50 protein-coding genes and 1 rRNA gene (1 of these 51 cut by a window edge) are annotated in these 56,536 nt (G+C 66.6%); 22 read left to right on the top strand and 29 right to left on the bottom strand.

Annotated elements, in window-relative coordinates:
• On the bottom strand, positions 1-537 hold the start of the coding sequence (gene glnE / locus IFT63_RS11300) for a bifunctional [glutamate--ammonia ligase]-adenylyl-L-tyrosine phosphorylase/[glutamate--ammonia-ligase] adenylyltransferase (protein ID WP_192084234.1). The gene continues 2,262 nt to the left of window position 1, outside the view; only the first 537 of its 2,799 coding nucleotides appear in the window; it begins with the start codon at positions 535-537; the stop codon falls past the left edge of the window.
• A 342-nt stretch (positions 538-879) separates the two neighbouring features.
• Between glnE and IFT63_RS11295 the strand changes: the two genes are divergently transcribed.
• The 3 genes from IFT63_RS11295 (at position 880) to IFT63_RS11285 (ending at position 4,626) form a co-directional block, all read left to right on the top strand.
• Positions 880-2,394, top strand: coding sequence for an acetyl-CoA hydrolase/transferase family protein (locus IFT63_RS11295; protein WP_192084233.1), 1,515 nt, complete (start codon positions 880-882; stop codon positions 2,392-2,394).
• Positions 2,395-2,665: 271 nt separating this feature from the next.
• Positions 2,666-3,538, top strand: a complete 873-nt coding sequence (locus tag IFT63_RS11290) for a hypothetical protein (protein WP_152620703.1) — start codon at positions 2,666-2,668, stop codon at positions 3,536-3,538.
• Between the two features lie 128 nt (positions 3,539-3,666).
• Complete coding sequence (locus IFT63_RS11285) at positions 3,667-4,626, top strand: hypothetical protein (RefSeq protein WP_152620704.1); 960 nt, start codon at positions 3,667-3,669, stop codon at positions 4,624-4,626.
• A 241-nt stretch (positions 4,627-4,867) separates the two neighbouring features.
• On the opposite strand, the gene IFT63_RS11280 is transcribed toward IFT63_RS11285, so the two are convergent.
• The 9 genes from IFT63_RS11280 to IFT63_RS11240 form a co-directional block, all read right to left on the bottom strand.
• Positions 4,868-6,232, bottom strand: a complete 1,365-nt coding sequence (locus tag IFT63_RS11280; RefSeq protein ID WP_042615102.1) for a VOC family protein — start codon at positions 6,230-6,232, stop codon at positions 4,868-4,870.
• Between the two features lie 123 nt (positions 6,233-6,355).
• On the bottom strand, positions 6,356-6,847 hold the full coding sequence (locus IFT63_RS11275; protein ID WP_042615103.1) for a hypothetical protein: 492 nt from the start codon (positions 6,845-6,847) through the stop codon (positions 6,356-6,358).
• 36 nt (positions 6,848-6,883) lie between these two features.
• Positions 6,884-7,642, bottom strand: coding sequence for an HAD family hydrolase (locus IFT63_RS11270; RefSeq protein ID WP_192084232.1), 759 nt, complete (start codon positions 7,640-7,642; stop codon positions 6,884-6,886).
• A gap of 262 nt (positions 7,643-7,904) precedes the next feature.
• Positions 7,905-8,330 (bottom strand): EF-hand domain-containing protein, encoded by a 426-nt coding sequence (locus IFT63_RS11265; RefSeq protein ID WP_192084231.1) that lies wholly within the window; start codon positions 8,328-8,330, stop codon positions 7,905-7,907.
• A gap of 219 nt (positions 8,331-8,549) precedes the next feature.
• Positions 8,550-8,927, bottom strand: a complete 378-nt coding sequence (locus IFT63_RS11260) for a hypothetical protein (protein ID WP_042613550.1) — start codon at positions 8,925-8,927, stop codon at positions 8,550-8,552.
• Between the two features lie 34 nt (positions 8,928-8,961).
• Positions 8,962-9,675, bottom strand: a complete 714-nt coding sequence (locus IFT63_RS11255) for a M15 family metallopeptidase (RefSeq protein ID WP_192084230.1) — start codon at positions 9,673-9,675, stop codon at positions 8,962-8,964.
• Entirely contained in the window at positions 9,608-11,089 is a 1,482-nt protein-coding gene (locus IFT63_RS11250; protein WP_249404464.1) for a serine hydrolase, read from the bottom strand. The genes IFT63_RS11255 and IFT63_RS11250 overlap by 68 nt, the downstream gene beginning before the upstream one ends.
• A 267-nt stretch (positions 11,090-11,356) precedes the next feature.
• Entirely contained in the window at positions 11,357-14,383 is a 3,027-nt protein-coding gene (locus tag IFT63_RS11245; protein WP_042613548.1) for a TonB-dependent receptor, read from the bottom strand.
• Between the two features lie 39 nt (positions 14,384-14,422).
• Positions 14,423-15,925, bottom strand: coding sequence for a transglutaminase domain-containing protein (locus IFT63_RS11240; RefSeq protein ID WP_192084228.1), 1,503 nt, complete (start codon positions 15,923-15,925; stop codon positions 14,423-14,425).
• Positions 15,926-16,056: 131 nt separating this feature from the next.
• Between IFT63_RS11240 and IFT63_RS11235 the strand changes: the two genes are divergently transcribed.
• The 7 genes from IFT63_RS11235 (at position 16,057) to IFT63_RS11205 (ending at position 23,576) form a co-directional block, all read left to right on the top strand.
• Entirely contained in the window at positions 16,057-17,508 is a 1,452-nt protein-coding gene (locus IFT63_RS11235) for an SH3 domain-containing protein (RefSeq protein ID WP_192084227.1), read from the top strand.
• A complete protein-coding gene (locus IFT63_RS11230) occupies positions 17,508-18,602 on the top strand; it encodes a dipeptide epimerase (protein WP_101098693.1) in 1,095 nt (364 codons plus the stop codon). Before IFT63_RS11235 ends, IFT63_RS11230 begins: the two co-directional genes overlap by 1 nt.
• Positions 18,603-18,714: 112 nt before the next feature.
• Positions 18,715-19,563, top strand: coding sequence for a MurR/RpiR family transcriptional regulator (locus IFT63_RS11225; RefSeq protein WP_042613544.1), 849 nt, complete (start codon positions 18,715-18,717; stop codon positions 19,561-19,563).
• A gap of 12 nt (positions 19,564-19,575) precedes the next feature.
• Positions 19,576-20,478, top strand: a complete 903-nt coding sequence (locus IFT63_RS17580; RefSeq protein ID WP_249404453.1) for a hypothetical protein — start codon at positions 19,576-19,578, stop codon at positions 20,476-20,478.
• The gene (locus IFT63_RS11215; RefSeq protein WP_192084226.1) at positions 20,475-21,776 is read left to right on the top strand and encodes an amino acid permease; all 1,302 of its coding nucleotides are present in this window, start codon (positions 20,475-20,477) and stop codon (positions 21,774-21,776) included. Before IFT63_RS17580 ends, IFT63_RS11215 begins: the two co-directional genes overlap by 4 nt.
• Before the next feature lie 182 nt (positions 21,777-21,958).
• A complete protein-coding gene (locus IFT63_RS11210; protein WP_192084225.1) occupies positions 21,959-22,303 on the top strand; it encodes a hypothetical protein in 345 nt (114 codons plus the stop codon).
• Positions 22,304-22,412: 109 nt separating this feature from the next.
• Positions 22,413-23,576 (top strand): PQQ-dependent sugar dehydrogenase, encoded by a 1,164-nt coding sequence (locus IFT63_RS11205; protein WP_192084224.1) that lies wholly within the window; start codon positions 22,413-22,415, stop codon positions 23,574-23,576.
• 82 nt (positions 23,577-23,658) lie between these two features.
• Here the strand turns inward: IFT63_RS11205 and IFT63_RS11200 are convergent, their stop codons facing one another.
• The 4 genes from IFT63_RS11200 to folB all read right to left on the bottom strand — a co-directional run bounded on the left by IFT63_RS11200 (position 23,659) and on the right by folB (position 28,452).
• Positions 23,659-24,300, bottom strand: a complete 642-nt coding sequence (locus IFT63_RS11200) for a hypothetical protein (RefSeq protein WP_192084223.1) — start codon at positions 24,298-24,300, stop codon at positions 23,659-23,661.
• Positions 24,301-24,439: 139 nt separating this feature from the next.
• A complete protein-coding gene (locus tag IFT63_RS11195) occupies positions 24,440-26,614 on the bottom strand; it encodes a glycoside hydrolase family 3 N-terminal domain-containing protein (RefSeq protein WP_192084222.1) in 2,175 nt (724 codons plus the stop codon).
• A 122-nt stretch (positions 26,615-26,736) separates the two neighbouring features.
• Entirely contained in the window at positions 26,737-28,032 is a 1,296-nt protein-coding gene (locus IFT63_RS11190; RefSeq protein WP_320505336.1) for a mechanosensitive ion channel domain-containing protein, read from the bottom strand.
• Between the two features lie 63 nt (positions 28,033-28,095).
• On the bottom strand, positions 28,096-28,452 hold the full coding sequence (gene folB / locus IFT63_RS11185) for a dihydroneopterin aldolase (protein ID WP_042613538.1): 357 nt from the start codon (positions 28,450-28,452) through the stop codon (positions 28,096-28,098).
• 345 nt (positions 28,453-28,797) lie between these two features.
• On the opposite strand from folB, the gene IFT63_RS11180 reads away from it, so the two are divergent.
• The gene (locus IFT63_RS11180) at positions 28,798-29,364 is read left to right on the top strand and encodes a hypothetical protein (RefSeq protein WP_192084221.1); all 567 of its coding nucleotides are present in this window, start codon (positions 28,798-28,800) and stop codon (positions 29,362-29,364) included.
• A 7-nt stretch (positions 29,365-29,371) separates the two neighbouring features.
• Here the strand turns inward: IFT63_RS11180 and tsaD are convergent, their stop codons facing one another.
• A complete protein-coding gene (tsaD, locus tag IFT63_RS11175) occupies positions 29,372-30,397 on the bottom strand; it encodes a tRNA (adenosine(37)-N6)-threonylcarbamoyltransferase complex transferase subunit TsaD (RefSeq protein ID WP_042613537.1) in 1,026 nt (341 codons plus the stop codon).
• A 168-nt stretch (positions 30,398-30,565) separates the two neighbouring features.
• Between tsaD and rpsU the strand changes: the two genes are divergently transcribed.
• From rpsU to IFT63_RS11150, 5 genes are all read left to right on the top strand, one after another.
• On the top strand, positions 30,566-30,781 hold the full coding sequence (gene rpsU / locus IFT63_RS11170) for a 30S ribosomal protein S21 (RefSeq protein WP_002808376.1): 216 nt from the start codon (positions 30,566-30,568) through the stop codon (positions 30,779-30,781).
• A 142-nt stretch (positions 30,782-30,923) separates the two neighbouring features.
• Positions 30,924-31,370 carry a GatB/YqeY domain-containing protein gene (locus IFT63_RS11165; RefSeq protein WP_042613536.1) on the top strand — a complete coding sequence of 149 codons (447 nt, stop codon included), beginning with the start codon at positions 30,924-30,926 and terminating at the stop codon, positions 31,368-31,370.
• A gap of 240 nt (positions 31,371-31,610) precedes the next feature.
• Positions 31,611-32,459, top strand: a complete 849-nt coding sequence (locus IFT63_RS11160) for a YihY/virulence factor BrkB family protein (RefSeq protein ID WP_235306041.1) — start codon at positions 31,611-31,613, stop codon at positions 32,457-32,459.
• Positions 32,460-32,516: 57 nt separating this feature from the next.
• Positions 32,517-34,256, top strand: a complete 1,740-nt coding sequence (gene dnaG, locus IFT63_RS11155; protein WP_042613534.1) for a DNA primase — start codon at positions 32,517-32,519, stop codon at positions 34,254-34,256.
• A gap of 33 nt (positions 34,257-34,289) precedes the next feature.
• A complete protein-coding gene (locus tag IFT63_RS11150) occupies positions 34,290-35,261 on the top strand; it encodes a bile acid:sodium symporter family protein (RefSeq protein ID WP_192084220.1) in 972 nt (323 codons plus the stop codon).
• A 223-nt stretch (positions 35,262-35,484) separates the two neighbouring features.
• On the opposite strand, the gene cyoE is transcribed toward IFT63_RS11150, so the two are convergent.
• The 4 genes from cyoE to IFT63_RS11130 form a co-directional block, all read right to left on the bottom strand.
• Entirely contained in the window at positions 35,485-36,375 is an 891-nt protein-coding gene (cyoE, locus tag IFT63_RS11145) for a heme o synthase (protein ID WP_192084219.1), read from the bottom strand.
• 4 nt (positions 36,376-36,379) lie between these two features.
• Positions 36,380-37,543 carry a COX15/CtaA family protein gene (locus IFT63_RS11140; protein ID WP_042611975.1) on the bottom strand — a complete coding sequence of 388 codons (1,164 nt, stop codon included), beginning with the start codon at positions 37,541-37,543 and terminating at the stop codon, positions 36,380-36,382.
• Positions 37,544-37,553: 10 nt separating this feature from the next.
• On the bottom strand, positions 37,554-38,129 hold the full coding sequence (locus IFT63_RS11135) for a hypothetical protein (protein WP_192084218.1): 576 nt from the start codon (positions 38,127-38,129) through the stop codon (positions 37,554-37,556).
• Between the two features lie 173 nt (positions 38,130-38,302).
• Positions 38,303-39,010, bottom strand: coding sequence for an SURF1 family protein (locus IFT63_RS11130; protein ID WP_192084217.1), 708 nt, complete (start codon positions 39,008-39,010; stop codon positions 38,303-38,305).
• Positions 39,011-39,067: 57 nt separating this feature from the next.
• On the opposite strand from IFT63_RS11130, the gene IFT63_RS11125 reads away from it, so the two are divergent.
• A complete protein-coding gene (locus IFT63_RS11125) occupies positions 39,068-39,286 on the top strand; it encodes a twin transmembrane helix small protein (protein ID WP_042611977.1) in 219 nt (72 codons plus the stop codon).
• A 17-nt stretch (positions 39,287-39,303) separates the two neighbouring features.
• On the opposite strand, the gene IFT63_RS11120 is transcribed toward IFT63_RS11125, so the two are convergent.
• From IFT63_RS11120 to coxB, 5 genes are all read right to left on the bottom strand, one after another.
• Positions 39,304-40,179: a cytochrome c oxidase subunit 3 gene (locus IFT63_RS11120; RefSeq protein ID WP_042611978.1), complete on the bottom strand. Its 876-nt coding sequence runs from the start codon at positions 40,177-40,179 to the stop codon at positions 39,304-39,306.
• A gap of 26 nt (positions 40,180-40,205) precedes the next feature.
• A complete protein-coding gene (locus IFT63_RS11115) occupies positions 40,206-40,796 on the bottom strand; it encodes a cytochrome c oxidase assembly protein (RefSeq protein ID WP_042611979.1) in 591 nt (196 codons plus the stop codon).
• Complete coding sequence (locus tag IFT63_RS17690) at positions 40,793-40,927, bottom strand: hypothetical protein (RefSeq protein WP_274602604.1); 135 nt, start codon at positions 40,925-40,927, stop codon at positions 40,793-40,795. The genes IFT63_RS11115 and IFT63_RS17690 overlap by 4 nt, the downstream gene beginning before the upstream one ends.
• Before the next feature lie 8 nt (positions 40,928-40,935).
• On the bottom strand, positions 40,936-42,546 hold the full coding sequence (gene ctaD / locus IFT63_RS11110) for a cytochrome c oxidase subunit I (RefSeq protein ID WP_042611980.1): 1,611 nt from the start codon (positions 42,544-42,546) through the stop codon (positions 40,936-40,938).
• 61 nt (positions 42,547-42,607) lie between these two features.
• Entirely contained in the window at positions 42,608-43,570 is a 963-nt protein-coding gene (coxB, locus tag IFT63_RS11105; protein ID WP_042611981.1) for a cytochrome c oxidase subunit II, read from the bottom strand.
• 23 nt (positions 43,571-43,593) lie between these two features.
• On the opposite strand from coxB, the gene IFT63_RS11100 reads away from it, so the two are divergent.
• The gene (locus IFT63_RS11100) at positions 43,594-43,953 is read left to right on the top strand and encodes a hypothetical protein (protein WP_192084216.1); all 360 of its coding nucleotides are present in this window, start codon (positions 43,594-43,596) and stop codon (positions 43,951-43,953) included.
• Positions 43,954-43,988: 35 nt separating this feature from the next.
• Positions 43,989-47,210, top strand: a complete 3,222-nt coding sequence (gene putA / locus IFT63_RS11095; RefSeq protein WP_192084215.1) for a bifunctional proline dehydrogenase/L-glutamate gamma-semialdehyde dehydrogenase PutA — start codon at positions 43,989-43,991, stop codon at positions 47,208-47,210.
• Between the two features lie 499 nt (positions 47,211-47,709).
• On the opposite strand, the gene pnuC is transcribed toward putA, so the two are convergent.
• Positions 47,710-48,288 (bottom strand): nicotinamide riboside transporter PnuC, encoded by a 579-nt coding sequence (gene pnuC, locus IFT63_RS11090; RefSeq protein WP_192084214.1) that lies wholly within the window; start codon positions 48,286-48,288, stop codon positions 47,710-47,712.
• Between the two features lie 79 nt (positions 48,289-48,367).
• Positions 48,368-49,711, bottom strand: a complete 1,344-nt coding sequence (locus IFT63_RS11085; protein WP_042615362.1) for an outer membrane protein transport protein — start codon at positions 49,709-49,711, stop codon at positions 48,368-48,370.
• Positions 49,712-49,932: 221 nt separating this feature from the next.
• On the opposite strand from IFT63_RS11085, the gene IFT63_RS11080 reads away from it, so the two are divergent.
• A complete protein-coding gene (locus IFT63_RS11080; RefSeq protein WP_042615361.1) occupies positions 49,933-50,625 on the top strand; it encodes a rhomboid family intramembrane serine protease in 693 nt (230 codons plus the stop codon).
• A 78-nt stretch (positions 50,626-50,703) separates the two neighbouring features.
• On the opposite strand, the gene IFT63_RS11075 is transcribed toward IFT63_RS11080, so the two are convergent.
• Positions 50,704-52,137: a S41 family peptidase gene (locus IFT63_RS11075; RefSeq protein ID WP_192084213.1), complete on the bottom strand. Its 1,434-nt coding sequence runs from the start codon at positions 52,135-52,137 to the stop codon at positions 50,704-50,706.
• Between the two features lie 125 nt (positions 52,138-52,262).
• Complete coding sequence (locus IFT63_RS11070) at positions 52,263-53,582, bottom strand: peptidoglycan DD-metalloendopeptidase family protein (protein WP_249404452.1); 1,320 nt, start codon at positions 53,580-53,582, stop codon at positions 52,263-52,265.
• Between the two features lie 101 nt (positions 53,583-53,683).
• On the opposite strand from IFT63_RS11070, the gene IFT63_RS11065 reads away from it, so the two are divergent.
• Both IFT63_RS11065 and IFT63_RS11060 read left to right on the top strand, forming a co-directional pair.
• A complete protein-coding gene (locus tag IFT63_RS11065; RefSeq protein WP_249404451.1) occupies positions 53,684-54,352 on the top strand; it encodes a hypothetical protein in 669 nt (222 codons plus the stop codon).
• Between the two features lie 54 nt (positions 54,353-54,406).
• Entirely contained in the window at positions 54,407-56,134 is a 1,728-nt protein-coding gene (locus tag IFT63_RS11060; RefSeq protein ID WP_042615357.1) for a M28 family metallopeptidase, read from the top strand.
• Between the two features lie 147 nt (positions 56,135-56,281).
• On the opposite strand, the gene rrf is transcribed toward IFT63_RS11060, so the two are convergent.
• Positions 56,282-56,396, bottom strand: a 5S ribosomal RNA gene (gene rrf / locus IFT63_RS11055).
• Positions 56,397-56,536: the final 140 nt, after the last annotated feature.

Here is a 56,536-nt window from a genome sequence, read left to right as displayed (position 1 = left end):
CGCGAAGGCGTACACCAGGTCAACGTCGGAGCTGAAATTCAGTTCGCCGCCGCCCAGTTTGCCCAGCCCGAACACCACCAGCCGTTGCGCCTTGCCGGCGTCATCGCGGACCACGCCGTGGCGGCTGGCGAACTCGGTTTCCAGCGCGCCCAGCGCCAGCTGCAGGCACTGTTCGGCCAGTCCGGTGGACCCGGCCAGGGTCTGCTGCACGCTGTCCATCCCGGCCAGGTCACGCCACACCAGACGGGTCGACATCGCCGCGCGGTAGCGTCGCAGCAGGCCCGGCCAGTCGGCCGGCTGCTGCGGTTCCAGCACCGGCGGGGCCAGCGGCGGGCAGCCGTCCTGTGCCAGATGCGACAGCAGGGCAGGCTGCCGGCACAGGGTGTCGATGGCGAAATCACTGGCGACGGCCAGTTGGCGCAGAAAGGGTTGCAGGCCGGGGTCCGGCGCGGCGCCCAGTGCGACGGCCAGGCGCGCAAGGGCACGGTCAGCCAATGGGACAAGGTCGTCGGGGAGCGGCGCGAAGGGTTGGGTCATAGGAGGATTGTAGGGCGCTGCGGCCTGTTGACGGCCAGCGGCCGTCACTACCCAGGGGCGTTATGACGGCCGATGCCGTCGCTACCGGGGCCTATTCAGCTGTACCCTGCAGGCGTAAAAAAGCCCGCTTGCAGCGAACTGCCAGCGGGCTCTGCTCCCTCCCCCACGTCGGGATGCAGGTCCATCGTGCCGACTGCAAAACCACATTGCACGCTGCAGTGCAAAACAATACCGGAGGGTACAGAAGCCTTCGCGCTGGAAGCGCCATCCCACCAAGGTCGCAGGTCCCGTACGGATGGGTTTGGCCGATAATCGGGGTTTCCCCCACGAAACATCGTCGTCATGCCTGCAGATCGCATCGCCAACGCGCGTCTCCGTGACCGCGTGGTCTCCGCCGAGGCCGCAGCCGCGCTCATCCAGCCGGGTGAAACCGTCGCCATGAGCGGCTTCACCGGCTCCGGTTACCCCAAGGCGGTGCCGGTGGAACTGGCCCGCCGCATCGAAGCGGTGCACGCGCAAGGGCTGCCGTTCCAGATCAGCCTGATGACCGGCGCCTCCACCGCCCCGGAGCTGGACGGTGCGCTGGCCAAGGCCGATGGCATCGCCATGCGCATGCCGTTCCAGAGCGATCCGGATGCGCGTAACCGCATCAACGAAGGCAAGCTGGATTACATCGACATCCACCTCAGCCACGTCGCCCAGCATGTGTGGTTCGGCTTCTACGGCGATATCGATACGGCGGTGGTGGAAGTCTCGGCGATCCGCGAGGACGGCTCGCTGGTGCCGTCCACCTCGGTCGGCAACAACAAGACCTGGCTGGACCTGGCCAAGAAGGTGATCATCGAGGTCAACGAGTGGCAGCCGGCCGGCGTGGACGGCATGCATGACATCTACTACGGCACCGCGCTGCCGCCACACCGCAAGCCGATCCCGCTGGTGCAGGCCAACGACCGCATCGGTGAGACCACGCTGCGCTGCGACCCGGACAAGATCGTGGCGGTGGTGCGCACCAACGGGCCGGACCGCAACAGTCCTTTCAGTCCGATCGACACCACCAGCGAGCAGATCGCCGCGCACCTGATCGAATTCCTCAAGCACGAAGTGGCCAAGGGGCGCCTGCCGGCCAACCTGCTGCCGCTGCAGAGCGGCGTGGGCAATATCCCCAACGCGGTGCTGGCCGGGCTGGCCAAGAGCGGCTTCCGCGACCTTGCTGCCTTCACCGAAGTGATCCAGGACGGCATGCTCGACCTGCTCCGCGATGGCGTGCTGAGCTACGCCTCGTGCACCGGTTTCGCGCTGAGCCCGCAGGCCAACGAAACGTTCAAGGAGAACATCGATTTCTACCGCGAGCGCATCATCATGCGCACGCAGGAAATCTCCAACCATCCCGAACTTGTGCGCCGCCTCGGCTGCATCGGCATGAACGGAATGATCGAAGCGGACCTGTACGGCAACGTCAATTCGACCCACGTGATGGGCACGCGGATCATGAACGGCATCGGCGGTTCCGGTGACTTCGCGCGCAACGGTTTCCTGTCGGCCTTCCTCAGCCCGTCCACTGCGAAGAACGGCAGCATTTCGGCCATCGTGCCGATGGTCAGCCATGTCGACCACACCGAGCACGATGTATCGGTGATCGTCACCGAACAGGGCCTGGCCGACCTGCGTGGGCTGACTCCGCGCAAGCGCGCGCAGGTGGTGATCGACAACTGCGCGCATCCGGATTTCCGTGCACAGCTGCAGGATTACTTCGACCGCGCCAGCCGGGAGAGCTACGGCAAGCACACCCCGCACCTGCTGCCCGAGGCGCTGAGCTGGCATCAGCGCTGGCTGGATACCGGCACGATGAAGGCCTGACGGCAGCACGGTGGGGCGAGCCTTTTCTGAAGGCGCGTCGCTGCGCGACCGGGTGGAATGAGGGTTTCCCCTCGTGGTCGCGCATCCCATGCATCCTGTCTGGTCAAGCACTCTTCCGCACGCTCCGCCCGCCGTCGCCCTGGCCCAGGCCGCCCTACCTCATCGTCCGGCTGCGCCGTGTTCGGTGGTCAACCAGGAGGGGCCGGCGCGTCCTGCGGACGTAGCCGCGCATGCGGAACACCTGTGTGTCTACCAAGGCTTGCCGGCGGCCATGGACTGGCTTGCCCGGGCTCCTGGGCCGTACGACGCATGCGTGCGCGACACCGCGCTGCAGAGGCTGATCCTCAACATGGGCAGGGACTGGCAGTGGCGGGCGCTGATGGTCAGGGACCTCCCTGCTGGGGCCGCGGCGCAGTGGGAGGTCCTGCGAGCGTATCGATGCGCGCTGGAATCCCTGGCCGAAGCAGTCAGTGCCACTGGATCAGATCGGCCCGGGATGCAGGGTTTCATCGAGCGAAGCCGGCAGCTGCGCAGCGCACTTGGCGACCTCGATGGCCCGTCACCGCCGAAGCGGCCGAGGGAGACCGCCAGCGATGGCGGCCCGGCGGGCCGCGCGATGCACGCAAGCGAGCTGCAGAGCACGCTCGACGAGTGGATGCATTGGCAACAACGCGCCTTCGGGGACGTTGTCCATGCTCTGCAACGCCAGGATACCGATGCGCTGCGGCCGTTATGGTCCGCCTACGCGTTGGATGATCACGCGCGTCATTCCCGCGAGCTGGCGCGTCGCATCCGGGCGTTGTTGATCATCGGCGACGCCGTGCGGCGCGATCCGGGCCAGCACTATCCCTTCCCACCCGCGTGCCACTACGACGGCGCCGTGGTCAACGCGCTGCGCGATGGAATGGACCCCGACGAAGTGCTCGCACGTTACCCGCTGGACCATCCCAGCCTGCGAACCTGGGTGCAGGCGAACGCAGGCAAACTGCGCGCTGGCCTGCCATTGCACGAGATGGATTCGATCTCCTGGCATGAGCTGGACGCCGTTGACGCGCTGCGGGCGCTGCAGGCGGTCGCCGGACCACCCGCTGCGAACGCACCCGCCCACCCGGTGTGCCAAACGCAGAACAGGCTGCAACGCTGACAGCAGACCTTCGCCGCCAAGCCATGAGCCCGGCATGTCGCGGCAGGGTGCAGGCGTGACGTTTTGCTGGAAGCATCGGTTGAGCGCACGCGGTCAACTACAAGGCCAGACCCAAGGACCCGCTCCGCATGCAGCCGATCCGCTCCGACGCCCCTTCCAGGATTGCAACGACGCCGCACGCTGCAACGATGACCCGCACGGAGCCGCGCCCGCGCTCCGTTGCCAACCTGGCCGCTTCCGCAGCGCCGGCGCTTCAGCCGGCGCTTGTCGAGGGCGGCGGCGACCGGCCGCTGGCCTTTGTTGCGCGTGTGGCCGATATGTGCCGCGAACAGGCGCTGTCCTGCGTGCTGGACCATATCGACCAGGGCGGAACGCAGGAAGCGTCGGTCGTGGCCGATGCGCTGCAGGCGGTGATCACCTCGCTGCCCGACGGATACGCCTGGAAACACCTGCGCCGGGATTGTGCCAATGCGCCGGCACCTCTGCCGTTTCGCAAGGTGCATCTGGATGATCCCACGCGCTTGCTGGAACAGGCCGCGTCGCTGCGCAGGCTGTCACAACAGGTCACCCGGGCACGCGAACAGGGCCACGAGCGCGAGGGCATGAGTGGCTTCACTTTGCGCGCCAAGCGGGTATTTCCACGGGTGGCTGCCGCCGAGGCAGGCTCGGACTACCGGGCGCTGCGTGATGAGATCGACGTGCTGATGCACTGGCCGAGCGCTGCGATTGGCGAGGTCCGGCATGCACTTGACCAGGATATGCCGGTCTGCTGCCATGATCTGTGGGCGCGTTACAACCTCGGCCAAGGCGGTCATGTGGCTGGCGAGGCACGATTGCACCTGTGGACGCTGCTGATCGGTGGCAAGGACAACCTCTATGCCCTCGCCTGCCAGGGCAAGGATCCCGCGATGTTCCATGGCCCGCTCATACAGGCGCTGCGCCAAGGCAAGCCTGCCGAAGCCGTCTGCGAGGACTTCCATGTGACCCACAAGGAACTGCGCGAATGGGTGCACCAAGTTGCGCCCGTGCTGGCCCGCAGGCAGCGACTCGACGTCTCACACGGGCTGCCGTTTCATCTCGGGATCTGAGCGGGCCGCGATGACCGCAGGCCTGAAGCGATCCTGAAGTGGCTGACTCAACTGGCGGTGGGCCGAGCCTTCCGCCTTTGCAACCGATCCGCAACTGCGCGCGCGGGCCAGCGATGATCCCCTGGAATCGACCCGCATCGCGTTTGCACTGGACCTGGACAGCGTGCTGGCCATGGACGTCATGCTGGAGCTGCGCAGCGAGATCGGTTCGCCAGCGGCGCGCGGCGGCTCGCCGGCCGGCTCAGCCGCGCAGCGCGACCAGTGAATCCTGCTGCAGCTGCTCGTACAGCGCGAACTCGTCGTGCACCCGGGCGCCCAGCGCGGCTTCGAACGCTTCGCGGTTGGCATGCGCTGCATACGCGCGCTGTTCGCCCCCGCCCAGGTTGGACTGGAAGATGCCCGCCGCGCTGACCGGCAGGAAATCTTCGTAGATGATCGGATCGGCCGTGGCCAGGCCTTCGGCGATCAGCACTTCAGCCGGCAGTTCGGCCACGCGCTGCTGGGCTGCACGGCCGGCATCGGTGAGCTGGTAACGGTAGTAGCCCAGGCCCTCGGCGCGCAGCGAGGCGTGGTCGTCCGGGAAGCCAGCGAAGGCCGCTTGCAAGCGCTGGCCATAGTCGCCGCCGGTGCTGCCGGCGCCTTCGGTTTCGCGTGCCTGCGCCAGCAACTGGTCGTACAACGCGCGGCCTTTCGGGGTCAACGCCAGGCCGCGCTGCTCGATCTCGCCGAAGCGCGCGGTGTGGGTCCCGGCATCGCCGCCGCCGTCCTTGGGGAAATGCACGGCCTCTTCCAGCGCCTTGAAGCTGGTCTGCCGCAGCAGGATCGGGCAGCGGCGGCGCGGCGGGCCTTCGATGACTGCCTTGGCGGCCATGCCGCGTTCGATCATCGCGGCCTGCGCCGCATCGATGTCCAGCGTGCGCGGGGTGAGATGGTTGATGTGCGGGCCGCGGAAACTGACCACGTCGGCGATCAGCCGGTGCGCGTTGCCCAGCGCATGGTAGGTATCCAGCGCCACCGTGGCATCGCTGTGCCAGCGGAAGGTTTCCAGTGCTTCGTTGACGAAGCGCTCGGCGTCTGCGGCGTGCAGTCCCCCATCGCGCTCGGCCTGTTCGACCAGCGCCAGCGCGGCGTCGGTGAAGATGCGCCGACGAGCCAGGATCTGTGCCGCCTGTTCGCGCAACGCCGGGTCTTCGATCAGTTCCAGCCGCAGCAGCGAGGTGAACACCCGGAACGGATTGGCGGCCAGCGCGGTGCCATCGATCGGGCGGAACGCGGTGGAATGCACCGGCACGCCGGCCACGCTGAGATCGTAGTAGGCAACCGGGTACATGCCCATCACCGCGAACAGGCGGCGCAGGGTCGACAGTTCTTCAGCAGTGCCGACACGGATGGCGCCGTGGCGCTCTTCATCCAGCCGGCCGCGGCCGTCGTTGCGCTCCAGCTGCGCGGCCAGGGCGGTGTCTTCGGCCAGCACCTGCGCGTTGATCTGCGCGACCAGGTCGACCAGGTCGCCGTACAGCGGCACTTCGCTGCGGTACATGCGGGACATGGCCTGCGCGAACAGGCGGCGGATGGCATCGGGCGAAACGAATTCGGCAGCGCTCATGGGATACCCAGCAAGGAACACGGAACATGCGTTGGCTCGCATTGTCGCCGGGCCACCGCTGCTTTGGTAGCGCCGAGCCATGCTCGGCGGCGGTTCCGGCAGCCCGCCGAGCGTGGCGCGGCGCTACCTGCCCAGCTGGCGGCGCAGCGTGGCATCCAGCGTGATCGGCCGATCCCAATGCCGGTAACTGGCCACGATGGCGTGGCGCAGCGCGCGCTTGTGCAGGTTGTCCGGTGGCACCGGCAAGGCCTCCACGGCCGCCTCCCAGCCGCCTTCGCGGTGCGCGCTGAACGCCCTCACCACCTGGCGGCAGCTGACCTGGATGGCCTTCGCCCAGAAACAGGCGAAGTACACATCGGCGGCGTGCCAGCCGTGGTTATTGACCAGCGCGGCGATATAGCCGCGATCCACGCCGCTGTAGCGCGCCACCTCGTCCAGGAAACTGTCCGGGTAACGCTCCGCGTAGTGGTTGATGTCCGCCAGCCAGGTGTCGATCCACGCATCACCGGTATCCACCGCGTAGGTGGCCGATTTCTCCGCCGTCTGCTGGGCCGGCGCGATCGCAGGCACCAGCAGCAGGGACACCATCAGCAGCGTTGTCAGCAGGCGGTTCATGCCGGGATTGTGACGCAGCGGGGCCGTCGTGTCAGGTCACGCACCGCGCGCGGCCGTCGCCTTGGCTTGGATGGCCTGCAGCGCGGCCGGCCAGTCCCAGGCCGTATCGGCGGTGACCATGCGCGGCTCGTCATCGGCCACGCCATGTTCGGTTTCGTGGGCCCAGGTAACGGCATACGGGGTATGCACGCCCCAACCGCCCAGCGTCACCACCGGTTCGATGTCCGAGCGCAGCGAGTTGCCGACCATCACGAACTGGTTGATCGGCAGATCGAACTCGGACAGCACGCGCGCGTAGGTTTCCGGATCCTTCTCCGACACGATCTCGATGCGGGGAAACAGGTCGTGCAGCTGGGCGACCTTGATCTTGGCCTCTTGGTGGAACAGGTCGCCCTTGGTGATGAGCACCACCAGATGATCCTCGGCGATCTTCGCGACCGATTCGCGCACACCGTCGATCAGCTCCACGGGATGGCGCAGGGTGTCGTGGCCGATGTCCAGCATGCACTGGATGTGCTTCGCGCTGACCCGGCTGTCGGTGATCTCGATGGCCGCTTCGATCATCGACAGGGTCATCGCCTTGACGCCGTACCCGAAAACCGCAAGGTTGCGCCGCTGCACGTCCAGCAGATGCCGGGCAGTGCGGGTGTCGTGCACGTCGATGTAGTGCGAGAGAAGGTCGAGGTAATCCTGTTCGGCCTTGCGGTAGTAATCCTCGCTCTTCCACAGCGTATCGTCACCGTCAAAACCAACCAGACCGATGGCGCTGCCGCGCCCGGGCGTGGATATGTTCATGCGTGAAGAATAACAGGGCGGCCCACACACTGGCCTGCGTGGGCCGCCCTGGTGGGGCGTGCCGACCAAGGTCGGCACCTACGGGTCGGCACCTGCGGTAGCGCCGAAGGCGGCTTCAGGAGCCGCTGCCAACGTCGCCTGCGACGGCCCGCAGGGTTCCGGTCAGGACGACCGGCATAGCCATGCTCGGCGGCTTCTGATGCTGCCGCGCGGTGCGCTCGCCGAGCGTGGCTCGGCGCTACCGGGACCGCAGTCTCGGAACTTAGTTGCCCTGTGCGCCGGCGGCGCCCTGCTGGGCCTGCACGAAGGCCTTGTACTCATCGGCGGACAGCTCGCCATCCTTGTTGGTATCGGCCTGGTCAAACACCTGCGCCAGGCCGGCATTCACCTGTGCCTCGGTCTTGCTGATGGTGCCATTGCCATCGGTATCGATGCTGGCCCAGGTCTGGCCGCCGCCGTTGGCCTGCGCTGCGGCCTGGCCAGCGGCATGCGTGGCCTGGTCTGCGGCGTTACCGGCTTCGGCTGCCTGGTTGCCGGCCGCAGCGGCCGCCTGCTGTGCCTGCACGGCCTGCGCCTGTGCAGTAGCCGCCTGATCCTGTGCGGCGCTCTGCGCCATGGCCGGAAGGGTAAACACACTGCCGGCGGCAACGAGGAGGGCGATCAGCGGCTTGCGGTTACGAAGAGTCATTGGGTGGTCTCCTTGGATGTGATGTTGCACGGCCATGTATTCCGTACGGGGCCTACGTTGGCAGCGTGCCGATGAACACAAATTGGGGCGCAGGTGGCCCTCACACGCGGCATTAACCACTACACGGCGCTCATCGACTACCGGCTTGGTTAGAAGCCGGTGAGTAGGACGTAAGGTGCACATTCAGCGGCCCGGAATTTAACCCTCGCCAAACGAAAATCAGTCCGCGCCGTCCTGTTTTGCCGCTGACCGCGAACTGAACAAAAGCCATCCAAGGGCGACACCGGACAACGCGCCGATGATCTCCAGCACCACCCGGCTGCCCAGTTCGTTGGGATCGTGGATGGTGGAAAGATAGAGACGCGCGTAGAACGGCGATTCCATCCGCACGATGCCCATGTAGAACAGCTTCCACATGTCGATGCCGGCGGAGATGACCACCGCGATCCCGCTGGCCCAGCCCAGTGCGTGGCCGTGGGCCCAGCGCAGCGCACGGGCAATGTGGTGGAACAGGAAATACACCAGCAGGCCGACCAGCAGCGCGATGCCAGCGGCTTCCAGGGTGCCGAGCAGGCCAAAATGGAGGGGAAGGTTCATGGCCACAGTGTAATGGCCGGGCACCCCGCGCGAATCAGTCCACCGGCACGTCGTAGGCGGTGCGCGGATCCGGCTCGGGCTGGAAGGTGTAATGCCACCATTCCTGCGCATAGTTGACGAACCCTGCGGCGGCCATCGCCTGCAACAGGCGCTGCCGGTTGGCCTGCTGCAACGGGGTGAGTCCATCGGCAGCGGTATGCGCACGCTTGCCGAAGAAGTCGAAGTCGGTGCCCATGTCCAACGGCGTGCAGCGCCCGGCCTCGCACTGCATCAGGCCCACGTCCACGGTGGCCGCACGACTGTGGCCGGAGCGCTCGGCGATGTAGCCTTCGGCGAACAGGCGGGACTTGTCCACGTCCGGGTACTGCGTGGCCTTGCGCGAGGTTTCGTGTGGATCCCGTGCCCATGCCACGAAGGCCTGCACCGAACGCACCGGGCGGTAGCAATCATGCACCTGCAACGCATGGCCCTGGCTGCGCAGCGTGCGTTCCACCCTGGCCAGGGCGTTGGCTACCGGCGGCAGCAGATAGCAGGCAGGTGCCGCGTAGCCGGGCACCGGGCGGCCGGTGAAGTTGTTGGCAGTGGCGAAGCGGATATCCAGCGCGATGCCGGGCGACAGCGTGCGGATCTCCACCAGCCCGGCTTCGGCAGCGCTGCGCGCGGGCGAAACGGTGGGCGCTTCAGCGGCGCGCGCGCTCGTTGCCAAGGCAATCGCCAGTACGAGTGAAGTGCAGGTCCTGGTAGTCATAGCTGAAGTCGATATCCGGGTCGATGGCGCGCAGTTCCAACGTCGGGACGGGTGCAGCAGTGGGCTGCAGCCACGCCTGGGCGGCCGCTTCCAGCGTATCCCAGCGCAGCACCCAGCGCGCCCCTGCCTGCAGCACGTCGGCCTGCAGGCGCGGCGATTTGTCCACGCTGAAACGCAGCCGACCCTGCATGGGGCAAAGTGAGGCCTGACCGAGCCACGGGTCGCGGTAGCGCCCCTGCATGGCGTGCAGTGCGGTTGCCGGCGCGGGCGCGGTGCTGCGGGTATCCGGCAGCGGAGCGGCCTCTGTCGGTGATGGCGCGCGTGCCTGCGCCAGCTGGTCCAGCCAGCCGTCCACGCCGGATGTGCTTTCCGGTGCGGTGTAGTGTTTCAAGGCAGCCTGCATGAGCGCGGTGCGTGCGTCTTCGCCTTCCCCGTTGATCAGCAGCACGACGCCGACCTTGCGCTCGGGCAGCAGCGCCAGCGAGGAATACATGCCGGACAGCGTGCCGGTATGCGCCACCTTCCACTGCCCGTCCAGGTCGGAAAGGCGCCAGCCGTAGCCGTAGCCGGCGAAGTGCGCGTTGTCCCAGCGCCGTTGCCGCTCGCCCAGGGGCATCGGCATCTGCAGCGTCCACAGCTGGCGGCGCTGTTCGCTGCCCAGCCAGTCCGGCACCAACGCCGGATCCAGCAGCACCTGCATCCAGCGCAGCATGTCGTTCAAGGAACAGCGGATGCCGCCGGCGGCCATCGACGGTGAATCCGGACTGGTATCGCCGTCCACGGCAACGACCACGTTGTGTCCCTCGCGACGTACGTGGGGCTGGGCGATGTTGCCGACCGCTACGGTGGACCATTCGCCTACCTGGCAACGCGACAACCCGAGCGGGATGAACACCTGTTCGCGCATCAGCTGGTCGTACGGCTTTCCACCGGCTGCCGCCGCCACTTCGCCGGCCACCACGTACATCAGGTTGTCGTAGGCATAGCCGCTGCGGAAGCTGGTGACCGGCTTGAGATGCGCCAGCCCGGCGATGATATCGGCGCGGGTAAAGTGGTTGGGCTCGGGCCACAGCATCAGGTCGCCGGCACCCAGTCCGAGTCCGCTGTTGTGGATCAGCAGGTCGCGTACCTGCATCTGTTCGCCCACCCAGGGATCGAACATGGTGAACGAAGGCAGGTGGCGGCGGACCGGGTCATCCCAGCGCAGCTTTCCCTGTTCCACCAGGCGGGCGAGCAGGGCAGCGGTCATTGCCTTGCTGTTGGAGGCGATCTTGAACAGGGTTTCGTCGTCGATGCGCGCGTCCGGGGTGTCGCCGCGCATGCCTTCGGCGCGGCGGTAAACCACGTTGCCGTCTTCCACCACGCCCATCGCAATGCCGGGCAACTGCTCGCGCTGCACCGTGCGTTCGAGCATGGCGTCGAACGGGGACGCTGCCAGGGCAAACAGCAGCAGGGGTGCGTACATGACGGGCAACCTCGGAAAGGCGGGCGTGTGAGGTAGCGCCGAAGGAAGCGGCAGGAGCCGCTGCCAACGTCGCTTGCGACGGCCCGCAGGGTGCCGGTCAGGACGACCGGCATCGCCTTGCTCGCCGAGCGCAGCGGGAGCAGCAACAGCGTGACGACCAACGGTCGTCACCCACCAGGGGCAAAAGCGTGACGGCCAGCGGCCGTCACTACCGGGTCAGAAGTTCCAGGCCACCACCAGTTGTGCGTAGCGCGGTGCCTGCCAGCGGGTGCCGGTTTTGAACGTGGCTTCGCGATAGACACCCGGTTGGCTTTCGTAGCGCTGGTGCACGTTGATCACGGTCTGGTTGTTGAACAGGTTGTAGACCGACAACCGCGCGCTCAGGTCGATGCCGTCCACCGGCAGGCGCCAGGTCACGTTGGCGCCCATGGTCCAGGTCCACGGCAGGTTGCCGAACGCACCGCGGGCGGTGGGCTCGAACACGCGCTGGTCGTAGGTGCCGGTGCAGTTGGCCACGCACAGCCAGCCGGTGCCGCCCCCGCTGCCCTCGCTGGAGGTGCTGCCGCCGGCCACGGTGTCGCCCGGCCACATCACGCCGAAGGCGGTGACCGGGCCGCCGGACTGCACCTGCAGCGTACTGCCGAAGGACCACTGCTCGTTCAACGCATAGGCCGCGCGGAACTTGAACTGGTGGCGGAAATCGTTGAACAGCGCGCCGTAGCGCTCGTTGTTGGAAGGATGGTCCCAGTGCTGGACCATGCCGGTGTCGCCGTAGTTGGTGTCCGAGTTCACCGGGCCTTCGAAGTTGCCCTCGCTCTTGGACCACAGGTAGGACGCGTTGAACATCCACTTCTCGTCCCACGCGCGGTCCAGCTGGAACTCCAGCGCCTTGTAGGTACGCTTGGGCTTGGAGTAGCCCACTACTTCGCCGCTGCCGCCCTTGCGATAGCCGCTGTTGGCGGTGTCGATGGTGATCCAGCCTTCCTCGGCGCAGCCGATGCTGGAATCGCCCCAGATGGTCAGGCTTTCGCCGGGATTGGCGATCGGCCACAGCGTGCTGCCGGTCGGGCCGCACGGGGTATGGTTCAGGCGCATGTCATCCAGCGCGCGGGTCATCCGGCGGTAGGTGCCGTTGACGCCCCACGACCAGGCCTGGTTGATCATGGTCTGGAAGCCGAGGATGTACTCGTCCTGGTAGACCGCCTTCAGGTCCTTGTCCACGCTCTGCCGCAGATCGGCCGCGCCGGTGTTCATGCGGGTATCGGTGGGACCGACCTGCTGGCCGATCACCGGCGCCATGTACGGCGCACCGGTGACCGGATTGCTCTGCTGCTGCCAGCCGTTGAGCACGTAGTAGCTGTATTCGTCAGTGAGCCCACCGGCGAAGTTGACGTTGATGTTGTTGGTCACCGGCAGGTAGTAGCGGCCCGCATTGCCGAACAGCTTGGTGCTGCCGTCGCCCTTGATGTCCCAGGCAAAGCCCACGCGCGGGGCGATCAGGTCGTCCATCTTGATGAAGGCATCGCCATCGGCGGTGCGGTTCTCGAAGCGGTCCCAGCGCACGCCCAGGTTCAACATCAGGGTGGAGGTGATGTTCCAGATATCTTCCAGGTAGAAGGCGTTTGCTTCGGTTTCGAAGGTGCCGCCGGACACGCGGTTGCGCGCGCGCAGCATCTGGTTGACCCCCGCCGGTACGTAGGCGTTGGCGCCGTCCCAGACTTCATCGCCCGGCCGTGCCGCGTACGCGGTGTAGGTCATCTGGCTCGGCCCCGGATAGCGCGTGGACTGATCGGTGGTCATCAGTTCGCGATCCACGCCGAAGCGCAGCAGGTGGCGGCCCAGCGCCCATTCGAAATCCAGCCGCGCGGCGTCGCGGGTGTCATCGCGCTCGGCGATGGCAGTGCCGGTGGGGTGGCAGCCGGCGCGCAGGCCATTCAGCTGACCCAGGTACGGCGCATAGGTGGCATCGGTGAACACGGCATCGCAGTACAGGTCCAGCGTGGAGTTGGAGAACGCCCGCTGGTTGTTCTGGCCGACCATCGCCTTGGCGGTGAAGCTTTCGCCGAAGCGGCCGGTATAGGTCGCCGACCAGTTCTTGCCGCCGCCATCGGTCAGCGTGTCACCGCCCCACTGGCCCAGCGTCTGCGTGTCCCAGTTGTAACCGGACGAGGCCTGCGTGGTCTCGGTTTCGTCGGAGAACGCGAGCAATTCCAGGGTGTGGTTGTCGGTGATGTTCCAGTCCAGCTTTGCCCCCCAGAAATCATCGTCGCCGGTGTTGTCGAACCAGGTGCGGCCATCGGAGGAGGTGTTGTTGCCGTCTGTATCGCGCTTTTCATACATCGCGAAAAGGAACAGTCTGTCCTTCACCAGCGCGCCGGAACCCCAGACGTTGGTCTTGGTGAACGAGGTGGCGTCGGTGCTGGCGTAGGAGTGCGGCGAGCCATCGCGATGGAAATGATCGCGGGCGGCCGAGCGCCACGCATTCGGTTCGAAGGTGACTTCTGCACCGCCTTCGAACTCGTTGCTGCCCGAGCGGGTGACGGCGTTGATCACACCGCCGGTGGAGCGGCCGAACTCAACCGAGTATCCGCCGGTCTTGACCTGGAATTCCTGGAAGAAGCCGAACGGTGCGCTGGAGAAGCCACGCCGGGTGTACATGTCGGTGACGTTCAGGCCGTTGATGTAGACCGCGTTCTCGGCCACGGAGGAGCCGGCGAAGGACAGCCCGCCGAACGAGGAGTTGCCGCCCACCACGCCCGGTGCCAGCAGGGCCACCGCGGACAGGTCCTGCGCCACCGGCAGCCGCGAGATTTCCTGGCGGTTGACGTTGAAGGAGGTCTCGGTGGAGTACACGTCCACCCGGTTGATCACCCGCGAGCCGACCACCTGCAGCGCATCCAGGTTGACCACGCCACCACTGCTGGCCAGGTTCACCGTGGTGGTGCCACCGACGGCCACGCTGACGCTGACCGGCTCGCCCAGGGCGGCACCGTCGCGGCTCAGCTGCAGGGTGTAGTCACCGACCGGCAGCTGGCCGAGCCGATAGCTGCCATCGCTGCCGGCAGTGGCCGAGCGGGTCAGCCCGGTACCGCGGTTGACCACGGTGACCAGGTCACCGGCGGTGGCCCGGCCGGCGACTGCGCCGGAAACATTCTGCGCCGTTGCGATGCTGGGCACGATCATGCCCAGGCACGCGCCCAGGGCGACGGTCAACGCCGCCCGCTTGATATTGATTGCCTTCATCCCCTGCTCTCTCCTGCAGAAATTGAACGGTGTGGTTGACTAGGGTGTCGCGCTGGGTTTGCCGCCTGCAGGCCGTACCGTCCACTGGAACTGGTCGTCCCACTGGTCGAAATACAGGTTGCCGCCTGCCCACTCGGCCTCGCCGCGCTGCGAGTCCACCGTTTCCGAGCGGAAGTGCTGTTTGGCCGGCACGAAGGCCTGGCCGAAATCATCGTTGAAGGCGATCCGGTAGCCGTCGATGCCGCCGAGATAGAAGTCGCGCAGTGCTGGCTGATCGCTGTCCAGCGCACCGGTGGTGACATCCATCGGCAGCCATCCGTAGGGCGCCAGGTACACCGCGCCCCAGTCGTGCAGGTTGTTGTAGCCGGTCACGTTGTCGGAGAACACGCGACCGGACTGCCAGCGCGCGGGAATGCCGTTCATGCGCAGCAGGGTGATCAGCAGCAGGGTCTGCTGGCCGCAGTCGGCATGGCCGGCCTGCAGCGCGTAGTCGCTGATGTTGCTGATCGTGGAATATTCGCGCGCGCCGGCCCAGGGGATCTGGTCGACTGCGCTGTACAGCAGGCGCACCACTTCATACGGCCGCGTCTCACCCTGCAGCACGCGTTCGGAAAACGCGCGCAGTGCCGGGCTGAAGCGCACATGCGGTGTCTGCTCGGCCAGGTACGGTGCCAGCGCCGCGTCGTTCGGGATGGGCTGCACCGTGCGCGGATCGATGGCGGTGTGGCGGGCACTGATGGTCAGGGCGTAGCGGATCTGGAAACGGGTCGGCTGCCCGGCCACGGCCGGCGCTTCCAGATAGGCCGTGCGCTGCAGCGTGCTGGCCGGGGCCAGCTGCGCGCCGGACGGTGAACTGCCGATCCACTGCAGCTGCTCCTGCTGGCCGGGAATCTCGCGCGGGTAGGGAATCCAGGCGCGCACCGTTTCGCCGGCCGGCACCGCATCGGCCTTCACCACCAGTGACTGGGTGACCTCCACGCGTTGCGGCAGCACCGAATCCTTGCCAGTGCGTTCGGCGGCGGCCACTACCCGCGCGTGATACGGCGTCAGCGTTTCGTACGGACCATCGGCCGGCATCGGGGCATCGGCACGGCGGCGTGCGCGGGCCTCGCTGCTGAGCCGGAACAGGTTGGACGGGGCACGGTTGAAGTACCGCCGCTCGCCATCGATATCCAGGTGCTCCAACAGTCCCTGCGCGTCCCAGCGCGCGAACTCGTCATCGCGCAGATCGGGGATCCAGTGGCGCAGTTTTTCCTTGGCCGCGGTTTCATCCAGGCTGAAGTCCAGGCGGATGCGCCGCATGCGCTCCTTCTGGAAGGCGGATGCTGCTTGGCGTGCCGCGCCCGGATGGCTTGCGAGCCAGGCGTCCAGATGGGTGCCCGCCTCGGCGAATCGCCCCTGGTCGATCATCGCAATCACCGCGTCCTCGGACACCGAACCGGGTATCGGCGTGGTCGCATCCGCTGCAGGCTGCGCCCACGCCATCGCCGCGCACAGGCAGGCGGCAGCAGGCAGCAACAGTTTGCGAACGACGGTATCCACAGCGACACTTCCCCAGCGCGGGTGGTAACAGCTGTGTAACACGCAGGGGATACCCGGTCAATAATTTATTCTTGCGTTCCGCTGCGAAAGGAATAACTATTCCAGCAGCTTTCAATGAGGGTAATCGCCACATGCTCCTGGCTTCCCGCCCCACACGCCGTGCCCTGATGCTGGCCGTGTGCCTGGCCTTCGGCAGCAGCGCGGCGTCGGCGCTCACGCGCGCGCCAGCCGCCACGCCGGATCCCGGCCCCGCCCTGCCCTATGTCATCGGCCTGCACGAGGCCTACCTGACGCCGCAGTACTGGGCCGCGCGGCTGCCTGGTGCCGATGCGCTGATCCTGGACCGCGCGCAGATCGCCGCGCAGAACGCGCGTATGCGCGCCGAAGACCCGCACATCCAGGACATCGCGGCATTGCCCGCATCGCTGCCCGCCGCTGCGCTGCGCGGATCGATCACCGCGCTGTCGCGCTGGCCGGCGCGCACGCTGTACGACGCCCACGGCGCCGCGATCCCCGCCGGCCAGCGCGCGGATATCGAAGCCAACCTGGCATTGGACGCACTGCCCGCCGCCACCACGCCGCAGTACGGGCTGGTGGTGCATCGCGCGGCGCTGCGCACCTTCCCGACCCGGCAGCGTGTCTTCAGCAGCCCCGAGAACTCCGACATCGACCGCTTCCAGGAATCGGCGCTGTTCCCCGGCGACAAGGTCGCGGTGGTCCACCGCAGCGCCGACGGGGCATGGCTGTTCGTGCACAGCGAGCGCTACAGCGCGTGGATCGAAGCACAGTACGTGGCCACCGGCTCCAAGCAGACGGTGCTGGGTTACGGCGCGACGGGTCCGTACCGGGTGATCACCGGCGCGGTGGCGCATACCGCGTTCACTCCCGAAGAGCCGCGCGTTTCGCGCCTGCAGCTGGACATGGGCGTGCGCCTGCCGGTGCTGGCGCAGTGGTCGCCGGCACACACGGTCAACGGCCAGCAGGCGCATGCCAGCTGGGTGGTGCAGCTGCCCGTGCGCGAAGCCGATGGTGCGCTGAGGCTGGTGCCAGCGCTGTTGCCGCGTTCGCAGGACAGCAGCGCCGATTACCTGCCGCTGACCCCGCGCACCCTGCTGACCCAGGCCTACAAGTTCCTTGGCGAGCGCTACGGTTGGGGCCACGACTACGACACCCGCGACTGCAGCGGCTTCGTTTCGGAGATCTACCGCAGTGCCGGCGTGCTGCTGCCGCGCAATACCAGCGCGCAGGGCATCAGCCCGGCGCTGGACCGCATCGCCTTCACCGACAAGGACACCGCCGCCCGCCGCGACCGCGCCGTGGCTGAGTTGCAGGTGGGCGACCTGGTCTACATCCCGGGCCACGTGATGATGGCCATCGGCCATGTAGACGGCCGCACCTGGGTGATCCATGACACCGCCGGTGGGAGCTGGAAAGGCGAGGACGGCACCCGCATCCAGGCGCACCTGAACGGCGTGTCGGTCACTCCCCTGGAACCGATGATGGCCAGCGATGACCTGCGCTACATCGACCGCATCACCAACATCCAGCGGGTCCGCCCGCAGCGCACGCCCCGGACCCCTTGATGAAGATCACCGATATCGAACTGGGCATGCTGCGCGTGCCCTTGAAGACGCCGTTCAAGACCGCGCTGCGCACCGTCGACACCGTCGAGGACGTGGTGGTGATGGTCCGCACCGACACCGGCCACACCGGCTACGGCGAGGCGGCAGCGACCGCGGTGATCACCGGCGACACGCACGGGTCGATCATCGAAGCGATCCGCCACTTCATCAAACCGCGGCTGGTCGGCCAGGACGTGGCCAACCTCAACCGCCTGTGTGGGCTGGTGCAGTCCTCGATGGAACGCAACAGCAGCGCCAAGGCGGCGGTGGAAATCGCCCTGTACGACCTGTGGGCGCAGCTGCACGGCGCACCGCTGTACCAGATGCTGGGCGGTGGCGATCCGGTGATCACCACCGACATCACCATCAGCGTGGACTACATCGACAAGATGGTGGCCGATTCGCTGTCCGCGCTGGATCGCGGATTCGAGTCGCTGAAGATCAAGGTCGGCAAGGACATCGGCCTGGACATCGAACGGGTCAAGGCCATCCATGCGGCAGTGGAAGGCCGCGCGCTGCTGCGGCTGGATGCCAACCAGGGCTGGACCGCCAAGCAGGCGGTGCATGCGATGCGTGCGCTGGAGGAGGCCGGGGTGGTGCTGGAGCTGCTGGAGCAGCCGGTCAAGGCCGCCGACATCGCCGGCCTGAAGTACGTCACCGACCGGGTCAACACGCCGGTGATGGCCGATGAAAGTGTGTTCAATCCCAGCCAGGTGATCGACCTGATCCAGCAGCGCGCTGCGGACATCGTCAACATCAAGCTGATGAAGACCGGCGGGCTGTCCAACGCGATCCGCATCGCCGACATCGCCGCCATCCACGGCGTGCCGTGCATGATCGGCTGCATGATCGAATCCAGCATCAGCGTGGCCGCCGCCGTGCATCTGGCCGTGGCCAAGAGCGATGTGATCACCAAGGTGGACCTGGATGGGCCGTCGCTGGGCCAGTTCGACCCGGTCAGCGGCGGGGTGACGTTCAACGAATCGGAAATCAGCATCAGTGACGCGCCGGGGCTGGGCATCACCGAGGTGCGTGGGCTGGAGATGCTCGCTTGAGTGCTGCTCGTGCCCGTAGCGCCGAGCCATGCTCGGCGGAAAACCGCGCGATGTCCTGCCGAAAGTCCGCCGACCATGGCGCGGCGCTACCGTGCACGCCGGATGCTGCTGCATGCCGCCGCTGCTGAAGATCCGCGCCGAGCGCGGGCAGATGTCGGCGATCGAGCGCCGCATCGCCGATTTCATCCTTGAAAACGCGCACCTGCTGCGCGATTACTCCTCCCAGCAGTTGGCCAGCGCCCTGGGTATCAGCCAGTCCAGCGTGGTCAAGTTCGCGCAGAAGCTGGGTTTCAAGGGCTATCCGGACCTGAAGTTCTCCATCGGCCAGGACGTGGCGCGCAGTGGTGCCGCACCGTCCTCAGCGCCTGCGGTCGCCGAAGGGCGGGATGGTTACCTGCGCATTGCCCAGGCCCTGCAGGCCAGCAAGGCGGCTGCCGAGGACGAAACGCGTGCGGCCAATCCGCAGGCCGACGTGGAGCGGATCGTCGCCCTGGTCGATGCTGCGCCGAAGCTTTTCGTGTACGGGCTGGGCGACGATGGCCTGTACGCACGCGAGTTCGCGATGCGGCTTTCCCTGCTGGGCATGCTGGTGGTGCACCATGCCGACCCGATCCTGATGCTGGCCAACCTGTCTGCCGCACGCCCCGGTGACGTGATGCTGGTGTTCTCCGAGTTCGGCAAGCTGCCGCAGCTGTCGATGCTGTCGCGGCAGTTCCAGGACCTCGGCGGCAAGGTGGTCTCCATTACACGCCACACCGCCAACCCGCTGCGCGCGCACGCCGATGCCTCGCTGGCGGTATGCGCCGAGGACCGTGCGCCGCACATGGCACAGGTGCTGTACCGTGCTTCCTTGCAGTCCCTGCTGGATTTTGTTTTCGTGCTGTTGTGCGACGCCAATCCGGATCGCAACCGCCAGCTGGCGGTGAACCTGGAACGCATCGAACACCTGCTGGATACCTGACCGGAGCCGCCCATGAAGTCGCTGTTGCGTTGCCTTGCCGTTGCAACCCTGTCACTGGCCGGTCCGGCGTGGGCAGCCAGCCCGCTGGACGGTGCCGGGCAGGTGGTGGTGGTCACCAGTGAAGGCTGGGACAGCACGCACGGACGCCTGCAGGCATTCACCCGCAGCGGCAGTGGCTGGAAGCCGGAAGGCGCCGCGTTCGACGTGGCCCTGGGCCGCAGCGGCAGCGCCTGGGGCATCGGCCTGCATCCGGCTACGTCAGCAGATGCGGCTTCGGTGGGTAACGTGGCTTCGGCGGGTGACGACCGTTGGTCGTCACGCTCCTCGGCCGGCACCCGTGACGACCAACGGTCGTCACCCACCGCATCTGAAGCACCCGCCTCCGGCCAGGCCACCAGCGGCCCGCGCAAGCGCGAAGGCGATGGCCGCAGCCCGGCCGGCGTGTTCGCGCTGGGCACCGCGTTCGGCTACGCCGCGCAGGCCGACACCGCCCTGCCGTGGCAGCCGATGCAGGAAAGCAGCTACTGCATGGACGTGCCGGACTCGCCGTACTACAACCGCATCGTCGATGCCGAACGGGTCGGCGCCGAGGCGGTGGAGGGTTCGACTGAACCGATGCGTCTGGACCTGCACAACGAGGGCGATGTGCGCTACCAGCAGGGCTTCGTCATCAACCACAACCCGCGCAACGTGCCAGGCCAGGGCAGCTGCATCTTCGCCCACCTGTGGCGCAGGGAAGGTGAGGCCACTGCTGGCTGCACCGCGATGACGGCCGCGCATATGCAACAGCTGTTGGCGTGGCTGGATGCGCGCCAGGGCCCGTTGTTCGTGCTGCTGCCGCGCGCCGAATACGTGCGCCTGCAGCACGCGTGGCAGCTGCCGGCCCTGGCCGCCGCCCACGGCCCCACACCGTGAGCGCGCCGGACACGCAACCCACGCCCAGCCTGCAGCGTGCGGTCAGCCGCTGGCAGATCGTCGGCCTGTCCATCAACGATGTGATCGGCAGCGGCATCTACCTGCTGCCGGCCGCGACGGTGCTGCTGCTTGGCCCCTTCAGCCTGTGGGGCGTGCTTGCTGCCGGCGTCGTGGTCGCGCTGCTGGTACTGTGCTACGCACAGGCCGCCAGCTACTTCGACGAACCCGGCGGCAGCTACCTGTATGCGCGCGAGGCATTCGGCCGCTTCGCCGGGTTCGAGATCGGCTGGATGATCTGGCTGACCCGCATCAGTTCGGCAGCGGCACTGAGCAACGCGCTGGCCGATGCGGTGGCGCGCTTCTGGCCGCTGGCCGGCAGCGGCGGCGGGCGGATCGCGGTGATCGTGTTGTCGCTTGCCTTCCTGACCGGTGTGAACATCATCGGCGTGCGCTCGGCGGCGCGTACCGGCGTGGTGCTGGTGATCGGCAAGCTGGTGCCGCTGCTGCTGTTCGTGGCCATCGGCGCGTTCTACATTGATCCGCAGCTGGCCTTCTCCGGGCAGCGTCCGGACCCGCATGACCTGCAGCGCATGGGCGAGGCGGCATTGTTGCTGCTGTACGCCTACGCCGGCTTCGAGAACATTCCCGCCGCCGCGGGCGAGTACCGCAATCCACGACGTGACATCCCGTTCGCGCTGATCACCATGATCATCACCGTCACCGTGATCTACGCCGCGGTGCAGATCGTGGCGCAGGGCACCCTGCCCGGCCTGGCCGGCTCGGCCACGCCACTGGCCGATGCCGCCGCAGGCTTCGGCGGGGAGGCACTGGCGCTGATCCTGACCGTGGGCGCGACGATCTCCATCCTGGGCACCAACAGCAACACGATGATGATGGGGCCCCGCTTCCTGTACGCCCTGGCCGCCGACGGCTACGGCCCGAAAGTGCTGGCACACGTGCACCCGCGCTTCCGCACCCCGGCCGCAGCGATCCTGTGCCAGGGGATCATCTCGCTGCTGCTGGCGCTGAGTGGCTCGTTCGTGCAGTTGGCGCTGCTGTCGATGACCACGCGGCTGTTCGCCTACATCGGCACGGCTGCCGCCGTGCTGGTGCTGGCCAAGCGCTATGCCGGCCGCCCAGGCGCATTGAAGCTGCCCGGCGGCCCCCTGATCCCGGTGCTGGCGCTGCTGCTGTGCCTGGCGCTGTTTGCCAGCGCCAGCTGGGCGAACATCCTGGCCGCGCTGGCCGCATTCGTGGTGGGCGCGGCGATCTACCTGTTCCCGCGCAAGGGCGGTTGATGCCGCGCTGGCCTGCGTAGTATCGAGCTTGCTCGACACCTGCGAGGAGGGCATTTCTCGAGCAAGCTCGACACTACGCAGGCGGGCCGGCTCTACGCTGCGCTCACACGCTGGGCCCGGGCCGTTAACCGGCCGGTCGTCAGGATGGAACCTCATCCAACGACCACAGACGGAGCTGACGAATGAGCCCCGATTACCAGATCCCCGGCCGTGTGCCGGAAGATGGCGTACAGCGCGAAGCCTTCGCCGACTATTGGCGCGAACGCTACCCGAGCGAACCCTACTACGACGCCAGCTCGTCCTTCGAGGACTATGAACCGGCCTACCGGTTGGGGCACCAGTCCCGCGCGCAGGATGTCATCCGCGCGTATGAGGAAGTCGAACGCGAGCTGCAGACGCGCTGGGCAGCCGAACGCGGCGAGAGCCGGTTGGAATGGCTGCAGGCACAGCATGCTGTAAAGCGCGGCTGGGAAGATGCGCTGCTCGCCAATCCGCGGCTGGACAAGGGTCCGACGCGCGGCATCTGATCCTTCCCCATGCTGCAGCGTCCCCTCATGCAAGGGGACGCTGCGGCGTGCACGGTCGCAATGGTATACAGAGGGGGTTGGCCATCCGCATCCCCGCCTGGAGGTACCCATGACCCGTAAGTTGCTTCTCACCCTGGCCATCGGCCTGACCCCGATGCTTGCCACCACTGCCTGCGGCGCCGCCGGTCCGGAGGCTGCCGCGCCCGCTGCCGCCGCTCCGGCACAGAAATCCTTCAGCGCATTCAACGCCACCGAGTTCGCTACGTTCGACGAACCCTGGGCAATGACCTTCCTGCCCGACGGCAGTGTGCTGGTCACCGAGAAGGCCGGTCGACTGCAGCACCTGGATCTCACCAGCAGGACCAAGCATGAAATCACCGGCGGCCCGAAGGTCGCCTATGGCGGCCAAGGCGGTTTCGGTGACGTGGTGCTGCATCCGGACTTCGCCAGCAATCAGCTGGTGTACCTGAGCTACGCCGAAGAAGGCAGCAACAACACGCGCGGTGCCGCCGTGGCGCGCGCAAAGCTGGTGCTCGCTGCCGATGGTGCCGGCACGCTGCAGGATCTTTCAGTGATCTGGCGGCAGGACGCGAAGGTCAGCGGCAACGGTCACTACGGCCACCGCATCGCCTTCGGTCCAGACGGCAAGTTGTGGATCACCTCCAGCGAGCGGCAGAAGTTCGACCCGGCCCAGGACATGGCCAGCAACCTCGGCAAGCTGATCCGCCTCAACGACGATGGCTCGGTGCCGGCTGACAATCCGTTTGCTTCGCAGGGGGGCGTAGCCGCGCAGGTGTGGTCACTGGGCCACCGCAACATGCTGGGCATAGCCTTTGATGCCAACAACAAGCTGTGGGTACACGAGATGGGCCCGGCTGGCGGCGATGAGTTGAACCTGATCACCCGCGGCGGGAACTACGGTTACCCGATCGTCTCCAATGGCGATCATTACGATGGTCGGTCGATTCCCGACCATTCCACCCGTCCCGAATTCGCCACGCCAAAGGTTACCTGGAACCCGGTGATTTCGCCGGTCGGCTTCATCATCTACAGCGGCGACCTGTTCCCGCAGTGGAAGGGCAGCGGCTTCATCGGCGGACTGTCATCGCAGGCGCTGGTGCGGGTGAGCTTCGACGGCGACAGCGCGCGCGAAGCCGAACGCTTCGACATGGCCGCACGCATCCGCGAAGTCGAACAGGGTCCGGATGGCGCGGTGTGGGTTCTGGAAGACGGCAAGAACGGCAAGCTGCTGAAGCTGACCCCGAAGGGTTGACCCCGGGTAGTGACGGCCGCTGGCCGTCATGCCTCGGTGGCAGCGGCTCCTGCCGCTGCCTTCGGCGCTGCCCGCATACCGGTCATTCCTGCAGGGCGACGACCTTGACTTCGGTGCGGCTGCAGGCCTTGTCCAGGCACGTCCCATTCAACCAAGCCTGGCCGTTGCCGATCATCACGCCCTGCTGGTTGGCAAACACGGTATCGAAGGACTGCGCGCTGATCGCACGCGCCACCGGCGCGGTGACGATGCGTTCGTAATCGCGCTGGAAGGTCGCCGCATCGGGCACCTCACGCTTACTGCCGCCGGTATCCACACGCAGCGGATAGCGCATCAGCGCGGCCACGGCGGCGCGGTCATCGCCAGCGATCCCCTGCTGCAACGCCTTGAACACGGTTTCGTACTGGTCGGCATCGCCAAGCACGCGCTCGATCCGCCCGCGCGCATCGCCATCACCCGCTGCGGCGGTATCAGCCGGTGCGTTCGGGCCGGATTCGGCCGGCGGCGCCTGGTCGGCATCAGCCGGCACGAACGGCGCGCTCGACGCGTTCGGCGACGGTGCCACGATCGGGTCATCCGGCGTTTCGGTCGGGCCCGCAGCGGCTGACATCGGCGCAGGTGCCGCCTCGGCAGGCGCGGCAGGCGCATCGGCCTGCGAACAGGCGACCAGCCAGAACGGGCTCGCCAGCAACAGCGGCAACTTCAATGAACGGGACAGGCGCATGCACGACTCCGGCAGGAACGAAGGCATCCAGCCTAGCCCGGCCAACGTGAGCCGGACATGCATGTCACGTGCAGGGACGCTGCGCCAAGCCGTGGCAGCGACAGCCCCCGCATCCGGACAGGCCGGACGCGTCACTCACTCAGCCAGCCAGCAGCTCGAACTGCACCGGTGAACCACTGATCGCCGATGCGCACACCCACAGATCGAACAGGCCCGCCTCGGCACGCAGCACGCCATCGCGCCCGGTGAAGGCCAGCTGCGAACGGTGCAGGGTGAAGCTCACTTCGGTGGACTCGCCCGGCTGCAGCATCACCTTGCGGAATTCCTTCAGTTCACGCACCGGCCGCACGCGGCTTGCCACGCGGTCGTGGATGTACAGCTGCACTACTTCTTCGCCGGCCACGCTGCCGGTGTTGGTCAGCGTGGTAGTGATGGTCAGCGTGTCATCCCAGCCGAGCTTGGCACTGCTCAGCTGCGGCACGCCGTAGGCGAAGCTGGTGTAGCTGATGCCGTGGCCAAACGCATACAGCGGCTCGTTGGGGATCTCGCGCCAGCGCGCCTTGAATTCGGACATGGTCGGCAGCTCCGGACGCCCGGTGCGCGGATGATTGTAGAAGTAAGGCTGCTGCCCGGACACCTGCGGGAAGCTCACCGGCAGGCGCGCGGACGGGTTGTAATCGCCGAACAGCACATCGGCCACGGCGTGCCCGGTCTGGGTGCCCAGGTACCAGGTGATCGCCACGGCCTGCGCGTTGCGCACCGCGCCCTGCAGGGCCAGCGCGCGACCATTGCGCAGCAGCACCACCATCGGCTTGCCGGCCATCGCGACCGCTTCGGCCAGCGCCTGCTGGGCAGGCGGCAAGGTGATTTCCACGCGCGACTGCGCTTCGCCGCTGTAACGCTGCGGCTCGCCCAGTGCCAGCACGACCACGTCGGCGCGCAGTGCGGCGGCCACGGCCGCTTCGATGCCACCGGCAATGCCGCTTTCCAGCTCGCAGCCCGGCACCACTTCCAGCAGCGCTTCATCGCCGATGGCCGCGCGTACGCCGGTTTCCAGGTCGACGTAACGGCTCTTGTCGCCGAACAGCGTCCAGCAGCCTTCGATGTTCTCGCGGTCCTGCACGAACGGGCCGATCAGCGCGATCTTCTGCCCGTCGCGGCGCAGCGGCAGCGCCGACTGTTCGTTCTTCAGCAGCACGATGGAGCGTCGAGCCGCGTCGCGCGACAGGTCGTCATGCGCGGCGATATGCGAATCGTCGGCTTCACGTGCCGGATCCAGCGAGCGGTACGGATCATCGAACAGGCCGATGGTTTCCTTGAGCCACAGGATGCGGCGCACGCCTTCGTCTAACACCGCCATCGGCACTTCGCCACTTTCCACCAGGCCGGGCAGGTGTTCGGCATAGAAGCCGCTCTGCATGCTCAGGTCCAGGCCGGCGGTGAACGCCTTGGCGGTGGCGTCGCGGTCATCGGCGGCATAGCCGTGGGCGACCAGTTCCATGTCCGCGGTGTAATCGGAAATGACAACGCCGGGGAAGTTCCACTCACCGCGCAGGATGTCGGTCAGCAGTTCGGCGTTGGCGCTGGCCGGCACGCCGTTGATGTCGTTGAAGGAGGACATCACAGTGACCGCGCCGGCATCGAAGGCGGCCTTGAACGGCGGCAGGTGCACGTCGCGCAGGGTCTGCGGGGAGATGTCCACCATGTTGTATTCCATGCCGGCCATCACCGCGCCGTAGGCGGCGAAATGCTTGGGCGTGGCCAGCAGCGCGTCGTGCGCACGCAGGTCATCGCCCTGGAAGCCGCGAACGCGGGCAGCGGCGAACGCACAGCCCAGCACCACGTCTTCACCGGCACCTTCCGCGCCACGGCCCCAGCGCTGGTCGCGGGCGATATCCACGGCCGGTGCGTAGGTCCAGTGCAGGCCGGCTGCGGTCGCTTCCACGGCGGTGGCACGTGCGGTGCGGCGCGCCAGTTCGGGTTCGAAGCTGGCCGCTTCGCCCAGCGGGATCGGGAACACGGTACGCATGCCATGGATGACATCGGCGGCCAGGATCACCGGGATGCCGAGGCGGCTTTCTTCGATCGCCACCTGCTGGATGCGGCGGCCCAGCTCCGCGCCGACGCCGTTGAACAGCGAGCCGACCTTGCCGTCACGCACCTGCTGCAGCACCTGGTCGGCGTTGCTGACGTTGGCTTCCGGGTTCACGTCCGGGGCAAAGGGACGAACCATGTCGGCGAACACGCCCAGCTGACCGACCTTTTCTTCCACGGTCATCTGCGCAATGAGGGTTTCGATACGTTCGGAAGCCACCGGGTGTCCTTGATGTAAACGTTTTCAGTGCCGGCATTCTAAAGGTACCGGGCACAAAAGTGCGCATCTTCTGCGTTCATGTTTTCTGCCCGCGCTGCTTGCGACGGCGCGGCGGGGTCAGCTTAAAGCATGCCGGGGGTGGGGGTGGCAGGCGGTTGCTGGGCACGTTCGGCCCGCACGTCCATCAGCATGGCGTCGCTGGAGGCCTGGAACACGCGCAGCCCGAACGCCGGCAGGATCGCCAGCAGGTGGTCGAAGATGTCCGACTGCACGCCTTCGTATTCGCCCCAGGCGGTGCTGCGGGTGAAGCAGTACAGCTCCAGCGGCAGGCCTTCGGTGGTGGGCTGCAGCTGGCGTACCAGCAGGGTCATGTCGGGGTTGATGCCGGGGTGGCTGCCGAGGTAGCGCTCCACGTAGGCCCGGAAGGTACCCAGGTTGGTGACGCGCCGGCTGTTGATGTCGCCCGCTCCGCGGGCGCGCAGTTCGGCGTTCCACTGCCCCAGTTCGGTGTCCTTGTCGCGCAGGTAATCAGCCAGCAGGGCGAACTGGCCGACCTGTGCCCGTGCCTGGTCATCCATGAAACCGACGCTGTGCTGGTCCAGGAACAGCGCGCGCTTGATCCGGCGGCCACCGGACTCCTGCATGCCGCGCCAGTTCTTGAACGATTCGGTGACCAGCTTCTTGGTCGGGATGGTGGTGATGGTCTTGTCGAAGTTCTGCACCGTGACGGTGTGCAGGGCGATGTCGATGACATCGCCGTCGGCATTCTGGCTGGGCATTTCGATCCAGTCGCCCAGGCGGATCCGGCCATCCCCGCTGATCTGCACGCTGGCCACCAGCGAAAGGATGGTGTCCTGGAAAATCAACATCAGCACCGCCGTGGCCGCGCCCAGGCCAGTGACCAGGTAACGCAGTTCCACACCGGCGAGCGTGGCCACGATCGCCAGCCCGGCAATCGCGAAAATGACGATCTTGGCGACCTGCAGGTAGCCCTTGATCGGCTTGTTGCGCGCGTCTGGCCGGCGTTCGTACAGATCGTTTGCGGCGTCCAGTGCATGCGACAGCGCCATCGAGACGGTCAGGATGGCCCAGGCCTGGCAGGCCGCGACGATGAACGCCACCAGCCCGACCGGCAGGTCCGGCACGTAGGCGATGCCGGAGGCGATGACCTGGCTGGGCACCACGTTCGACAGGCGTGAGATCACCCGCATTACATTGCTGCCGCGGCCGGAATCGGCCCCCGGCAGGCGCGCGAGCAGGCGGCGCAGACCACGCAGCAGGATGCGCTTGGTGACCCAGTTGGCCAGCGCGGCGGCGATCACCAGTGCCGACAGCATCAGTGCGAGATAGGCACCGGGATACGGCGCCAACGAATCCTGCAGGCTGTCCAGCCAGTTCACCACCACTACTGCATCCACGACCAGGTTGCCTCCGCTTTCTTCTGTCTGTCTGGGTTGCCGACCGGAATCGGCGCTATGGGATCAAGGGGCCCGTTGCCGTTCGATGATCACGCCGACCGAGCGCGCACCGCGCACCGCGCCAGGCTTGCTGAGCTTCAGCCGCAGCCACTGCACGTCGAATTCCTGCAGCACGATCTCCGCGCAGCGCTCGGCCAGGGTTTCCACCAGGCCGAAGTCCGACGCCCGCACGTACTCCTGCAGCCGGTTGCTGACGGCCTTGTAGTTCAGCGTGTGCTCGATGTCGTCGGTGGCGGCCGGACGACGGTTGTCGAAGCCCATTTCCAGGTCGAATACCAGCGTCTGGCGGATCCGTCGTTCCCAGTCGTAGATACCGATCAGGGCGTCGATCTCCAGCCCTTCGATGAATACCTTGTCCATGATGCCTGCCGCACGAAAGAGGCCGTCATGGTAACGGGACCCGCCGCGAGGTGCAGGGACGTGGGATGAACAGCGGGGCCTGGGAAAAAACAGAGGGCCCTGCTAGCGGGCCCTCTGGTACTGCCATTGTCCCCGGGGGGGACCGAGGTTTTCGGTCGCGATTCCCGGCGGCTCGTTGGGAAATCCTAAGCCCGGCCTGCCTGCGCTTCAATAGCCAAATACGACGGCACCAGACCGACCACCAGAATGCTGCGATTACTGACCGACAGTCCTACCCTGCCCTGATGGATGACCTGGATTCTCCAGGGCAGATTGGTCGGACCGCCTTTCGTATTCTTCCAGCCCATGCGCAGACAGATTGATCTGGAGCGACTCGTTTCGAAGGCGCGATGGTCGACCTACCTGCACGCAGCTGCGATGGCGGATACGTGCCCGACATTGCTCTATCTGTGGAACATGCGTCTTTGTGGCGCGTTGCTCATGCCACTGCATCTGGTGGAAATTCTTGTGCGGAATGCAGCTGCGGAAGCACTCGGGGCTCAGCACGGCCCCACGTGGCCGCACAGTGACGCCTTTCGCCGGCGACTACCGCAGGTCCATAGCGGGTACTGCGCCGGTACCGAGCTGGAGAAGGCGGTTCGCCGCTCCGCGCGGGTAGACGACGTAGTGGCTGGCCTCAGCTTTGCTTTCTGGCATCAGCTGTTTACCCGGCGGTTCGATCAGAGCCTCCGCAACCGGATCGCCCATCACGAGCCCATCTTCCACCGGGATATCAGGGCGGACCTCGCCGCAGCGACACGGATCATCCATTCCCGCAGTCCCTCCACTCTGGACTGGTTGCTGCACCACGAAGGTGCCACCTCGCTGCTCGCCACTTCACCGCTGGAGGGAAAGATCGCTCCCCCGCTGTAGCGGCCCATCACACCGCCGGTAGCGTCGCCATGTCCCAGCGCGGGGTAACGTCCACGCGCGGCGGATTGTGCTGGCCGGCCTGCAGCCGCAGTGCACCGGCAAAGGCGATCATCGCGCCGTTGTCGGTGCACAGCGCCGGGCGCGGGAAGCATGCCCTGCCACCCAGTTTGGCGGCCATTTCCTGCAGCCGCACGCGCAGGCGCCTGTTCGCGCCCACACCGCCGGCCACCACGATCACATTGGTGCCGGCCGCTTCCAGCGCGCGTCCACATTTGATCACCAACGTCTCGACCACGGCATCTTCGAAGCCGCGTGCGATGTCGGCGCGGGTCTGCTCGCTCTGATCGCTGTCGCGCCAGGCCAGCAGCACCTGGGTCTTCAGCCCGGAGAAGCTGAAATCCAGCCCGGGGCGGTCGGTCATCGGGCGCGAGAAACGGTAGGCGCCCGGGCGGCCCTGTTCGGCCAGCGCGGCCAACTGCGGGCCCCCCGGATACGGCAGGCCCATCATCTTGGCGGTCTTGTCGAAGGCTTCGCCGGCGGCATCGTCCAGCGTCTCGCCCAGCAGCCGGTACTGGCCGATGGCCTCCACCGCCACCAGCTGGGTATGCCCGCCAGACACCAGCAGGGCCACGAACGGCGCCTGCGGCGGGTCGTCTTCCATCAGCGGTGCCAGCAGGTGGCCTTCCATGTGGTGCACGCCCACGGCCGGCACTTCCAGCGCCCAGGCCAGCGAACGCGCCACCCCTGCGCCCACCAGCAGCGCGCCGACCAGACCGGGACCGGCGGTATAGGCCACCCCGTCGATGTCGCCGACGGTCATGCCGGCTTCGTCCAGCGTCTGCCGGATCAGTGGCAACAACTTGCGCACATGGTCACGGCTGGCCAGTTCCGGCACCACCCCACCGTATTCGGCGTGCAGCGCGATCTGGCTGTACACCGCATGGGCGCGCAGGGCTTCAATGCCGGTGAGGTCGGTGTCATACACCGCCACGCCGGTCTCATCGCACGATGATTCAATACCAAGGACTCGCATGTGGTGTATTATGCGCCCCCTGCGTGCTCCTCAGGGGCGATGCAGGCCCTTGAGATGCAAGAAAACCGGCCCGTATTCAGGCCGGGATGCTTGCATTTTGTCGAAGCGCCGCTATAATGTGCGGCTCGCCGGGTATAGACCCGGTTCTACACAGTGTCCGGAGATTCCATGCCCAGCGTCAAAGTCCGCGAGAACGAACCTTTTGAGTTTGCTCTTCGCCGCTTCAAGCGCACTTGCGAAAAGGCCGGTGTGCTGGCCGAAACCCGTAAGCGCGAGTTCTACGAAAAGCCGACCCAGGAACGTAAGCGCAAGGCTGCTGCTGCAGTGAAGCGTCAGCTGCGCCGTTCGTCGCGCGACGTTACCAAGCGTCAGCGCCTGTACTGATCGGACGCACTCATGGCGACAGGTTCTGCCTGTCGCGGTGGGGAAGAAGCCGGCACGCGCAAGCGTCGCCGGCTTTTTGCGTTCCCGGGCTGCCGCCACGGCGCCCCCTAATTAGCCTGACCCACGACATACGAGGTGCCCGATGAGCATGAAGCTGAAGCTGACCGACGACATGAAGGCCGCCATGAAGAGCGGCGACAAGCACACCCTGGGCGTGGTCCGCCTGATCAAGGCCGCCGTCCAACAGAAGGAAGTAGACGAGCGCATCGAACTGGACGACACCGCCGTGATCGCCGTGCTGGACAAGATGGTCAAGCAGCGCAAGGACTCGATCAGCCAGTACGAAGCGGCCAACCGTGAAGACCTGGCGCAGATCGAGCGCGACGAAATGGTCGTGATCGAGCGGTACCTGCCGGCCAAGATGGGCGAAGCCGATATCATCGCCGCCATCCAGGCCGCCGTAGCGGAGACCGGCGCGACCAGCCCGGCCGACATCGGCAAGCTGATGGGCGCACTGAAGCCGAAGGTCGCCGGCAAGGCCGACATGGGCCTGGTGTCCAAGCTGGTCAAGCAGCAGCTCGCAGGCTGACGCGAACACCTGCCCCGGTAGCGCCGAGCCACGCTCGGCGGACCGCGTCAGACCGCCTTGAAGCAAAGCCGCCGGGCGCCTCCCGGCGCCACCCTGCCCCACGCTTCACCCATTCTTCGACCTGCGGCTGGTAAAACAGCCCGCATGCCAGATCCGAATACCCCCGCCACCGCGCAGCCGCACAGCGCCGTCCCCGGTCCATTGCGCAAGTACGTGGACCGGCTCAACCGCAGCTTCCCGATGGCAGTGCTCAACCGCTTCATCGAAGTGGACGTGCTGAGCCAGGCCGCCGCCGTGTCCTTCTACGCCCTGCTGTCGATGGCACCGCTGCTGGTGCTGCTGTTGTGGCTGACCGCATCACTGTACCCGCCGGCCCAGCAGGCGCTGGTCGAGCAGATCGGCACCGCCGCCGGCAACAGCGTGGCGGTGGTCGCTGAAACCGTGTTGAAGAACGCCGACCAGCAACCCAGCATCGGCTCGCTTGCCGGTATCTGGAGCACCCTGCTGCTGTTCATCGGTGCCACGGCGGTGTTCGCCCAGTTGCAGGGCGCGCTCAACCTGATCTTCCGCACCAGCGGCGAGCGCCTGGACGGGCTGGCCGCCTGGCTGCGCAAACGCGTGTTCTCCTTCGGCGTGGTACTGGCACTGGGCCTGCTGCTGGTGGTGTCGATGACCGCCACCACCATGCTGCAGGTGGCCTTTGCGCAGCTGCCTTCGCTGCTGCCGGCGCTGGGTTACATCAGCACGCTGCTGCTGTATACGGTGGCCTTCGCCTTCATGTACCACTATCTGCCGGACCGGCGCGTGGCGTGGCGCCAGGCCTTCATCGGCGGCGCCATCACCTCGGCGCTGTTCGCCCTCGGCCGCTATGGGATCGGCGTGTACATCGCACAGGTCGCACCGGGCAGCGCGTACGGTTCGATGGGCGCACTGGTGATCTCGCTGGTCTGGATCTACTACGCCATGGTGGTGTTCTTCGTCGGTGCGCTGATGACCTCGGTGATCGACGAACGCCTGCGCGCGCAGAACCACCTGGCTGCAGCCGGCATCGTGCCGCCCAAGCCGGGCGCGGCCGCCGGCAACGGGTAAACTAGGCAGACTTCCCGTTCGCCCGCACTGCCTTCCGGCGGTGCCCTGCCGGTTGCCATGGCCCGCATTCCAGACGCTTTCATCGACGACCTGCTGGCCCGCTCCGACATCGTCGAGGTGGTGGGCAGCCGCGTGCCGCTGAAGCGCCAGGGCAAGGAATATGCGGCGCGTTGCCCGTTCCATGACGAACGCTCGGCCTCGTTCACCGTATCGCCCACCAAGCAGTTCTATCACTGCTTCGGCTGCGGCGCGCACGGCACCGCGATCAGCTTCCTGATGAACTACGACCGCCTCGAATTCCTCGATGCGGTGGACGAACTGGCCAAGCGGGTCGGCATGGAAGTGCCGCGCAGCGAGAACCCGCGCAGTGCGCAGCAGCAGGACGAAGGCCGCGAACTGTATTCGGCGCTGGATGCGGCCGCGCGCTTCTTCCAGAAGAACCTGGAAGACAGCGAGAAAGCCCGCACCTACCTGGACGGCCGCGGCGTGGACGAAGCCAACCGCACGCGTTTCCAGATCGGCTATGCGCCGGATGGCTACAGCGGGCTGCGCGATGCGCTGGGCAAGGACGAGCGGCGGATGAAGCTGCTCGACCGTGCCGGCCTGTTCTCCAAGAACGATCGCGGCCATGTCTACGACAAGTTCCGCGACCGGGTGATGTTCCCGATCTTCGACCGCCGCGGCCGGGTGATCGCCTTCGGCGGCCGCGTGTTCGAGAAGGACGACGGCCCGAAGTACCTCAACTCACCGGAAACCGCGCTGTTCCACAAGGGACGCGAACTGTATGGCCTATGGCAGGTGCGCCAGGCCAACCAGAAGATCGAGCGGTTGATCGTGGTCGAAGGCTACATGGACGTGGTGTCGCTGTTCCAGTTCGGGGTCACCCAGGCGGTGGCCACGCTGGGCACGGCGACCACGCCGGACCATGCCGAGCTGCTGTTCCGCAACGCGCCGGACGTGTTCTTCTGCTTCGATGGCGATGCGGCCGGCCGGCGCGCCGGCTGGAAGGCGCTGGAATCGGTGCTGCCGCGCATGAAGGATGGCCGCCAGGCCTTCTTCCTGTTCCTGCCCGATGGCGAGGACCCCGACACCATCGTGCGCAAGGAAGGCGCCGAAGCCTTCGATGAGCGCCTGAAACAGGCCACGCCGCTGTCGCAGTTCTTCTTCGACGAGCTGACCCGCGAGATCAACCTCGGTACGCTGGATGGCAAGGCCCGGCTGGCCGAGCGTGCGAAGCCGATGCTGGCGCAGATTCCCGATGGTGCCTTCGGTGACCTGATGAAGCAGCAGCTGGGCGTGCTGACCGGGCTGGGCGGCAACCCCGCGCAGCGTCCGCAGCAGGGCCCGCGCGCGACGTCGGGCCGCCCGGTCACGCCGGTGGCGAAACGCAGCCTGGTCCGCGCGGCGATCGCGATCCTGCTGCAGCAGCCCTCGCTGGCGATGTCACTGGGCGGGCAGCACCATTTCCACGGCCTGCGCCTGCCCGGCGTCGAGCTGCTGCTGGAGCTGCTGGCGCTGGTCGAACAACGCCCGGACATCAGCACCGGCGCGCTGCTGGAACACTTCGACGGCCGCGAGGAGCAGGCGTCGCTGCATACACTGGCGGCGCAGACGCTGGCCGGCGACGAAGCAAAGTGGACCGAAGAGCTGCACGATGCGGTGGGCCAACTGGAAAAGCAGCTGCTGTTCCAGCGCATCGAAGACCTTAACGCCAAGCAGCGACAACACGGCTTGGACGATACTGACAAATTCGAAATGCGCGAGCTGCTGAAGGCCCGCGCCAGCCTGCGCATCTGATCGCGTGGGCGCCTGCCAAGGAGCCTGCCTGACATGACACGCTGGTGGTCGCGACTGCGACCGGACAACTTCACCCTTGCCCTGCTGGGCACCGTGCTGCTGGCCTCGTTGCTGCCGATGACCGGCCCCGCCGCGCTGGTACTGGACGATGTCACCAACGTGGCGATCGGCCTGCTGTTCTTCCTGCACGGCGCGCGCCTGCCGCGTGAAGCGGTGATCGGTGGCCTGCTGCACTGGCGCCTGCACCTGCTGATCCTGGCCTGCACCTTCGTGCTGTTCCCCCTGCTGGGCCTGCTGCTCCATCCGTTGTCCGGCTGGCTGCTCACGCCGGAGCTGTACCTGGGCGTGCTGTTCCTGTGCACCCTGCCCTCCACGGTCCAGTCGTCCATCGCGTTCACTTCGATGGCGCGCGGCAATGTGCCGGCGGCGGTGTGCAGCGCATCGCTGTCGTCCATCCTCGGTGTGTTCCTGACGCCGCTGCTGCTGACCGCGCTGGCCGGCACCCAGGGCGGCATCCACAATCCGCTGCAGGCCATCGGCGGCATCATGCTGCAGCTGCTGGTGCCGTTCGTAGCCGGCCACCTGCTGCGTCCGTGGATCGCCGGTTGGGTGGAACGCCAGCGCGCGCTGCTGCGCTACACCGACCAGGCCACCATCCTGCTGGTGGTGTATTCGGCATTCGGTGCGGCCGTGACCGAAGGTCTGTGGTCGAAGACCCCGCTGATCTCGCTGGCCGCGGTCGCGGTGGTGGCGGCGGTACTGCTGGGCATCGCGATGCCGCTGATCACGCTGGCCGCACGCAAGCTGCATTTCAGCCGCGAAGACGAGATCGCGATCGTGTTCTGCGGCTCCAAGAAAAGCCTCGCCACCGGCATCCCGATCGCCAAGGTGTTGTTCGCCGGCGGCAGCCTCGGCGCGATCGTGCTGCCGGTGATGATCTACCACCAGATCCAGCTGATCGTGTGCGGGGTCATCGCCCAGCGCTACGCCAAAGAAGCGCGGTAAGCCGGTAACCCGGTAGCGCCGAGCCATGCTCGGCGGCTTTCTGCAGCGGCGCCTGAACCATCCCGCCGAGCATGGCTCGGCGCTACCAGGGCAGATAGCGCGATATGCGGGAAAAGCGTGACGACCAACGGTCGTCACCCACCAGGAGCAAGCTCTCACCCACCCACGGCAGATCAACGTGCGCCGGTAGTGACGGCCGCTGGCCGTCTCCCCCCTTCAGCCGTTACAGCCAGGGCAGGATCCAGTGGTCCACCAGCAGGAAAGCGAACAGCGCCATCAGGTAGACCACCGACCAGTTGAACATTTTCATCGAGAACAGTTCATCCGGCGGGTCCTGCATGCGCCAGGCGTACCAGAGGAATACGGCATTCAATACGATCGCCCCGCCCAGGTAGAACGGTCCGCTCATGCCAACCACGTAGGGCAGCACGCAGATGATCGCCAGCACGATCGAATACGCCAGGATCTGCTTGCGGGTGTGCACCACGCCGTGGGTAACCGGCAGCATCGGGATCTTCGCCTTGGCGTAGTCTTCGCGGCGGAAGATCGCCAGCGCCCAGAAGTGCGGCGGTGTCCAGATGAAGATGATCAGCACCAGCAGCGCCGAATACCACCAGTCCGCCGAGGTCTGCATCCCGGTGACCGCGGCCCAGCCGAGCATCGGCGGCATCGCGCCGGCCAGTCCGCCGATGACGATGTTCTGCGAGGTGGCACGCTTGAGGTAGACGGTGTAGATCACCGCATAGCCGATCAGCGAGGCGAAGGTGAGGATGGCGGTGATGACGTTGACCCACACCACCAGGATCGTCATCGACAGCACGATCAGCACGCCGGCAAAAGCCAGCACCTGCCACGGCTTGACCTTGCCGACCACCAGCGGGCGCCACGAGGTGCGCGCCATCTGCGCATCGATCTTGGCATCCAGCAGCTGGTTGATCGCCGCCGCGGCAGAGGCCGACAGCCAGATGCCGAGGAAGCCGAGCGCGCCCAGGCGCACCTGCTCCCAGCTGGGTACGCCGGGGATCGCGAGGACCATGCCGACCAGCGCGGTGAATATGATGAGGGCAACGACCTTGGGCTTGGTCAGGTCCCAGTACTGACGATAAGTGGCCATGGCGTCAGTCCGGTGCCCGCAGGCGGGCCAGCAGGCTGACCATCACGAACAGCAGCAGCACCGCCCCGCCGTTGTGCAGCACCGCCACCGGCAGCGGCAGTGCCATCTTGACGTTGGCGATGCCCAGGCTGATCTGTGCGATGAGGCCGATGATCAACGCCACGGCCCAGCCGCGCATGCTCGGCGTCCGGAACAAACGCACGCCCAGCCACAGCAGGTACGCCGCCACTACGATGGCGAACATGCGGTGGCCCATCTGGATGGCGATGCGCGAAGCGCCATCGAGGATGCCGCCTTCGTAATCCACGCCGATGCCGCGCCACAGGGTGAAGCCCTCGGCGAAGTTCTGCTGCGGCCACCACTGGTTGGCACAACGCGGGAAGTTGTCCAGCGACAGGCTGCCGCCACCACAGGCCAGCGCGGCGTAGTTGGCGCTGACCCAGCCGCCCAGTGCGATCTGCACGGTCAGCACGGCGACGCCGATGCGCAGCAGCCATTTCAGCTTCGGTGCTTCGGCCAGGGTGATCGGCAGGTGGGTCGCGCGCCAGGCCATCCAGGCCAGCATCGCGAACATCAGCATGCCGCCCAGCAGGTGGCCCATCACCACGATCGGCTTGAGCAGCCAGGTGACGGTCCACATGCCCAGCAGCGCCTGGAAGATCACCACGGCCAGGGTCAACACGGCGGCGCGTGCGAGGTCGCTGTTGCTCCAGCGGAACGCGGCAACCAGCAGGATCACCTCGCCGAGCAGCGCCAGCACGCTGGCGGTGGCATGCCAGCCCAGCATGTACAGCGGGATGCCCGCCGCCACCAGCACGCAGGCGGTGACTACCGCGGTGCTGCCGAAACGACGTCGACGCGTGGCCAGCAGGGCCAGGGCGAGGATCTCGATGCCGAGCGCGCCGGCCAGGAAGCGATGCACCTGCTCGCGCCACGCCTTGTGCGTTTCCAGCGGGCGGATGTCCGCGGCCGGATGGCCGATGGTCTCTTCCACGTGCTGCGGCCAGGTGGCCTGGCCATAGCAGGTCGGCCAGTCAGGGCAGCTCAGGCCGGCATCGGACAGGCGCACGAAGGCACCGAACAGGATGGTGCTCGCGGTCATGATCATCGCGAACCACGCCAGGCGGTGGAAATTACGCTGCAGCGCCGGACGCGCGGAAAGGCTCATCGAACAAGGCTCACTTCAGTTTCAGCAACGTGGACAGGTCCTTGCGCAGGCCACCAAGGTCGGTGCCGGGCGCATGGCGCATGATCACGAAGCCGTTCGGATCGACGATGTAGACCGGCACGCCGGCCGGGTCGTCGACACCGGGCAATGCAGCGCGCAGTGCCGGCGAAGGGGCCAGCGCGCGCAGTGCAGGGGTTCCAGCCAGGGGCGCCGGTGGCGTTCCCAGCCAAAGGATCTCCACATTATCGGCGTTATGGCCGAACAGCTGCCACACCTTGGCCAGTCCCTGCGACAAAGTGACGCACGGTTCGGCGCACGCGGCGGGAGGCGCGACCAGGATGCGCCAGATCTTTTCTTCGCCCTTCCAGGCATAGGGCGCGCCGCTGGCCAGCACGGGCGGCTGCAGGCGCAGGTCCACCGGGGGCTGCAACAGCTGGCCGACGTTCTTGTGGGCCGCCGGCTGCCAGCCGGAGAAGCGCAGCACCCCGGCCAGTGCCATCGCGCCGAAGAACAGGACAAACAGCAGCACCAGGGTGCGGCGACCCTTGGCGCGCGCGGTGTCCGGCGTTGACGAAGCAGCGTTCATGGGCCGTATTTTCTCATGTTGGGAAGGGGTGTGCCGGTGGGTTGTGGCGGGTTCGGTGGGTGACGACCGTTGCGCGTCACGCTTCTGCTCCGGGCAAGAGCGTGACGACCAACGGTCGTCACCCACCCAGGACGAGCGGTCGTCACCTACGGATTGACGGCCAGCGGCCGTCACTACCTCCGGCGGCGGCGCCATTCCAGCACCAGCGCCACCACCAGCACGGTCAGGGCCAGGCCGAACCATTGCACCGCGTAGCCCAGGTGGCGCTGCGGCGGCAGCGTGTTGGGCAGCAGGTCGAGGTCGCGCTCATCGCCGAACGGCAGCGCGGGATCCAGCCGCAGCACGCGTGTAGGCAGCTTGGGCAGGCCCAGCACCGGGGCCAGCGCATCGGCCTGCAGCCGGCTGGCCAGCCAGCGCTGTGGGCCCGCTGCGGTGACTGCAGGTCCCAGTGCCAGCCCGGGGGCAGGCGCGGGCGCCAGCAGGCCGCGTATCGCGATCGGCGAGGGCGGCGGCGGAACATCAGGCAGCGTGCGATCGGCCGGCAGCGGACGCCAGCCCAGGTCCACCAGCAGCACCACGCCATCATCGCTGCGAAACGGACGGTAGACCTTCACCCCGGCGCGGCCCTCGCGCATCTGGTTGTCCAGCAGCACCAGCCCCGACAGGAAGCGGCCGTGGTCGACGATGCCGTGCACGGGGCCGGCAGCGTCCAGCGCGCGCGACAGGGTAGTGGGAGGTTGCGCGGCCGCCACGGCCTGCGCCTGCAACAGCGCCTGCTTCTGCTGCATGCGCTGCAGCTGCCAGTAGCCGAGCAGGCAGAACACCGTCATCGCCACCAGGGCCAACACCCAGCCCAGCGACCGCGTGTGCCGTCGCATCATGACAAACGGCCGCAAACGCGGTCAGATAGGAGCATCCGCCCCGCCATCGAGCCGCGCATGAACGATTCGCTGAAGACCCTGCTGGTGATCGCGTTCCTCATCGTCATCGTCTGGAACCTGGGCGCCGGCCTGTACTACCTGCTGGTGGATCGGGGACAGACCAAGCGCACCGTCAATGCGCTGACCCGGCGCATCGCGGTTTCGGTGGCGCTGATCCTGCTGGTGGTCATCGGCATCTGGGGCGGCTGGATCCAGCCGCACGGCATCGCCCGCTGAAGCAGTCGTTACGTGGATCAAAGCACGTAGACGAACAGGAACAGCATCAGCCACACCACGTCGACGAAGTGCCAGTACCATGCCGCCGCTTCGAAGCCGAAATGGTTGTCGCGGGTGAAGTGGCCCTTGGCCGCGCGCAGCCACATCACGGCCAGCATGATCGTGCCCAGCAGCACGTGCGCGCCGTGGAAGCCGGTCAGCATGAAGAACGTGGAACCGTAGATGCCCGAGCCGAGGGTGAGGTTGAGCTCGGTGTAGGCGTGGATGTACTCCTCCGCCTGCAGGGTCAGGAACACCAGTCCCAGCACCACGGTGATGCCCAGCCAGGTCAGCAGCTGGCGGCGATGGCCGGCCTTCAGTGCGTGGTGGGCGATGGTCAGGGTGACGCCGGAGGTCAGCAGGATCAGCGTATTGATCAGCGGCAGGCCCCACGCCGGGATGGTCTGGAACTGGCCGCCGATCGCCGCTGGGCCGTTGGTCGGCCAGCCGGCCGAATAACCACCCCACAGCAGCTCGTTGGTCATCACCCCGTCGCCCTCGCCGCCCAGCCATGGCAGCCCCAGCGCACGGGTATAGAACAGCGCACCGAAGAACGCACCGAAGAACATCACTTCGGAGAAGATGAACCACACCATCCCCATCCGGAACGAACCATCCACCTGCTGGTTGTAGTGGCCGGCCTGCGACTCACGAACCACGTCGCTGAACCACCAGAACAGGGTCAGCACCAGCATCGCCAGCCCGGTGAAGAAACTCCACTTGCCCCATGTTGCGTCGTTGAGCCAACTGGCCACGCCGACCATGGTCACCATCATCGCGATGGAGCCGATGAACGGCCATCGGCTGTGGGTCGGCACGTAATACGCGTTGGCGTCGGAAGGAAGCTGGGCCATGGTCGTTGTCCGGTTCAGTGGCGCGCTCAGGGCGCGGCGTGCGCATCGGCCGGCACGCTGGCCGGTGCAAGGCGCGCGGAGAGCGCGTCGTTCTTGTAGAAGGTGTAGGACAGGGTGATGGTGCGGATCTCCGGCGGCAGCGAGGGATCAACGATGAAGCGCACCGGCATGTCGCGCTTCTCTCCGGCCTGCAGGGTCTGTGCGGTGAAGCAGAAGCATTCGGTCTTGCTGAAATAGCCCGAGGCGCGCGCCGGCGCCACCGACGGTACGGCGCTGCCGACGATGGCGACCTTGCCATCGTTGCGCGCGAAATACAGCGCTTCGTTGAGCTCGCCGGGCACCACGTCCATGGTCAGCTGTTCGGGATGGAAGGCCCACGGCAACTGCGAGTTCACTCCGCCATCGAACTCCACCCGCACGGTGCGCTTGCCGGCCGCGGCGCCGGCGCTGGCCTGTGCCCCGGGCCCGCGTTCCAGGCGCACGCCGAACACCTTTTCACAGGCGATGCGGTACAGCGGCACCAGCGAGAACGTCAGCAGGAACACCGCCACGGCCACGCCGATCAGGCGCGGCAGGCCGGCATGCCGGGACGGGGCGGTGGCCTGCGGGGCGTTCATCGGCCGATCACCCCGCTGAGGATGAAGCCGACATACACCGCCACCGCTACCGCGCCCACCCACACGGCGGTGCGGCGTGCGCGCTGGCGGCGCAGGGCGATGTCAGCCGATGATGGGTTCGCCTCATGCATGTCGCACCTCAGTGACTGATGTCATCGTGGGCCAGGTCGCCCGGGCGGATCACCGGCGGGGTGGTGAAGGTATGCGCCGGCGCCGGTGACGGCACCGTCCATTCCAGCCCGCGCGCGCCTTCCCAACTGCGCGCTTCGGCCTTTTCCCCGTTGCGCAGCGAGGCCAGCAGGATCGCGGCCATCATGAACGGGGTGGCGAACATGCCGAACGCACCGATCGAGCTGATCAGGTTCCAGTCGGCGAAGGCCACGCTGTAATCCGGGATGCGCCGCGGCATGCCGGCCAGGCCGAGGAAATGCTGGGGGAAGAACAGCAGGTTGACGAACACGATGGACCACCAGAAGTGGAACTTCGCCCATTTCTCGCTGTACATGCGGCCGGTCCACTTCGGCCACCAGTAGTACACCGCCGCGATCAGCGCGAACACCGCACCGGTGACCAGCACGTAGTGGAAATGCGCGACCACGAAGTAGGTGTCGTGGTACTGGAAATCAGCCGCGACGATGGCCAGCATCAGGCCGGAGAAACCGCCGATGGTGAACAGGATGACGAAGGCGACCGACCACAGCATCGGCGCTTCGAAAGTGAGCGAACCGCGCCACATGGTGCTGACCCAGTTGAACACCTTCACCCCGGTCGGGATGGAGATCAGCATGGTGGCGAACATGAAGTAGATCTCGCCACCCAGCGGCATGCCCACGGTGAACATGTGGTGGGCCCAGACGATGAACGACAGGAAGGCGATCGCCGCGGTGGCGTAGACCATCGCCTGGTAGCCGAACAGCGGCTTGCGGCTGAAGGTGGGGATGATTTCGCTGACCACGCCGAACGCCGGCAGGATCATGATGTACACCTCCGGGTGCCCGAAGAACCAGAAGATGTGCTGGAACATCACCGGGTCACCGCCACCGGCGGCGTTGAAGAAACTGGTGCCGAAGAACTTGTCGGTCAGCAGCATGGTGACCGCGCCGGCCAGCACCGGCATCACCGCGATCAGCAGGAAGGCGGTGATCAGCCAGGCCCAGCAGAAGATCGGCATCTTCAGCAGGTCGATGCCCGGCGCGCGCATGTTGAGCACGGTGGCGATGATGTTGATCGCGCCCATGATGGAACTGATGCCGGCCACGTGGATGGCGAATACGGTGAAGGCCACGTTGTAGCCGCCCTGCAGCGACAGCGGCGGGTACAGGGTCCAGCCACCGGCCGGTGCGCCACCGGGCAGGAACAGGGTCAGCAGCAGCATGCCGAAGGCCACCGGCAGCAGCCAGAACGACCAGTTGTTCATGCGCGGCAACGCCATGTCCGGCGCGCCGATCTGCAGTGGAATCATCCAGTTGGCCAGGCCGACGAAGGCCGGCATCACCCCACCGAAGATCATCACCAGCGCATGCATGGTGGTCATCTGGTTGAAGAATTCCGGCTTGACGAACTGCAGGCCGGGCTGTGCCAGCTCGGTGCGGATGACCACGCTCATTGCCGCGCCGATGATGAACATGACGAAGCTGAAAAGCAGGTACAGCGTGCCGATGTCCTTGTGGTTGGTGCTGAACAGCCAGCGCTGGAAAAAGCCCTGCGCATGACCGTGGTGTTCGTCGTGCCCAACTGCCGAGTGCGCCATTGCAAAACACCTCTCAGATCGATTTGTCACAGTGGCCGCGATGCGGCCACGGGCGGTTGGGTCAGGCGTCGGTGGTGGGCGCCGGGGCCGGTGCAGCAGCAGGCTCGGCCGGGGTGACCGGTTGCCGTGGCGCGGTGCCGTCGCCGGGCGGCGTGGCGGTCTCCGGCGCATTCGGCGTGGCAGGCGCGGCAGCAGGCGCCGGCTTCTTCTGCGCCAGCCACTGCTTGAAGTCTTCCTTGGACACCGCTTCGACCACGATCGGCATGAAGCCGTGGTCCTTGCCGCACAGTTCAGCGCACTGCCCGCGGTAGACGCCCGGGGTGTCGATGCTGGTCCAGGCCTCGTTGATGAAGCCCGGGATCGCGTCCTGCTTCCAGCCCAGCGCCGGCACCCACCAGGCGTGGATCACGTCGTCGGAGGTGATGACGAAGCGGACCTTGGTATCGACCGGCAGCACCAGCCGGTTGTCGACGTCGAGCAGGTAATGCGGATTGCTTTCGCGGGTGGGCACTTTGCCGCTCTGGCGCACGCGGTCGGACTCGCGGTCCAGCCGGCTGGTGAAGTCCACGCCCTCGCCCAGGTACTCATAGCGCCACATCCACTGGTAGCCGGTGACCTTGACGGTCATCTCGGCATCGCGGGTATCGTACATCTTGATCAGGTTGGCGGTGGCCGGCCAGGCCATCACCACCAGGATCACCACCGGGATCACTGTCCAGATGATTTCGGCCTTGGTGTTGTGGCTGAAGGTGGCGGCGACCGCGCCCTTGGACTTGCGGAACTTGAAGATGGCGTAGGCCATCGCACCGAACACGATCACGCCGATGACCGTGACCACGATCAGCGAGAGCATGTTCGATTCCCAGGCCAGTCGCGAGGTCTGGGTGACCCCCCGGCCCATGTTCAACTGCCATGGCTTGGGATCGGCGGACTGCGCCCATCCCATTGCCGGAAATGCCATTCCGGCCGCCACCGTGGCGATCCCGGACACACACCTGCCGCCCCACGCGCTGCTTTGCTTCATTGCCTAGACCCTTGACGTCATCGGTGACCGCCATCGCTGGCGGCGAGCAAGCTTTCAAGCTGGTCCCGGGCCTCAAGCGTCCGTGGGGGACACTGTCGCCGCTGCGTATTCAGATCCCCTGCAGCGCGTTCGGCGCCCTGATCCTGTCGCAGCCGCGTTCCTGCCGCGGGCTACGTCTCGATGGTAGCCCTGCCCTCTCAACACTTACAAGGTCCATTCACGGTAAATACGATGCTGCAGCACAGCAATGTGCCGTCGGCCGATTTGCCGAATTTGGCACATTTTTTCCTGAACGCTCGCATCCAGCTGAATCCTTTACGGGGCGGTGCTATCCGGAATGCTCAAAGGGGCCGGTGAGGGACTATCCGCAGGCCAAAAAATGATTAAAATCGCCAAGTTTTCCACTGGCCGGACCGGCATGAACGCACCTACTCTTTCGCCCGCTGCCCCCGGCTCCGCGCCGCCGGCCAACGTGCTGCTGTCGCCGGAACTGCCGGCATCTCCCTCCGCTTTCCGTCAGGCCATCACCGATGCCTGGTTGAAGGACGAGGCGGCCCACGTGACCGAACTGCTGGCACAGGCGCGCCTGCCGGCCGACGAACAGGCGCAGGTGCAGGCGCTGGCCGCCGACCTGGTGGCCCGCGTGCGCGTGCGCGCCAAGGACCAGGGCGCGATCGAAGCCTTCATGCGCCAGTACGACCTGGGCAGCGAGGAAGGCGTGCTGCTGATGTGCGTGGCCGAAGCGCTGCTGCGCATCCCGGACCAGGACACCGCCGACAAGCTGATCCGCGACAAGCTGGCCGATGCGGACTGGAAGAAGCACATGGGCGGCAGCGACTCGGTGCTGGTCAACGCCTCCACCTGGGGCCTGATGCTGACCGGCAAGCTGGTACAGATCAACGACCTCACCCGTGCCGACGTGCCGGGCGCGTTCAAGCGCCTGATGGGCCGCGTGGGCGAGCCGGTGATCCGCCTGGCCGTGCGCCAGGCGATGAAGATCATGGGCCATCAGTTCGTCATGGGCCGCACCATCGGCGAGGCGCTGGAGCGTTCGCACAAGGGTGACAACGCCAGCTACCGCTATTCGTTCGACATGCTCGGCGAAGGCGCGCTGACCATGAAGGATGCCCTGCGTTACCTGGAGGACTACCGCCGCGCGATCCATGCCATCGGCGGTGACCACAAGGCACGCGGCGGTCGCCCGGATGGCGACGTCAACAACGCCCCGGGCATCTCGATCAAGCTGTCCGCGCTGTACCCGCGCTACGAGCACGCCAAGCGCGCCCGCGTGCTGCACGACCTGGTGCCGGGCGTGCTGGAGCTGGCGCAGCTGGCGAAAAGCTACGGCATCGGCTGCACGGTGGACGCTGAAGAAGCCGACCGCCTGGAGCTGTCGCTGGACATCATCGATGCGGTGTTCTCCGATGCCTCGCTGACCGGCTGGGATGGCTTCGGCGTGGTGGTGCAGGCGTACCAGAAGCGCACCCCGTACACGATCGATTTCCTCGCCGACATGGCCCGCCGCAACGGCCGTCGCCTGCAGGTACGGCTGGTCAAGGGCGCGTACTGGGACGCGGAGATCAAGCGCGCGCAGATCGAAGGCTATCCGGGCTACCCGGTGTTCACCCGCAAGCAGAACACCGACGTGTCCTACCTGGCCTGCGCCAAGCGCCTGTTCGGCCATGGCGATGCGATCTATCCGATGTTCGCTACCCACAACGCGCACACCATCGCGGCGATCCGCAGCATCGCCAAGGGCGGTATGTACGAGCACCAGAAGCTGCACGGCATGGGCGATGACCTGTACGCCGAAGTGGTGCCGGCCGATCGCCTTGGCCTGCCGTGCCGCGTCTACGCGCCGGTCGGCTCGCACGAGGACCTGCTGCCTTACCTGGTGCGTCGCCTGCTGGAAAACGGCGCCAACTCCAGCTTCGTCAACCGCATCACCGACGACCGCGTGGCGATTGCCGAGCTGGTCCGCGATCCGGTGGAAATGGTGAGCTCGTTCGCCTCCATCCCGCACCCCAAGATCCCGCTGCCGGTCGACCTGCTGCGCAGCCAGAACCACCACAGGACCAATTCCATGGGCATCAACCTCGCCAACGACAACGCACTGCGCGACCTTGCCGGGCAGCTCAACAGTGCCGTGAAAGCATGGCATGCCACCCCGCTGGTGCCCGGTGCCAACCTGACCGGCCCGACGCTGCCGGTGACCAATCCGGCCGACAACCGCCAGGTGGTGGGCCAGTGGCAGGCGGCCGACGATGTGACCGTGCAGAAGGCCCTGACCAACGCGGTTGCAGCGCAGCCCGCCTGGAACCGTACCCCCGCTGCCAGCCGCGCGGCGATCCTGGAACACGCCGCCGACCAGCTGGAAGCACGCATCGCCGAGTTCATGGCGCTGTGCGTGAAGGAAGCCGGCAAGAGCCTGCCCGACGGCGTGGCCGAAGTGCGCGAGGCGGTCGACTTCCTGCGCTACTACGCCAAGCAGGCACGCGAGCAGTTCGCGCATGCTGAAAAGCTGCCCAGCCCGACCGGTGAATCCAACGAACTGCAGCTGCATGGCCGCGGCGTGTTCGTGTGCATCAGCCCGTGGAACTTCCCGCTGGCGATCTTCCTGGGCCAGGTCGCCGCGGCGCTGGCGGCGGGCAACAGCGTGATCGCCAAGCCGGCCGAACAGACCAACCTGATCGGCTACTACGCAGTGAAGCTGCTGCTGGATGCGGGCGTGCCGGAAGGCGTGCTGCAGTTCCTGCCGGGCGACGGTGCCACTGTCGGTGCGGCGTTGACCGCCGACCCGCGCGTGGCCGGCGTGGCCTTCACCGGTTCCACTGATACCGCCCGTGCGATCAATCGCGCGATGGCCGCACGCGATGCCGCGATCGGTGTGCTGATCGCCGAGACCGGCGGCCAGAACGCCTTCATCGCCGATTCGTCGGCGCTGCCGGAACAGCTGGTCAAGGATGCGATCGGTTCGGCGTTCACTTCGGCCGGCCAGCGTTGTTCGGCCGCGCGCGTGCTGTTCGTGCAGGACGACATCGCCGACAAGGTGATGACCATGCTGGCCGGCGCGATGAAGGAACTGAAGGTCGGCGACCCGGGCGAACTGTCCACCGACGTCGGCCCGGTGATCGATGCCGACGCGCTGCAGATCCTGCAGGACCATGCCGTGCGCATGGACGCCGAAGCCCGCCTGATCGCCGCCGCCACGCTCGGCGATGACGCCGCGCACGGCACCTTCTTCGCGCCGCGTGCGTACGAACTGAAGGACCTGGGCCAGTTGCACCGGGAAATCTTCGGACCGGTACTGCACGTGATCCGCTGGAAGGGCGACCAGCTGCAGGCGGTGATCGACCAGATCAACGCGACCGGTTACGGCCTGACCCTGGGCGTGCATTCGCGCATCGATGAGACCGTGGACCGCATCACCCACGGCATCCAGGTCGGCAACGTGTACGTCAACCGCAACCAGATCGGTGCGGTGGTGGGTGTGCAGCCGTTCGGTGGCCAGGGCCTGTCCGGCACCGGCCCGAAGGCGGGCGGCCCGCACTACCTGCTGCGTTTCGCCACCGAGAAAACCGTCACGGTGAACACCACCGCAGCCGGCGGCAACGCCTCGCTGCTTACGTTGGGCGATTGATTTTTTTCGCTGTGCTGCGGGTGTGGATTTCTGCGGCTGGGTGGTGCGGGTAGATTGCAGAGGACACGCCGCAAGTACGTCCCTGTAGGCTCGCTTTTCGCATCCATGCGAAAACACGGTCCCCTGCAACCTACCCGCCCCACCCCTGACAGCTTCCCGCGGCCGCCAGCGGGTTGGGAAGAAAAGAGCCGGGTTGTCGCGTGTGGCCTGGCGCCATCGGTAGCGCCGAGCCATGCTCGGCGGAAACCATCAGATCCCCTTTCTCCCCACATCCGCCGACCATGGGTCGGCCCTACCGAAGGTTCCATGGCCCCCATGGACCTGTCGAAGGGGGGGCGGGGTGGCTGTGCAGGACCGTCTTTTCGCATGGATGCGAAAAGCGAGCCTCCATGGACGGATTCACGGCGTGTCCTGCACAGCCACCCCGCCCCGCCAACAAACAGCCCTGCAGCTTTTGACGTTGACGTTGACGTTGACTGCGCTTCTGACCGTGCGCGCGTCAGCGCGCAGCCAGCATCAACCGCCGCCAGTGCAGCAGCGCGACGATCGCGTTGATCCAGTAGCCGACGTACAGCAGCGCCGTCAGCTGCAGGCCCCCTGCGTAGTAAAGCGGCACCGCCAGGGTGTTCACCAGCAACCACACCCACCAGCATTCCAGCTTGCGCCGCATCATCATCACCTGGCCGACCATGCTCAGCAGCAGGATGCCCGCGTCCACGTAAGGCGCCTGTCCGTCCGTATGGCGGCTCAGCATCCAGCCATAGCCCCACGTGCCCGCCACCACCAGTACGACCAGCCACGGCCACGCAGCGGCGCGCAGGCGGGTGATCGGCAGCGGCGCGCCCTGGTTGCCGCGCAGCCACTGCCACCAGCCCAGTGCACCGACGGCGATGAAGAACCCCTGCAGCGCCACCTGCCCGTACAACCGCGCCTGCAGGAACACCGCAGCGAACAGCAACCCGGCAATGATGCTCATCCACCAGCCATGCACGCTGTTGCGCCCGGCCAGCAGTATCGAGGCGGCCGCCGCGATGTTGGCGGCGATTTCAAGCTGGAACGCAGGGTCTGAAAAATCCATGGGCCATTGTAGTGCGCAAAGAAAAAGCCCCGCTTGCGCGGGGCTTTCCGGTCCTGCTGTCACACGTTGCCGCGTGGAATCAGAACTTGTACTGCATCGACGCCGCCAGCACGTCGCCGCGGACCTTGTACTTGCCGGTCAGCGAGTTGCCCTGGTTGTTGGTGCCCGGCTGCACGAACACGTTCGGATCGCTGGTCAGCAGGTGGGTGTAGCCGAAGTTGTATTCGACGTTGTCCGACGGGGCCCAGCCCAAGCCGATCGACAGCCACTTGCGGCTGGTATCCGGCACGCGCACGTCGCGGTGGGCGTCGGTGGTCGGGGTCTGGTCCAGGGCCACGCCGCCACGCAGGGTAACGGTGTCGCTCAGCTTGAAGTCGGTACCCAGCGACACGAAGGTGGTATCGCGGTAGCCGAATTCCAGCACCGAATCGGGCTGGGCCGAAGCGTAGTCGATGGTCACCTGGTCGAACGCGGTCGACCATGCAGTACGGGTGACATCACCCATCACGGTCCAGCGGTCGTTGATGTTGTGGGTCACGCTCAGCGTGGCCGACGCCGGCAGGGTCACCGTGGCCTTGCCGCTGGTGGTCACGAAGCGGCCCGGCTGGGCAACGGCCAGCACGGCAGCGGCGTTGGACGGCACGTCGAAGGTGGCGTCGCCGCCGGTGATCTTGTGCTCGACCTTGGAACGGTAGCTGATGCCGATGTGGGTGTTCTCATCCGGGCTGAACAGGCCACCGACGGTCCAGCCGACCGCGTTGTTGTCGCCTTCCACGGTCAGCTTGCCATCGGCGCTGCCCGGGGCGAAGCCCGGTACGCGGGACTGGGCCAGCGCGGTGCCGAAGTCGATGTTGTTGCTCAGTTCGATGGTCAGGTGCTCGACGAACACCGACGCGCCGAAGGACACATACGGGTTGACGTCATAGGACATCGCAAAGCCGAGGTCGATCGCCTTCAGGTCGGTCTTCAGGCCGCTGTAACGACCCACCCAGCCGTCGTCGTAGTCGGTCTTGAAGCCGAACGGTGCGGTCAGCGACACGCCGAAGTGGGCCTTTTCGCCGATCGGCATGTGGAAGTAACCGGCCGGGACCGGCGCGATCATGCCGGCGTCGCCGCCGTCACCACCGGTCTGCGGGGCGCCGGTCGGCTTGCGGCCGGCACCTTCGAACTCGGCCTTGAAGCTGATCGCGCTCAGGTCACCCTGGATCACGCGGCCATCGAGCTGGCGCATGCCAGCCGGGTTAGCGGCGATGATCGAGGCATCACCCTCGGCGCTGCCCGAACCAGCGAAGGCGCGGCCGAGGCCCTTGGCACTCTTTTCCGCCAGCTGGAACGCGGCTGCGTTCGCATCGGTGGCGGCCAGTACGCCGGCAATGCCGACGGCCAGCATCGTAATGCGGGCAAAAGTAGAAGCGGTTTGCATCGTTTTATCTCTCCGGAAAGCGGTTGTTTGCTCTGCATGCGCCTGCGTCCCGCTGGGGCCATGGCCCTGCGGGACGCGCCGGATTCCCCTCCCGACATACGACGCCGTATGCGAGTATTACCCAGACGTGTTAATGAAACAATAACAGATAGGGTGCATTGTCAGCTTGAAAACTGAATGCGCAGACCTCCGCCATCGGCTGTCGAGATACCCTAGCCCCCATGTTCCTGTCGCTGCCCTCCCGTCGCAAAGCCGCCTTCCGCTGGGCAACTCCGTTGTTGTTTGCGACCGTCTGGCTGGCGTTCCTGTGGTCGATCTCGCGTCCCCACGAAGCCCGCAACAGCCTGTGGATGGATTGGGGCGCCCTTTCAGCTGGCCTCATGCGGCCGCTGGACTGGTGGGCCACCCTGCAGGACGGCAGCGTGCTGCGGCTGTTCACCGCGCTGTTCCTGCATGCCGACTGGTCGCACCTGCTCGGCAACCTGGTGTTCCTGCTGATCTTCGGGCTACCGGCCGAGCGCGTGCTGGGGCCTTGGCGGCTGATCCTGCTGTTCCTGTTTGGCGGGGCGTTCTCCAACCTGGTGGCGATCTACACCATGGGCACGCCGGACCAGATCATCATCGGGGCAAGCGGCGCGGTATCGGCATTGATCGGGACCTACTTGGCGCTGTTCCCGGGCGCGCGGCTGGGGGTGGTGATTCCGTTGGGCCTGTTCCTGGAGTTCGTCCGCGCACCGGCCTACCTGCTGATCGGCTTCTGGGCGGTGCTGCAGGTGGTGTTTGCGCATATCGGCCCGAGCTTCGGCATGGTGGCCTGGTGGGCGCATATCGCCGGCTTCGGCTTCGGGGTGGTGTACGGCGTGTACGTGCGCGCCGCGATCGCCCGCCGGCTGCGCAAGCGCCAAGGCTTCTGACCCGCTTCCGGTAGTGACGGCCGCTGGCCGTCCTGCCTGGGTGGGTGACGACCGTTGGTCGTCACGCCTTTGCCGCGATCAGGGCTTGGTCGGCGGTTCCGTCGACTTGGCTTCCGGCTTGGCTTCCGGCTTCGCTGCGGCCTTGTCCGCTGCCGCCTTGGCCGCTTCGGCCTTCAACCGCGTGGCGACCGAACCCGGTGCCTTCAGCTCGGCCAGTGCGTCGTTGATCGGGCCGTCGCCCGGCAGTACGTCGCCGGCCTGGTAGCCTTCCTCGCCTTCGCCATCCCCATGCAGATGGCCCGGCAGGGTCGCTTCGCTGAAGTCGGACAGGCTCGCCGGCAGGGCGTCTTCGCCTTCCACCGGTGCCGGCTTGAGCTCCACTTCCGGCACGATTCCGGTCGCCTGGATCGACTTGCCGCTGGGGGTGAAATAACGCGCGGTGGTCAGCTTGACCGAATCGCCGTTGTCCAGCGGCAGCACGGTCTGCACCGAGCCCTTGCCGAAGGTCCGGCTGCCGATCACCCGCGCACGCTGGTTGTCGCGCAGGGCGCCGGCCAGCACTTCCGATGCGCTGGCCGAACCGGCGTCCACCAGCACCACCACCGGAGCGCCCTTCAACAGGTCGCCAGGCGTGGCATCGAAGCGCGCATCGCTGATGCTTATGCGGCCGCGCGTGCTGACGATGTTGCCTTTCTCGATCAGGTCGTCGGCCACCTGCACCGCGGCGGTCAGCAGGCCACCGGGATTGCTGCGCAGGTCCAGCACCAGGCCCTTGAGCTGGCCACCGGCCTGCTTGGACAACTGGCGCGCATGCTTCTGGAAGTCGGCCGCGGTATCGGCCTGGAAGGTGCTCAGGCGGATGTAGCCGTACCCCGGTTCCAGCATGCGGCTGCGCACGCTGGTCACGCGGATGGTTTCGCGCGCCAGGCTGACATCGAACGGCTTGGGCTTGCCGTCGCGCACGATGGTCAACACCACCTTGCTGCCGGCCGGGCCACGCAGCGGTTCGCTGGCCTGGATGGCGCTGATCGGCTTGCCGTCGATGGCGATGATCAGGTCGCCGGCGAGGATGCCGGCGCGTGCGGCCGGGGTATCGTCGATCGGCGAGATGATCTTCAGGCTGGCATTGTCCGGCTGCTGCTGCAGCTCCACGCCGATGCCTTCGTAAGCGCCGTTGGCCTGCTCGTCGAAGGCTTCGGCGTCTTCCTTGTCGAAGTAGGTGCTGTGCGGATCCAGGTCCAGCAGCAGGCCGCGCACCGCGTCCTGCATCAGCTTCTTGTCGTCGACCGGGTCCACGTAGGCCGCTCGCACCGCGTTGTACACCCCCACGAAGCGCCGGATTTCCTCCAGCGGCACTTTCGACGTAGCCGCTTCTTCATTGCTTGCCGCGGTGGACGGCTTGGCGTCGGCGGGGACTTCGGCAGGGGCGGCCGCGGCGGGTTCGGCCTGCTGGGCCAGCGCCAGGGAAGGCATCATGGCCAGCAGCAGGGTGGCGGTTCGGGCTACACGCATGAAGCACTCCTGGGGTCGAATTCGAATGCTCCGGTGAAGTGCGCGCACGACCGATGCAGGTCCCGATTATGCGTCAGGTACCGGTAAATTCCCGTTGAATGTACGGCGACCTCGCGCGCGACGGTTCAGCGACGCTGCAACCAGCTGTCCGGGTTCACCGGCTGGCCGCCGCGGCGCAGTTCGAAGTACAGCGCGGTGACGCCCTGCCCGCCAGAATTGCCGACCTTGGCCAGCGGATCGCCCCGCTTCACCGCAGCGCCGGCATCCTTGAGCAGGGTGTCGTTGTGCGCGTACAGGCTCATGTAGCCATTGCCGTGGTCCACGATCAGGATCATGCCGTAGCCGGTCATCCAGTCGGAGAACACCACGGTGCCATCGGCCACGGCGGTGACCGTGCTACCGGCCGCAGCGCCGATCAGCACACCGCTGCTGGTGCGCCCGTCAGGCAGCTTGCCGCCGTAGCGGGCCAGCAGGTTGCCGGTCAACGGCCAGCCCAGGCCCCCCACCCGCGGTGCCGGTGCGGCGGCGGCCACCGGCGGCACCTTGGTGGCGCGCGGCGGCGGCGGCGGACGGCCTTCGGCCACCGCACGATCTGCGGCGGCCTTTTCTGCGGCCTTTTCCGCAGCGCGTTCGGCTGCCGCGCGCCGGGCGGCGGCGCGTCGCTCGGCTTCAGCGCGTGCGGCGGCGGCACGCAGGTTGGCCAGCAGGGTTTCCAGCGCCTTCGCATCCTGGCCCAGGGCCTTTTCGCGTTCGCTGCGGTCCTTGAACTGTTGGTCCAGCGCGGCGACGGCCTGCTCGCGCTGGCGACGGTCGCTGGCCAGCGCGGTGGCCTGCTGCATCTGCTGCTGGCGGGTGGACTGCAGCTGCTGCTGGCGTTGCCCGATCTGCGCCTGCAGCGTGTCCAGTTCCTTCAGGTCACTGGTGATGTCATGGATGCGCTGGCTGCGCTCGCGCTGCAGGTAGCGGTGGTAGGCCAGCGAGCGGTTGCCGTCGGCCACGGTGTCCTGTGACAGCAGCAGCTTCAACGGCGCGTGGTTGCCCAGCCGGTAGGCTCCGTTGAGCAGGCCGGCCAGTTCCGTGCGCTGCTTCTGCAGCCCACCCTGCAGCGCAACGCGGCGTTTTTCCAGGTCGGCCAGGGCGGTGTTCTGCTCCTGCAGTGCCGCTTCGGTCTCTGCCAGGGTGCGGCCGGTGCGCGCAACTTTTTCGTCCATCTCACGCAGCTGCCGGCTGGCCTGGCCGCGCTGGTTGTCCAGCTGCCTGCGCTCCTGCGCAACGCCCTTCAGTTCGGTACGCAGCTTCTGCAGCTTGCGCTCTGCTTCGCGGGTGGACTGGGCACCGGCGGGCAGCGCCGGCAGCAGGGCAGCGGCGAGGGCCAGCAGCACCCCGCCCGCCAGCACGGGCCAGCGGGTGTTAGCGATGCGTGAGGGAAAAGCAGTGTCGCGCAAGGGCGTTCCAGTGACTTCAGGCAGATGCGGTTTCCAAGGCAACATGGTGACATCTTTGCCGGGCGGCCGGCCAGCCGCATGTGACTGACAAGGAACCTCTCATGAAAGCCCCATCCCTGACCCTGGCGCTCGCTTTCGCACTCGCCGCGGCCGCCAGTCCGGCCGTGGCACAGGAAGACATCAGCAAGGTCAACGGCAGCATCAGCGCCGAACCGGGCCAGCGCTACGGTGACCTGGATACGGTCAACGGCAGCATCCGGGTAGACGACGGCGTGGAAACCGGCGACATCGAAACCGTCAACGGCAGCATCAAGGTCGGCGACGGCGCGCGCACCGGCAGCATTTCCACCGTCAACGGCGGCGTGCGGCTGGCGGGCGGGGTGATCGCACGCGGCAACGTGGAGACGGTCAACGGCAGCATCTTCGCCGACCGCCGCAGCCAGATCGAGGGCAGCGTGGAGACCGTCAACGGTGGCATCGGCCTGGTCGAAACCCGGCTTGCCGGTGACATCGAGACCGTCAACGGAGACGTCACCGTCGGCGTCGGTTCGGTGGTCAACGGAGGTATCCACATCAAGAAGCCCAGCTTCAGCATTTCGCTGACGCCGAACCGCAAGCCGCGGGTGATCATCGGCCCCAATGCGGTGGTCAACGGCGCGCTGCAGTTCGAACGCGAGGTGGTGCTGTACGTGCACCGCAGTGCCAAGACCGGCACGGTGACCGGCGCCACCCCGGTGGCGTTCGACACCGATACCGCCCCGGAAAACTGATTCCATGCCAGGCCTGCGCCTGCAGGCCGGCTCCCCTCCCTGCAGGACCTGATGATGCCCCGTAAATTACTGCTCTGCCTCGCCCTCTCCGCGGCACTGACCGCCTGCAAGGGCGAAGACGCCGCTCCGGCGGCCACCGCCCCGGCCGCCGACGCCAGCCCCGCCACCGCGCCGGCCAGCACCCATGCGTTCTCTCCTGAGATCAACGCCGCTGACTTCGCCGAACTGGTCAAGACGCTGGCCTCGGACGAATTCGAGGGCCGCGCGCCCGGCAGCAAGGGCGAAGAACTGACCGTCAACTACATCCGCGACCAGATGCAGCGGATCGGCCTGCAGCCCGGCAACGGCGACAGCTGGTTCCAGGACGTGGCGATGACCGAGACCACGGCCGACGAAACCACCTCGCTGAAGATCGACCAGGCAGGCAAGGCCAGCGAGCTGAAGTTCGGCACCGACATGGTGGTAGGCACCCGCACCGGTCAGACCGAAGTGAAGGTGGACGGCAGTGACATCGTGTTCGTGGGCTACGGCGTGGACGCTCCGGAGCAGCAGTGGAACGACTACGCCGGACAGGACTGGAAGGGCAAGACGGTAGTGATGTTCGTCAACGATCCGGGCTTCCATGTCGACGATGCGAAGCTGTTCGATGGCAAGCGCATGACCTATTACGGCCGCTGGACGTACAAGTTCGAAGAAGCCGCGCGCAAGGGCGCGGCCGCCGCGCTGATCGTGCACGACACCGCGGGCGCGTCGTATGGCTGGGACGTGGTCAAGAATTCCTGGGCCGGCCCGCAGTACGACCTGCCGGCCAAGAATGATCCGGAAGCCCGCCTGCCGGTGCAGGGCTGGCTGAGTGCCGATGCCGCCAAGGCGCTGTTTGCCGGTGCCGGGCTGGACTTGGCGCAGGCCTACAAGGATGCCAACAAGCGCGGCTTCAAGCCGGTGCCGCTGAACGCCAAGCTGTCGGTGGACCTGAAGAGCACCACCGCCGAGAAGACGTCCCGCAACGTGGTGGGCGTGCTGCCGGGCAGCAGCCGCGCTGATGAAGCCGTGCTCTACATGGCGCACTGGGACCACCTGGGCAAGCATGAGGGTGAAGCGGACGACAACATCTACAACGGTGCGGTGGACAACGCCACCGGCGTGGCCGGCATCCTGGAAGTGGCCGACGCGATGATGCACCAGGATCCGAAGCCGGCCCGTTCGGCGGTGTTCCTGGCGGTAACGCTGGAAGAATCGGGCCTGCTGGGCTCCAAGTACTACGTGGCCCATCCGACCTTCCCGCTGGACAAGATCGCCGGTGTGATCAACATCGATGCGATGTCGGTGGCCGGCCGTGCCAAGGACATGACGGTGACCGGTTTCGGTAGTTCCGAGCTGGAAGACATCCTCAAGCCGCTGGCCGTAGCGCAGGGGCGGACGCTGCATGGTGAGTCGGCAGTGCAGAGCGGGTTCTACTTCCGTTCCGATCACTTCAACTTCGCCAAGGCGGGTGTGCCGGCGCTGTATGCCGATGGCGGCGAAGACCTGCTGGAAGGCGGCGTGGAAGCGGGCCGCAAGGCCGGTGAAGACTACGGCCGCAATCGTTACCACGGCCCGAAGGATGAGTTCGACGCGGCGACCTGGAAGCTGGACGGCACCATCGAAGACCTGCAGTTGCTGCACGGTGTGGGCAAGGAACTGGCCGCCGGTGATCGCTGGCCGAACTGGTACGAAGGCAACCCGTTCAAGGCGGCGCGCGACGAAATGATGAAGGGCAAGGCCGCTCCGGCAGGCAAGTAAGCGCCGGGTTGGCTGATGTGTATCGCCGGCGCCCTTCGGGGCGCCGTTTTTTTGTGCGTGTCTGACGGCCGGCGGCCGTCACTACCGGGCGTGCGTACCGGGCATGAAAAAACCCCGCTGCGTGAGCAGCGGGGTTTCTGGTTTGAACCCTGGCGATGACCTACTCTCGCATGGCTTGAGCCACACTACCATCGGCGCAGCTGCGTTTCACTTCCGAGTTCGGGATGGGATCGGGTGGTTCCACAGCGCTGATTTCACCAGGGAGACGTTGGGAGCAGCGCATATGCGCCAGCTCACGTTGTTGCCCTTGGGCGGCAGGCACGAAAAGCAGGTGCCTGCAAAAAAAAGAAAAACCCCGCTGCGTGAGCAGCGGGGTTTTTGGGTATAAACCCTGGCGATGAC

The organism is Stenotrophomonas sp. CFBP 13724, from assembly GCF_014841975.1.
GTDB lineage: Bacteria > Pseudomonadota > Gammaproteobacteria > Xanthomonadales > Xanthomonadaceae > Stenotrophomonas > Stenotrophomonas lacuserhaii.
The sequence above is the reverse complement of the archived record's forward strand: the minus strand, read 5'-3'. Positions and strand labels throughout refer to the sequence as shown.

What these genes read in the sequence shown, in the direction of transcription:
- IFT63_RS11295 (WP_192084233.1), top strand. Translation starts at nt 880, where the DNA reads ATGCCTGCAGATCGCATCGCCAACGCGCGTCTCCGTGACCGCGTGGTC.
- IFT63_RS11290 (WP_152620703.1), top strand. Translation starts at nt 2,666, where the DNA reads ATGGACTGGCTTGCCCGGGCTCCTGGGCCGTACGACGCATGCGTGCGC.
- IFT63_RS11285 (WP_152620704.1), top strand. Translation starts at nt 3,667, where the DNA reads ATGCAGCCGATCCGCTCCGACGCCCCTTCCAGGATTGCAACGACGCCG.
- IFT63_RS11280 (WP_042615102.1), bottom strand. Translation starts at nt 6,232, where the DNA reads ATGAGCGCTGCCGAATTCGTTTCGCCCGATGCCATCCGCCGCCTGTTC.
- IFT63_RS11275 (WP_042615103.1), bottom strand. Translation starts at nt 6,847, where the DNA reads ATGAACCGCCTGCTGACAACGCTGCTGATGGTGTCCCTGCTGCTGGTG.
- IFT63_RS11270 (WP_192084232.1), bottom strand. Translation starts at nt 7,642, where the DNA reads ATGAACATATCCACGCCCGGGCGCGGCAGCGCCATCGGTCTGGTTGGT.
- IFT63_RS11265 (WP_192084231.1), bottom strand. Translation starts at nt 8,330, where the DNA reads ATGACTCTTCGTAACCGCAAGCCGCTGATCGCCCTCCTCGTTGCCGCC.
- IFT63_RS11260 (WP_042613550.1), bottom strand. Translation starts at nt 8,927, where the DNA reads ATGAACCTTCCCCTCCATTTTGGCCTGCTCGGCACCCTGGAAGCCGCT.
- IFT63_RS11255 (WP_192084230.1), bottom strand. Translation starts at nt 9,675, where the DNA reads ATGACTACCAGGACCTGCACTTCACTCGTACTGGCGATTGCCTTGGCA.
- IFT63_RS11250 (WP_249404464.1), bottom strand. Translation starts at nt 11,089, where the DNA reads ATGCTCGAACGCACGGTGCAGCGCGAGCAGTTGCCCGGCATTGCGATG.
- IFT63_RS11245 (WP_042613548.1), bottom strand. Translation starts at nt 14,383, where the DNA reads ATGAAGGCAATCAATATCAAGCGGGCGGCGTTGACCGTCGCCCTGGGC.
- IFT63_RS11235 (WP_192084227.1), top strand. Translation starts at nt 16,057, where the DNA reads ATGCTCCTGGCTTCCCGCCCCACACGCCGTGCCCTGATGCTGGCCGTG.
- IFT63_RS11230 (WP_101098693.1), top strand. Translation starts at nt 17,508, where the DNA reads ATGAAGATCACCGATATCGAACTGGGCATGCTGCGCGTGCCCTTGAAG.
- IFT63_RS11225 (WP_042613544.1), top strand. Translation starts at nt 18,715, where the DNA reads ATGCCGCCGCTGCTGAAGATCCGCGCCGAGCGCGGGCAGATGTCGGCG.
- IFT63_RS17580 (WP_249404453.1), top strand. Translation starts at nt 19,576, where the DNA reads ATGAAGTCGCTGTTGCGTTGCCTTGCCGTTGCAACCCTGTCACTGGCC.
- IFT63_RS11210 (WP_192084225.1), top strand. Translation starts at nt 21,959, where the DNA reads ATGAGCCCCGATTACCAGATCCCCGGCCGTGTGCCGGAAGATGGCGTA.
- IFT63_RS11205 (WP_192084224.1), top strand. Translation starts at nt 22,413, where the DNA reads ATGACCCGTAAGTTGCTTCTCACCCTGGCCATCGGCCTGACCCCGATG.
- IFT63_RS11200 (WP_192084223.1), bottom strand. Translation starts at nt 24,300, where the DNA reads ATGCGCCTGTCCCGTTCATTGAAGTTGCCGCTGTTGCTGGCGAGCCCG.
- folB (WP_042613538.1), bottom strand. Translation starts at nt 28,452, where the DNA reads ATGGACAAGGTATTCATCGAAGGGCTGGAGATCGACGCCCTGATCGGT.
- IFT63_RS11180 (WP_192084221.1), top strand. Translation starts at nt 28,798, where the DNA reads ATGCGCAGACAGATTGATCTGGAGCGACTCGTTTCGAAGGCGCGATGG.
- tsaD (WP_042613537.1), bottom strand. Translation starts at nt 30,397, where the DNA reads ATGCGAGTCCTTGGTATTGAATCATCGTGCGATGAGACCGGCGTGGCG.
- rpsU (WP_002808376.1), top strand. Translation starts at nt 30,566, where the DNA reads ATGCCCAGCGTCAAAGTCCGCGAGAACGAACCTTTTGAGTTTGCTCTT.
- IFT63_RS11165 (WP_042613536.1), top strand. Translation starts at nt 30,924, where the DNA reads ATGAGCATGAAGCTGAAGCTGACCGACGACATGAAGGCCGCCATGAAG.
- IFT63_RS11160 (WP_235306041.1), top strand. Translation starts at nt 31,611, where the DNA reads ATGGCAGTGCTCAACCGCTTCATCGAAGTGGACGTGCTGAGCCAGGCC.
- dnaG (WP_042613534.1), top strand. Translation starts at nt 32,517, where the DNA reads ATGGCCCGCATTCCAGACGCTTTCATCGACGACCTGCTGGCCCGCTCC.
- IFT63_RS11150 (WP_192084220.1), top strand. Translation starts at nt 34,290, where the DNA reads ATGACACGCTGGTGGTCGCGACTGCGACCGGACAACTTCACCCTTGCC.
- cyoE (WP_192084219.1), bottom strand. Translation starts at nt 36,375, where the DNA reads ATGGCCACTTATCGTCAGTACTGGGACCTGACCAAGCCCAAGGTCGTT.
- IFT63_RS11140 (WP_042611975.1), bottom strand. Translation starts at nt 37,543, where the DNA reads ATGAGCCTTTCCGCGCGTCCGGCGCTGCAGCGTAATTTCCACCGCCTG.
- IFT63_RS11135 (WP_192084218.1), bottom strand. Translation starts at nt 38,129, where the DNA reads ATGAACGCTGCTTCGTCAACGCCGGACACCGCGCGCGCCAAGGGTCGC.
- IFT63_RS11130 (WP_192084217.1), bottom strand. Translation starts at nt 39,010, where the DNA reads ATGATGCGACGGCACACGCGGTCGCTGGGCTGGGTGTTGGCCCTGGTG.
- IFT63_RS11125 (WP_042611977.1), top strand. Translation starts at nt 39,068, where the DNA reads ATGAACGATTCGCTGAAGACCCTGCTGGTGATCGCGTTCCTCATCGTC.
- IFT63_RS11120 (WP_042611978.1), bottom strand. Translation starts at nt 40,179, where the DNA reads ATGGCCCAGCTTCCTTCCGACGCCAACGCGTATTACGTGCCGACCCAC.
- IFT63_RS11115 (WP_042611979.1), bottom strand. Translation starts at nt 40,796, where the DNA reads ATGAACGCCCCGCAGGCCACCGCCCCGTCCCGGCATGCCGGCCTGCCG.
- IFT63_RS17690 (WP_274602604.1), bottom strand. Translation starts at nt 40,927, where the DNA reads ATGCATGAGGCGAACCCATCATCGGCTGACATCGCCCTGCGCCGCCAG.
- ctaD (WP_042611980.1), bottom strand. Translation starts at nt 42,546, where the DNA reads ATGGCGCACTCGGCAGTTGGGCACGACGAACACCACGGTCATGCGCAG.
- coxB (WP_042611981.1), bottom strand. Translation starts at nt 43,570, where the DNA reads ATGAAGCAAAGCAGCGCGTGGGGCGGCAGGTGTGTGTCCGGGATCGCC.
- putA (WP_192084215.1), top strand. Translation starts at nt 43,989, where the DNA reads ATGAACGCACCTACTCTTTCGCCCGCTGCCCCCGGCTCCGCGCCGCCG.
- pnuC (WP_192084214.1), bottom strand. Translation starts at nt 48,288, where the DNA reads ATGGATTTTTCAGACCCTGCGTTCCAGCTTGAAATCGCCGCCAACATC.
- IFT63_RS11085 (WP_042615362.1), bottom strand. Translation starts at nt 49,711, where the DNA reads ATGCAAACCGCTTCTACTTTTGCCCGCATTACGATGCTGGCCGTCGGC.
- IFT63_RS11080 (WP_042615361.1), top strand. Translation starts at nt 49,933, where the DNA reads ATGTTCCTGTCGCTGCCCTCCCGTCGCAAAGCCGCCTTCCGCTGGGCA.
- IFT63_RS11075 (WP_192084213.1), bottom strand. Translation starts at nt 52,137, where the DNA reads ATGCGTGTAGCCCGAACCGCCACCCTGCTGCTGGCCATGATGCCTTCC.
- IFT63_RS11065 (WP_249404451.1), top strand. Translation starts at nt 53,684, where the DNA reads ATGAAAGCCCCATCCCTGACCCTGGCGCTCGCTTTCGCACTCGCCGCG.
- IFT63_RS11060 (WP_042615357.1), top strand. Translation starts at nt 54,407, where the DNA reads ATGCCCCGTAAATTACTGCTCTGCCTCGCCCTCTCCGCGGCACTGACC.